Here is a 57268-nt window from a genome sequence, read left to right on the forward strand (position 1 = left end):
ACGTGCGATTCGCTGATCATCTCGACGGGCGCATCGGCGCAGTATCTCGGCCTGCCGTCGGAAGAGGCGTTCATGGGCAAGGGCGTGTCGGCCTGCGCGACCTGCGACGGCTTCTTCTACAAGCAGCAGCACGTCGCCGTGATCGGCGGCGGCAATACGGCCGTCGAAGAGGCGCTCTACCTCGCCGGCATCGCGAAGAAGGTGACCGTGATCCATCGCCGCGACAAGTTCCGCGCCGAGCCGATCCTGATCGACCGTCTGCTCGCGAAGGAGAAGGAAGGCGTCGTCGAGATCAAGTGGAACCATGTGCTCGAAGAAGTAACCGGCGACAACTCCGGCGTGACCGGCCTGCGCATCAAGCACACGCAGAGTGGCGAGACCACTGACATCGCGCTGCAGGGCCTGTTCGTCGCGATCGGCCACAAGCCGAACACGGACATCTTCGCAGGCCAGCTCGAGATGAAGAACGGCTACATCATCACGAAGGGCGGCCTGAACGGTTTCGCGACCGCGACCAGCGTGCCGGGCGTGTTCGCCGCGGGCGACGTGCAGGACCACATCTATCGCCAGGCGATCACCAGCGCGGGCACCGGCTGTATGGCCGCGCTCGACGCGCAGCGCTATCTCGAGACCATCAACGAAATGGCCGGCGAGCACGCGATGAGCGCGGAAGCGGACCGCTGATCCGCGCCGCGCTGCCGTATGTCGAGACGAAGTCCCGACAAACGGGCGCGACAGTAAAATGACGGTGGCGCAGCGCTGCTGTCATTGGCTCACGAAGGCCGCGGCTGAAATGCCGGCGGCCTTTGTCGTTTTTGCCGTCTTGTCAATGTGCATCGAGCGCGTTGGCAGCACCACCGACCGACCTTTCCGCCTGTATTGCCGACATGCCGAAGAATCAGCCCCATCCGAACGAACCGAAACGCCCGCAAGCCGCCACGCGTCCCGCGCCCGCAACGGCTGCGCCCGCCGTCGCACCGAAGCTCGATCGCGCATCGGGGCTCGCCGGACTCGGTGCGTTGCGTGAAGCGTTGAAGGGCGAAGCCGAGCGGCGCGAGCGCGAACAGGCGGCGACGCGAGCGGCGCAGCGCGAAGCGGCCGCCGACGCCGATCTGTTCCGCCGTGAGATCGGCGAAGTCGCGCCGCTCGCGATTCCGCCGCGCGCGACGCTCACGCGCAATCCCCCGCCGCCGCTGCCGGTGCAGACGCTGCTCGACGAGGAGGCGGTGCTGCACGAAGCGATCTCCGACGAATTCGACCCCGAAGTGCTGCTCGAAACCGACGAAACGCTGTCGTATTGCCGTCCCGGCTTGAGCCGCGACGTAGTGCGCAAGCTGCGGCGCGGCGACTGGATCGTGCAGGCGCAGATCGACCTGCACGGCATGCGGCGCGAAGAGGCGCGCGAGGCGCTCGCGGAATTCATCCGCGAATCGGCCAAACGCGGCCTGCGCTGCCTGCGCGTGATTCACGGCAAGGGTCTGGGGTCGATCGGCAAGGAGCCGGTGCTGAAGGGCAAGGTGCGCGCGTGGCTCGTGCAGAAATCCGAAGTGATCGCGTTCTGTCAGGCGCGCCCACATGACGGCGGCGCCGGCGCGGTGGTCGTGCTGTTGCAGCCGGGGTCGTTGCCGCCGCATGGGGCGAGCGCGAAGGTCTGAGGTCGATTTTTTCGGCCGTCGTTCGTCGTGGGGTAAACGGCCAGCCTGGCCGTCGCGCGGTGTGGCTCTCGTCGTCACCGCGTACTCGTGCTGTGCAACCGTCAAAGGTGATCGCGATGCCCCTGCAGCTTTATGCCCATCCGTTCTCGTCCTACTGCCAGAAGGCCCTGACCGCGCTGTACGAAAACGGTACGCCGTTCGAGATGCGCGTGCTCGCGCATGACGACCCGAAGGTCATGGCCGAATTGGCCGCGCTGTGGCCGATCAGGCGCTTCCCGGTGCTCGTCGACGGCGGGCGCACGGTGGTCGAGGCGAGCATCATCATCGAATATCTGGGCCTGCATTATCCGGGGCCTGTCACGCTGTTGCCCGCCGATCCGCGCGTAGCGCTCGAGGTGCGCACGATGGACCGCTTCTTCGACAACTACATTTCGACTCCACAGCAAAAAGTCGTGTTCGATAGCCTGCGTCCCGAAGCCGAGCGCGACCGGCGTGGCGTCGCCGATGCGCGCGCGCTGCTCGACACTTCGTACGCATGGCTCGACCGTCACATGGCCGAGCGCGAATGGGCCGCCGGCGACAGCTTCAGCCTCGCCGACTGCGGCGCCGCCCCGTTCCTGTTCTACGCCGACTGGACGCACCCGATCGACCCCGCGTTCGCGCACGTGCGCGCGTACCGGCAGCGGCTGCTCGCGCGGCCCTCGTTCGCACGCGCGGTCGACGAGGCGCGGCCCTACCGGCCGCTATTTCCGCTGGGCGCGCCGGAGCGGGATTGAGCCACGAGCGGCGGTGGCAGTTGCGCGCGAACGAGACGCGGCAGACAACCAGTTTTGCTGGCTGTAGACTTCCTGTCGTGTCGCAAACCTGCCCCGCCCTTCTTCTGGCTCACCACCCACAAGGCACACCATGGACCGTTTCGAAGCGATGGAGATCTTCACGCGCGTGGTCGAAGCGAACAGCTTCACCAAGGTTTCGGAATCGCTCGATCTGCCGCGCGCGAAGGTCAGCCGCACGATCCAGGCGCTCGAGGAACACGTCGGCGTGCGGCTCCTGAACCGCTCGACGCGCCAGGTCAGCGTGACCGAAGACGGCGCATCGTTCTACGAGCGCTGCGTGCGCATTCTCGCCGACGTCGCCGATGCCGAGTCGTCGCTGTCGAGCAAGCGCGAGAATCCGGCGGGGACGATCCGCGTCGACACCTCCGGCACGCTGGCGCGCTCGCTGCTGCTGCCCGCGCTCGACGACTTCTACGCGCAATACCCCGCGATTGACGTACGCCTCGGTCTCGCGGACCGCAACATCGATCTGATCCAGGACGGCGTCGATTGCGTGATCCGCATGGGCACGCTCGACGAGTCGAGCCTCGTTGCGAAGCGCATCGGGCTGGCGCGCATCGTCACGTGCGCATCGCCCGCGTATCTGCGCAAGTTCGGCACGCCGACCACACTGGCGGAGCTCGGCGAGCATCGCGCGGTCAACTACGTGTCCGCGCGCAGCGGCAGGACCTTCCCGTTCGAATACGAAGTGGACGGCGAAATCGAGCGCGTCGCGATGGATAGCACGCTCGCCGTCAACGACGGCTCGGTGTACATCACGGCGGGTGTGTTGGGCCACGGCATCATCCAGCCGTCGCGCTTCATGGTCGCCGAGCTGATCGAGCAAGGCGCGCTCACGGAGATTCTCGGCAACTACACGAGCCCCGGTACACCGCTGTCGATTCTGTATGCGCATCGCCGCAATCTGAGTTCGCGGCTGCGCGCGTTTATCGATTGGGCCAGCGAGCTCGCGCGCAACAATCCGGACTTGCGTTTGCCCGAGGCGGCGTAACGGCTGCAAAAGAACAGAAGCCCCATGCGCAATTCAACGCATGGGACTTTTCTGTAGCGACGGATTCAGCGCTTAGGCGACGACTTACGCAATCCGCTCTTCATTCGCCGGATCGAACAACACCGCCTTCGACGTATCGAACAGCAGCGTCGCATTCTTATCCGGTTGCGGGTTCGACGCCGGGTGCACGCGGCTCACCACGCGCTTGCCGTTGATCTGCGCGAACACCAGCGTGTCCGGACCGGTCGGCTCGATCACGTCGACCTTCACTTCGACCGGCTGCAGCTTCGAGTCGTCGCCGTGCGCGCCGCGCGCATCGGTGATGCGTTCCGGACGCAGGCCGAGAATCACGTTGTTGCCGACGTGCGAGCGCACCTTCGCCGAATCGAACGGCAGCACCAGCACCTTGCGCGCGACGCCCGTATCGAGTTCGATGCCGACGCCCGAGCCCTGCTCGACCAACTTGCCTTCGATGAAGTTCATCGGCGGTGCGCCGATGAAGCCCGCGACGAACAGGTTCGACGGCGAGTCGTAGATTTCCTGCGGCGCGCCGAACTGCTGAACGATGCCGTCCTTCATCACCGCGATGCGGTCGCCGAGCGTCATCGCTTCGATCTGGTCGTGCGTCACGTAGACGATCGTCGTGCCGAGGCGTTGATGCAGCAGCTTGATTTCCGAGCGCATCTCGATGCGCAGCTTCGCGTCGAGGTTCGACAGCGGCTCGTCGAACAGGAACATCACCGGATCGCGCGCGAGCGCGCGGCCCATCGCGACGCGCTGACGCTGGCCTCCCGACAGCTGACCCGGCTTGCGATCGAGCAGATGCTTGATCTGCAGCGTGTTCGACACACGCTCGACGATCTGCGTCTGCTCCCGCTTCGGCACCTTGCGGATGTTCAGGCCGAACGAGATGTTCTCGCGCACCGTCATCGACGGGTACAGCGCGTATGACTGGAACACCATCGCGATGTCGCGATCTTTCGGCGACAGGTTGTTGACCGTCTTGCCGTCGATCTGGATCTCGCCCTTGGTCACGGTTTCGAGACCGGCAATCATGTTGAGCAGCGTCGACTTACCGCAGCCCGAGCCGCCGACCAGAATCAGGAACTGGCCGTCCTCGATGTCGATGTCGACACCCTTCAGAACCGGCACCCCGTTCGGGTAGGTCTTGTACACGTCACGGATGGAAAGGCTTGCCATGCTGTGAATCCTCTAGTCTCTGGTACTGCTTGAAAACGTCTTGTCAGGCGACGACGGCACGCGTTCGGTGAAACGCCGTCGCTCCAGGGTGATTTAGCCCTTCACCGCGCCCGCGGTCAGGCCGCGCACGAAGTAACGTCCGGCGATGATATAGACGAGCAGCGTGGGCAGCGCCGCGATGATCGCGCCGGCCATGTCCACGTTGTATTCCTTCACGCCGGTCGAGGTGTTGACGAGGTTGTTCAGCGCCACGGTGATCGGCATCGAATCGACGCCGGAAAACACGATACCGAACAGGAAGTCGTTCCAGATCTGCGTGAATTGCCAGATCAGGCACACCATGAAGATCGGCAGCGACACCGGCAGCAGGATCTTCGTGAAGATCGTGAAGAAACCCGCACCGTCGATCCGCGCGGCCTTCACGAGTTCAGCCGGCACGCTCACGTAGAAGTTGCGGAAGAACATCGTCGTGAACGCGATACCGTAGATCACGTGCACGAGCACGAGGCCGCTCACCGTGTTCGCCAGGCCGAGGATGCCTTCGAGGCGCGCCATCGGTAGCAGGATCGCCTGGAACGGAATGAAGCAGCCGACCAGCAGCATCGTGAAGATCGGATCGGCGCCGCGGAACCGCCAGTGCGTGAGCACGTAGCCGTTGAACGCGCCGATGATCGACGAGATCAGCACGGCCGGAATCACCATGCGCACCGAGTTCATGAAGAACGGCTGCATGCCGTCGCAGCGCACCCCCGTACACGCACCGCTCCACGCCTTGAGCCACGGCGCGAAGGTCCAGCTCGTCGGCGGCGTCAGCAGGTTGCCGGTGCGCAGCTGGTCGATGTCCTTGAACGACGTCGACAGCATCACGTACAGCGGGAACAGGAAGTACAGCGCGAACAGAACCAGGGCCGCGTAAATGACGGCACGGCTAATCGTCATCTTAGGCTGCATTGCGGGTGCTCCTCGATTCCAGATACATCAGCGGCACGAGCACGGCCACTACGGTAGCGAGCATCATGATCGACGATGCCGCGCCGACGCCGAGCTGCCCACGGTTGAACGAAAACGTGTACATGAAAATGGCCGGCAGCGACGACGACGTGCCCGGACCGCCGGCAGTCAGCGCGACGACCAGGTCGAACGTCTTGATGGTGATGTGACAAAGGATCAGCAGCACGGAGAAGAACACCGGCCGCATGCTCGGTATCACGATCTTGCGGTAGATGGTCGGCAGGTTCGCGCCGTCCATCTGCGCGGCCTTGAAGATCTCGCTGTCGACGCCGCGCAAGCCGGCGAGGAACAGCGCCATCACGAAGCCGGTGGACTGCCAGACCGCCGCGATCACGATACAGAAGATCGCCCTGTCCGGGTCGCCGAGCCAGTTGAACGAGAAGCTCGTCCAGCCCCAGTCGTGAAACACCTTCTCGATGCCGATGCTCGGCGTCAGAATCCATTGCCACGCGGTGCCGGTCACGATGAACGACAGCGCCATCGGATACAGGAACACGGCGCGCAGCGCGCCTTCGTTGCGGATCTGCTGATCGAGCAGGATCGCGAGCAACAGACCCAGACCGATGCAGATACCGATGAACGGAATGCCGAACCAGCCGAGGTTCGCGGCCGAAGTCCAGAACACGTCGTTCTGGAACAGTTCGCGATAGCGGTCGAGACCCGCGAACTCCCAACGAGGCATCAGCCGCGAAGTAGACAGCGACAGATAGCCGGTGATTGCGATAAAGCCATACACGAAGATCAGGCTGATCACGACGCTGGGTGCGAGCACCAGCTTCGGAATATAGCGATCGGCAAGGGCCGCCATGGGCGACGTGCGGCGGGTGACGGTGGCCGTTTTCCCGTTCCCGCTGATGGAAGCAGTCACTACTCGACTCCTGCTGAAACTGTACCGCCGGGATGCCCATGCGCGCATGGCGCGGAACCGCGACGGTCTGGGTGTGACTCCATGAAACCAGGGTGAGCCGGGTGGCGCCGGACTGCGCTGCGAACGAAAGCAGCGAGGTCCGATCCCCCACGACCCGAAGGGCGCGCCCGGTGCTTCGGATGCAAGGCGCCGGGCGCAACACTTCGTACTTACGCTTACTTGGTCTTCGCTGCCTTCGCGAGAGCCTGAACCGCGGTCTTCGAATCTTCCTGCGAGTTCATGAACTTCGTGACGACGTCGGAGATCGCGCCTGCCGCGGCATCCGGCTGAGCCATGCCGTGAGCGAGCGACGGCACATAACCGCCGGCCTTGATCGCAATCTGCTCATCCGCGTACGACTTCTTCGCGCAGTCGTCGAACTTGTCCATCGGCACGCCGAGACGCACCGGGATCGAGCCCTTGTACAGGCTGAACTGCTCCTGGAACGCCGGCGACATGATCGTCTTCGCGAGCGCGAGCTGGCCCGGCGTCGCGGCCTTCTGGCCCTTCTGCTGGAAGAACACGAACGAGTCGACGTTGAACGTGTAGGCCTTCTCCGTGCCCGGCACCACGGCGCAGACGTAGTCCGTGCCCGACTTCTTGCCGGCGTTGGTGAATTCGCCCTTCGCCCAGTCGCCCATGAACTGCATGCCGGCCTTGCCGTTGATGACCATGGCCGTCGCGAGGTTCCAGTCACGGCCCGTGCGACCCGCGTCGAAGTAGCCCTGGATCTTGCGGACCGTGTCGAACACGCCGACCATCTTGTCCGAGGTCAGCGTCTTCTCGTCGAGGTCGACGAGCGCCTTCTTGTAGAAGTCCGCGCCCTGCGACAGCACGACGTCTTCCCACAGCGTCAGGTCCTGCCAAGGCTGGCCGCCCATCGCGATCGGCTGGATGCCCGCGGCCTTCATCTTGTCGGCCACCGCGAAGAACTCAGGCCACGTGGTCGGCACCTTGCCGCCTGCCTTGTCCAGCGCAGCCTTGTTGATGTACAGCCAGTTCACGCGGTGCACCGAGAAGGGAGCGGCGACGTAGTGGCCGTCCGCGCGAATGATCTTGTCGATTTCCGGCGGCAGGTTCTTCTTCCAGTCGCCCGCGACCGAGTCGATTGGCACCAGCACGCCCTGCGAAGCCCATTCCTGGATCAGCGGACCCTTGATCTGCGCGGCGCTCGGTGCGTTGCCCGAGATCACCTGCGTCTTCAGTGCCGTCATGGCAGCCGCGCCAGCGCCGCCCGCGACCGCGAAGTCCTTCCACGTGTAGCCCTGCTTCGTCATGTCGTCCTTGAGGACGCCGACGGCCTTGGATTCGCCGCCCGAAGTCCACCAGTGCAGCACTTCGATCGACTCGGCGGCCTGCACGGCCGACACGCCACACATCAGACCCGCAGCGCACAGAGCGCCCATGATCGCGCGAAATTTCATTGCTTATCTCCTCCAGACACCTGAACAAAAAAACGAATGGCCCCTGATGTCGCCAGGGTGCTGTGGTTGGTTCAAACAGGCAAAACACTGGCGATCGAGCACGGTCGGGCGCATGCGCGAGGGCATGTGCCGGCGGACCGATGTCCGGCCGCTGGACGCTCAAGAGGTGAGTGGTTCGGGATGCAACTGACTGTCTCCTCTTTTGATTTTTGCCTGCCCGCATCGCGCTGCAGACTCGAGGTACCTCATACGCCGACTCGACGCCAGCCTGACGTCGGCTGCGGGCAACGACCCCGCAAGCCCGTCGACTCCCCGGCTTTCCGTAAGGTCCGCCGGCACCCTGCTGGCGCGTACCGGAAGGCGTTGTCCCATTGTCCGTTAGCGTGCCGGGGACGCCCGCCGATTCGCAAAAAGCGTGCATTCCGTCAGTACAGCGCACGCTTTTTTCATCGAATTAACGCTACCTCTTGATTTGGATTGTAGTTAAACTACAATTCAGTGTCAAAAAATATTTTATCGGACTACGGTCGCTCTTCCGGGGCGCTGCGCGTGCAGTGTCCGATCAGCGCGGCGGCCCTTCAGGACATCGACGGAGACTCATGCATACCGACGCAAGCTTCACCTTCGTTCTCTTCGGCGGAACCGGCGATCTGTCGATGCGCAAGATCCTGCCCGCGCTGTTCGAGGCGCACCGCGCGGGCGGCATGCTCGCCGACAGCGGCAAGATCGTCGCGCTCGCGCGGCACGTCGAGGATCGCGGCGAGTATCTGCAGTGGGTCGACGGGCACGTCAAGCCGCATGTGTCGAAGAACGGCCTCGACGAAGCCGCGTGGACGAGCTTCCTCGCGCGCATCGAGTTCGTGAAGATCGATCTCGGCAATCCGGATGACTTCGCGCAACTGCGCGACGCGATCCAGGAGATGCCCGGCATCCGCGTGTTCTATCTGGCGACGGGTCCGTCGCTGTTCGTGCCGATCTGCCATGCGCTCGCCGCGGTGGGCCTGAACCACAATGCGCGCATCGTGCTCGAGAAGCCGCTCGGCTACGACCTGAAGTCGTCGAACGCAATTAATGATGCGGTCGGCGAAATCTTCGCGGAAGAACAGATCTACCGAATCGACCATTACCTCGGCAAGGAGCCGGTGCAGAACCTGCTCGCGCTGCGCTTCGGCAATGCGCTGTTCGAGCCGCTGTGGCGCCGCGAGTGGGTCGAAAGCATCCAGATCACGATCGCCGAGGAACTCGGCGTCGAAGCGCGCGGCGACTTCTACGACAATACCGGCGCGCTGCGCGACATGGTGCAGAACCACCTGTTGCAGTTGCTGTCGATCGTCGCGATGGAGCCGCCCCACTCGATGGATTCCGACTCGGTGCGCGACGAAAAGCTGCGCGTGCTGCGCGCGCTCAAACCGGTCGAGCCGCAGGAAATCGGCAAGGTCGCGGTGCGCGGCCAGTATCATTCGGGCGTGATCCGTGGCAACACGGTCCCGGCCTACGCGACCGAGCACGGCGTGAAGCCCGATAGCTCGACCGAGACCTTCGTCGCGCTGAAGGTCGAGATCGAGAACTGGCGCTGGGCCGGCGTGCCGTTTTTCCTGCGCACGGGCAAGCGGCTCGCCGATCGCGTCGCCGAGATCGTCGTGAATTTCCGTGCGGTGCCGCATTCGGCGCTTGGCGCATCGGCGCTGCGCGCGGGCGCGAACCGCCTCGTGATCCGTCTGCAGCCGAACGAGACGATTCGTCTGTACTGTCTCGCGAAGCAGCCCGGCGAGGGTATGAACCTCGCGAGCGTATACCTCGATCTCGCGTTCGACCGGTTCTTCCGCGAAGGCCAGATGGAGGCCTATCAGCGGCTGCTGCTCGACGTGATCCACGGGCGCCTCGCGCTGTTCGTGCGGCGCGACGAACAGGAAGCCGCATGGCGTTGGGTCGAGCCGATCCTGAACGAGTGGAAGGCCTCGACCAAGCCGCCCAAGCCGTACGCGGCGGGCACGTGGGGACCGGCCGCGGCGAGCGCGATGCTCGCCCAGCACGGCACCTGCTGGCTCGAGGAAGAGAATTGAGTTTGATGAATTGATGGACGGCGCCGCGCGCGATGAACACCTCGGCGCGCGGCGCCGGCAACACCACCGACGAACTGAACGGAGTCGCGCCGGTATCGCGTCATGCGTTTGCAGGCCACCCGCCTTGCAGGCATCGTGCGAGAGCAGTCAGGCTGATTCCGCAGACCTAACAAGAAAGCAGCACGGAGGAGAAGTGATCGAGCTTCACGCTTTCGACGACCAGCGCGCCCAATCCGACGCGCTGGCGAAAGCGGTGGGCGACGCGTTACATGCGTCGCTTGCCGCACACGCGGCCGGCACCGGCACGTCAACCCCGCTCGCGCGCCCGGCCATGCTGGCCGTGTCCGGCGGCAGCAGCCCGCGTCCGTTCCTGCAAACGTTGTCGACGCAGACGTTCGAGTGGCCCCGCATCGCGATCACGCTGGTCGACGACCGCTGGGTGCCGGAGACCGATAGCGCGAGCAACGCGCAGCTCGCGCGCGCCACGTTGCTGCAGAACGCGGCGCAACACGCGACCTTCTGGCCGCTCGTCGACACCACCCAGGATCTGCATTCGCACGTCGCCGCGCTGAACGCGGACGCGCGCTTTGCCACGGCGCCCGACGTCGCGGTGCTGGGCATGGGCGAAGACGGCCACACCGCGTCGATCTTCGCCGACGCGCCCGAATGGGATCACGCGATCAACACGACCGAGCGTTTCGTCGCCGTGCATCCGGGCGCGGCGCCGCACGCGCGCGTGAGCTGGTCGCTGTCCGCGCTGAAGGACGTGAAGCATCTGTTTCTGCTGATCGCAGGGCCGCGCAAGATGGACGTGCTCAACGCCGCGTCCGCCGCGCTACAAAAAAATGCCATCTCGCAGCTGGCAAACGACAAGGGAGTGAGACTCGATGTCTACTGGTGTGCAAACTAAAGCTGTGCCGGGCGCGGTCCAGCACGCCGATGGACCGAGGCTCCTGGCCGACATCGGCGGTACCAATGCGCGTTTCGCGCTCGAGACGGGCCCCGGCGAAATCGGCTCGGTGCAGATCTATCCTTGCGCCGACTACCCGAGTGTCGCCGACGTCATCAAGAAGTATCTGAAGGACACGAAGATCGGCCGCGTCAATCACGCGGCGATCGCGATTGCGAACCCGGTCGACGGCGACCAGGTCAGCATGACCAATCACGACTGGACCTTTTCGATCGAAGCGACGCGCCGCGCGCTCGGCTTCGACACGCTGCTCGTGGTCAACGACTTCACCGCGCTCGCGATGGCGCTGCCCGGCCTCACCGATGCTCAGCGCGTGCAGGTGGGCGGTGGCCAGCGCCGGCCGAACAGCGTGATCGGCCTGCTCGGCCCCGGCACCGGCATGGGCGTGTCGGGCCTGATTCCCGCCGACGACCGCTGGATCGCGCTCGGCAGCGAAGGCGGCCACGCCACCTTCGCGCCCGCCGACGAGCGTGAAGATATCGTGCTGCAATACGCGCGCAAGAAGTGGTCGCACGTGTCGTTCGAACGGGTGGCCGCGGGGCCCGGCATCGAGGTGATCTATCGCGCGCTCGCGGGCCGCGACAAGAAGCGCGTGCCAGCCAGCGTCAATACGGCCGATGTGGTCAAGCGCGCGCTCGAAGGCGAGCCGCTCGCGGCCGAATCGGTCGACGTGTTCTGCGGCATTCTCGGCACCTTCGCCGGCAATATCGCGGTGACGCTCGGCGCGCTCGGCGGCATCTATATCGGCGGCGGCGTCGTGCCACGCCTCGGCGAGTTCTTCGCGCGTTCGTCGTTTCGCCAGCGCTTCGAGGCGAAGGGCCGCTTCGAGGCGTATCTGCAGAGCGTGCCGACCTATGTGATTACCGCCGAATACCCGGCGTTCCTCGGCGTATCGGCGATTCTGGCGGAGCAGCTGTCGAACCGCGCGGGCGGCAGCTCGTCGGCGGTGTTCGAGCGGATTCGCCAGATGCGCGATGCGCTGACGCCGGCCGAGCGCCGCGTCGCCGAACTCGCGTTGAACCACCCGCGTTCGATCATCAACGATCCGATCGTCGACATCGCGCGCAAGGCCGACGTCAGTCAGCCGACCGTGATCCGCTTCTGCCGCTCGCTCGGCTGCCAGGGGCTGTCGGACTTCAAGCTCAAGCTCGCGACCGGTTTGACCGGCACGATTCCGGTCAGCCACAGCCAGGTGCATCTCGGCGACACCGCGACCGACTTCGGCGCGAAGGTGCTCGACAACACCGTGTCCGCGATTCTGCAATTGCGCGAGCATCTGAACTTCGAGCACGTGGAACGCGCCATCGACCTGCTGAACGGCGCGCGGCGCATCGAGTTCTACGGACTCGGCAATTCGAACATCGTCGCGCAGGACGCGCACTACAAGTTCTTCCGCTTCGGCATTCCGACCATCGCGTACGGTGACCTGTACATGCAGGCGGCCTCGGCCGCGCTGCTCGGCAAGGGCGACGTGATCGTCGCGGTGTCGAAGTCGGGGCGCGCGCCCGAGCTGCTGCGCGTGCTCGACGTCGCGATGCAGGCCGGCGCGCAGGTGATCGCGATCACGTCGAGCAACACCCCGCTCGCGAAGCGTGCGACGGTCGCGCTGGAAACCGATCACATCGAGATTCGCGAGTCGCAACTGTCGATGATCTCGCGCATCCTGCACCTCGTGATGATCGACATTCTCGCGGTCGGTGTGGCGATTCGGCGCGCGGTGCCGAGCGACGACGTCGCCGAGACGGTCGAGAAAGCGCGCGAAGGCGCCGACGACGACGCGACGGCCGTGCTCGACTGGCTCAGTCACGGCGCTGCTTCGTCGGCGCGCGACTGAGCCTCCGTTCTCGGCTGTCCCGATCCGCTTGCGGTGAACGAACCCGCGGCGTGTGCATCGTCTTCGATGCGCCCGCCGCGGGTTTTCCTGTTTGGGGACGCGAAAAGCGACCGATAATAGGCGCTCTATCTCCTGGCCGAACCGCTTTGCCATGATCATCCGCCCGCATCTCCACTGGTTTCACATGCTGCTCGCGTGGCGCGGCTCGGTGCTGCCGCAGTTGCTGCCGCGGCTCCTGCTGATCTTCTTCATCTCGATCATTGCGCTCGCCGCACACGATCATCTGCTGCCCGTCAGCCTGAACCTGAACTCGATCGCGCCGTTCTCGCTGGTCGGCATTGCGCTCGCGGTGTTTCTCGGCTTTCGCAACAACGCGAGCTACGACCGCTGGTGGGAGGCGCGCAAGCTGTGGGGGCAGTTGCTCAATGAGTCGCGCTCGCTGACGCGCGAGGCGCTGACGCTGCCGTCGCGCGAGTTGCCCAAAGAAGAAGCCGCCGCGTTTCTGGCGATACTGAGCGCGCTCCCGCATGCGCTGCGTCATCAGTTGCGCAAGACAGAACCGCGCGACGACCTTGCCGCGCGGCTGCCCCGCGCACTGTTTGAACGTGTGATTGGATCGCGCTACAAGCCAGCCGCGCTGTTGCTGTGCCTCGGCGAATGGGTGCAGCGCGCGGCACGCGCGGGGGCGCTCGATCCGATGGCGGTGCTCGCGTTCGACCGCAATCTGAGCGGGCTGTCGGATGTGATCGGCGGGTGCGAGCGCATCGCGTCGACGCCACTGCCGTTCGCGTATTCGGTGATGATCCACCGCACCGTGTACTTCTTCTGCGCGTCGCTGCCATTCGGACTCGTCAATAGCATCGGCATTTTCACGCCGGTGTTCGCGGTGTTCGTCGCGTACACGTTCATGGCGCACGAAGCGATCGCGTCGCAGCTCGAAGAACCGTTTGGCACCGACGACAATGACCTCGCGCTCAACACGATGTCCGCGATGATCGAGGATGCGATGCGCGATCTGCTCGGCGAGCCGGCGCTCGCGCCGCCGCAGCCGCGCGAAGACCGTTATCAATGGGATTGAATGCGCGGTGGGCCGCGCCGGTCGGCGACCGTCAGTGGTTGCCGGCCGTTTCGGAGAGCCGTTTGATCGTCGCGACGCGCGCGCCGATGATGTCGATACGCCCGTGCTCGTCGACGAGCCGCGTCGACGCCGTCAGATACGCGCTCCACGCGCGTTGCGCGTGCACGAGCGTCGGCCGCGATTGCGCCGGCATCTTCGATTCGAGCACACGATAGTAGCGCTTCAGATCGAACATCGCGTGTTCGCAACGCGCGTCGGCGTTGCAGGCGCGCGGCCGGCGCGGCGCCGGACCGTTCGAATCGGCGAGCGCGCTGCGCAGCGCGAGCGCGCGGTCGCGCACCGGCTGCAGCTGCATGTCGGCTTCGGAAAGCACGTACATCGAACCCTGGGTCGTGGCAAAGACCGCGGCAAGCAACTGCTTCTCGGCATCGCGCGACGCGAGCCAGCTCGACTGGCTCCTTTCCCACAGCCTGCGCCGCGCGGGTGGCAGCTTCGCGAGCAACTGCTGGTACGCGTTGTCGACCGCGACCTTCCAGCCGATGCGCGCAGCGTCCATGCACTGCACCTGCCCCATCGTCGTCGACATGTCGGCGCGCGCGAGACACGCGCGCATCGACGCGTCGATCGGATCGGCGGCGGCCACCTCGGCATGCGCCGCCGGACTCGCGATGCCGCCGAACACCACCGTGCCGGCCGCCAGCGCGAAGGCCAGCACGCCGGCCCCGCGCCGCCAGCGGCCGATCGCCGCGAGGCGCGGCAGAAACGTCACCCACCCCATCGTCAGATGCGCACGCAATCGACGAAGTATTCGATGCGCCCGTTGACCATTTCGCCGACGAGCCCGTGGATATCCGTATGGAAGCCCGGGAAGCGCTCGTTGAACTCGCGCGCGAAGCGCAGATAGTTGACGATGGTCCTGTTGAAACGCTCGCCCGGAATCAGCAGCGGAATGCCCGGCGGATACGGCGTCAACAGGATCGACGTAACACGGCCTTCGAGCTCGTCGATCGGTACCCGATCGATCTCGCGGTGCGCGAGCTTCGCGAACGCGTCGGAGGGCTTCATCGCCGGCTCCATGCTCGACAGGTACATCTCGGTCGTCAGACGCGCGATGTCGTTCGCGCGATACACGCTGTGGATCTGCTGGCACAGGTCGCGCAGGCCGACACGCTCGTACATCGGATGATGCTGCACGAACTCGGGCAGCACACGCCACAGCGGCTGGTTGTTGTCGTAGTCGTCCTTGAACTGCTGCAGCTCGGTCACCATCGAGTTCCAGCGGCCCTTCGTGATGCCGATCGTAAACATGATGAAGAACGAGTACAGGCCCGTCTTCTCGACGATGATGCCGTGCTCGGCCAGGTACTTCGTGACGATCGCGGCCGGAATGCCGGTTTCGCCGAAGCCGCCGTCCATGTCGAGACCCGGCGTGACGATCGTCGCCTTGATCGGGTCGAGCATGTTGAAGCCTTCGGCGAGCGGGCCAAAGCCGTGCCACGCGTCGTTGGGGCGCAGCATCCAGTCGTCGCGCGAGCCGATGCCTTCCTCGGCGAACTGGTCCGGGCCCCACACCTTGAAGAACCAGTCGTCGCCGTATTCGGTGTCGACCTTGGTCATCGCGCGGCGGAAGTCGAGCGCTTCAGCGATCGACTCCTCGACGAGCGCGGTGCCGCCCGGCGCTTCCATCATCGCCGCGGCCACGTCGCACGACGCGATGATCGCGTACTGCGGGCTCGTCGACGTATGCATCAGATACGCCTCGTTGAAGCGATGCTTGTCGAAGCGGCTGTTCTTCGAATCTTGCACGACGATCTGCGACGCCTGCGAGATGCCGGCGAGCAGCTTGTGCGTGGAGTGCGTTGCGTACACCATCGCGCCGATGCGCGGACGGCCCGCGCCGATGGCGTGCATGTCCTGATAGAACTCGTGGAATTCGGCGTGCGGCAGCCACGCTTCGTCGAAGTGCAGCGTGTCGAGCCATTCGCCCAACATCTCCTTGATCATCTCGACGTTGTAGATCACGCCGTCGTAGGTGCTTTGCGTGATCGTCAGAATGCGCGGCTTCAGGTTCGGGTTCTTCGCGAGCGCTTCGCGCGCGAACGGGTTCGCCTCGATCTTCTTGCGGATGTTCTCCGGTTCGAACTCGCTGCGCGGAATCGGGCCGATGATGCCGAAGTTGTTGCGGGTCGGCGTCAGGAACACGGGAATCGCGCCGGTCATCGTGATCGCGTGCAGGATCGACTTGTGGCAGTTGCGGTCGACCAGCACGATGTCGCCCGGCGCCACCGTGCCGTGCCAGACGATCTTGTTCGAGGTGGAAGTGCCGTTGGTCACGAAGAACACGTGGTCGGCGCTGAAGATGCGCGCGGCGTTGCGCTCCGAGGCCGCGACCGGACCGGTATGGTCGAGCAGCTGGCCCAGTTCGTCGACCGCGTTGCAGACGTCGGCGCGCAGCATGTTCTCGCCGAAGAACTGGTGGAACATCTGGCCGAGCGGGCTCTTCAGGAACGCGACGCCGCCCGAGTGACCCGGGCAGTGCCACGAGTACGAACCTTCTTCCGCGTACTGCACCAGTTCCTTGAAGAACGGCGGCGCCAGCGAGTCGAGATACACCTTCGCCTCACGGATGATATGGCGCGCGACGAACTCCGGCGTGTCCTCGAACATATGGATGAAGCCGTGCAGCTCGCGCAGGATGTCGTTCGGCAGATGGCGCGAAGTGCGCGTTTCGCCGTACAGGAAGATCGGAATATCGGCGTTGCGGCGGCGCACTTCGGTCACGAACGCGCGCAGCGCGACGATCGCGGCGGCAAGCTCGGGCGTCTCGCCTTCGACGACCACGTTATCGACGTACGGCAGCAGCTCGTCGTCGTCGATCGACAGGATGAAGCACGACGCGCGGCTCGACTGCTGCGCGAACGAGGTCAGATCGCCGTAGCTCGTCAACCCGAGCACTTCCGCGCCTTCTTTCTCGATGGCTTCGGCCAAAGCCCGGATGCCGGAACCCGAGATGTTCTCGGAGCGGAAATCTTCGTCGATGATGACGACGGGAAAACGGAACTTCATGGGCGATTCTCCAAAAAGAAAACGACCGCTGCGTTACGTAAAAAGCGCAGCGGTCACCCGAATAACTGGTGGGTCAAGACGCTGCCGACGTCACGTTTTCGGCAACGTGACGCCGTGCTGACCTTGATACTTGCCGCCGCGATCCGCGTACGACGTTTCACAAATCTCGTCGCTTTCGAAAAACAGCACCTGGGCGACGCCTTCGTTCGCGTAAATTTTCGCAGGCAAAGGTGTCGTATTCGAGAATTCGAGCGTGACGTGGCCTTCCCATTCCGGCTCGAACGGCGTCACGTTGACGATGATCCCGCAGCGCGCGTAGGTCGATTTGCCGAGGCACACGGTCAGCACGCTGCGCGGAATACGGAAATACTCGACCGTGCGCGCGAGCGCGAACGAGTTCGGCGGGATGATGCAGACGTCGCCCTTGAAATCGACAAACGACTTCTCGTCGAAGTTCTTCGGATCGACGATCGTCGAGTTGATGTTGGTGAAGATCTTGAATTCGTCGGCGCAGCGGATGTCGTAGCCGTAGCTCGAGGTGCCGTAGCTGACAATCTTCCGGCCGTCTTCGGAGACGCGAACCTGATCGGGCGCAAACGGCTCGATCATCTTGTGCGACTCGGCCATGCGCCGGATCCACTTGTCAGATTTGATGGTCATAGGTGAGAGCTGCTCGACGTGAATATCAGGTGTGACGAAAGATAGATGAAAACGGCCGGCGGCGGCGCCCAGCCGGCAAAGGCCGCTTATTTTACGCGATCACGGAGACGCTGCCGCAGATGGCGCGAGGCGCGCCCGATGAAGGGGGTCCGCCGACTGGCACGACGCCGTTGCGGGGCGGGCGCGGCGAAAGCGCGCTCGCGCTTCACTGCTGGCGAATCACGCCGCAGGCAATCGCCGCGCCCGCGCCATGCTGAGGGTAAGCGTAGGGATCGGTCGCATCGCGGTGGAGCAGTACCGCGCGCTGCAGCACCGAGCGGATGCCGTCGAGCGACACGTCCGGCGCGACGATGAAGCCGGTGGCCACGCCGTTCGCGTCCGCATGGATGTTGCCGAGATCGCCCTCGACGCGCGCGCCGGCCTTGAGCCGTTCGGCCGCCGGCGAAAACACCGGACCGGCGCTGGAGCCGTCGGCGGCGTTGCAGTCGCCGCGCTCGTGCACCTGCAGCGCGTGGTCGCTATTGGGCGGCAAGCCCGTGAGATTGTAGGTGACCTGGACGCCGTCCGAGCGCTCGATAAAGGTCACGAGACCGTGCGCCTGATTGCCCACGGTGGGCAGCAGTTGCGCGTCGGCGCGCTTTTCCTGTGGTCTCAGGAATACGCCACAGCCGCTCAACAGCACACAGCCGGCAGTCAGGACGATGAACGCATGTACCGCGTGCCCGTCGATTCGTTTTCCCATGCGATCCTCTTGTCGGCCTGGCGGCGGCCCCTGCGGCCGCCGAGCCGAACTCGTGAAGTCGACATGATACCGCGAGAGTTCGTGAAAATAGGGATCGAGATCACCCCTAATCCCTCGCCCGAACGGCCGCTCAGGTGTTCTGCACGACGATGTTCGGAAACTTCGAGCTCATGTCGCGCGCGCGTTCGGCGATATGCACCGCGACCTTGCGCGCGATCGAGCGATAGAGCTCCGCAATGCGCCCGTTCGGGTCCGCGACGACCGTCGGACGGCCCGAGTCGGCCTGCTCGCGGATCGTGATGTCGAGCGGCAGGCTGCCGAGCACGTCGACGCCATACTCCTTGCCCATGCGCTCGCCGCCGCCGGCGCCGAAGATGTGCTCCTCGTGCCCGCAATTCGAACAGATGTGCAGGCCCATGTTCTCGACGATGCCGAGAATCGGGATGCCGACCTTTTCGAACATCTTGAGGCCCTTCTTCGCGTCGAGCAGCGCAATGTCCTGCGGCGTCGTGACGATCACGGCGCCCGTAACCGGCACGCGCTGCGCGAGCGTCAGCTGGATGTCGCCGGTGCCCGGCGGCATGTCGACGATCAGATAGTCGAGTTCGTGCCAGTTGGTCTGGCGCAGCAGCTGTTCGAGCGCCGAGGTCGCCATCGGGCCGCGCCACACCATCGGGTTGTCCGCCTCGATCAGGAAACCTATCGAGCTGGCCTGCACGCCGTGGCCGATCATCGGGTTCATCGATTTGTCGTCGGGCGATTCGGGACGACCCTCGATGCCGAGCATGGTGGGCAGCGACGGGCCGTAGATGTCGGCGTCGAGAATGCCGACCGCCGCGCCCTCGCTCGCGAGCGCGAGCGCGAGATTCACGGCGGTCGTGCTCTTGCCGACGCCGCCCTTGCCCGAGGCAACCGCGACGATGTTCTTCACGCCGGGCAGCAGTTTCACGCCGCGCTGCACGGTGTGTGCGGCAATCTGTTGCGAAACCTCGACGCGCACGTTCGCGACGCCGGGCACCGCGCGCAACGCGTCGGCGAACCGCTGGCGGATCGCGTCGAACTGGCTTTTCGCCGGGTAGCCGAGCATCACCTGAAGGCTGACCGCGTCGCCCTCCACAACCACGTTGCGGATGCTCTTCGCGGCCGCGTACGGCGCGCCCGTGTTGGGGTCAGTGACGGCCGCGACGGCGGCGTCGACTAAAGCCCGATCGATACTCATTGAAACTCCGTGGGGAAGAGGTGCGGCGCGGCGAGATGGACCGATCGGCCACGCGGCGGAATTTGCAAGAAATTGTTATGCGGCATTGCGAAAATCGAACGTGCCGGGCACCCTTCGGGGCACGCGGGACGCCGTAGGGTCGCATCGCTGTGTGTTTCAGGCACTATTGTAGTGTCTGACGGCACACGGTGCCCGAAGACCCTTCTTCGCTGTAGGACCGCGCGAAGCGAGGCGCAGGAATCGTTCCCGAACTTTCTGGGTGGTCGGTGCATTGCCGTAATGTGCGCTGCATAGACTGACCGCTACCCGCTGGCTTATTCGCACTCGAAAGGAAACCAAAATGAATGCAAGAATCATGACTCGCGTGGCCGTATTCGCCGTGGCCGGCTCGCTGGTGGCAGGCTGCGCAACCCAACAGGGCACCAATACAGCAGTCGGCACCGGCGTGGGCGCTGGTGCCGGCGCGGCGATCGGCGCGATCTTCGGCGGCGGCAAGGGCGCGGCGATCGGCGCGGCCACCGGCGCCGCGGTGGGCGGCGTCACCGGCTACAACTGGGACAACATCCGCAACCGCATGTCGGGCGCGACCAAGGGCACCGGCACGCAGATCACCGAGCAACCTGACGGCTCGCTCAAGCTGAACATCCCGAGTTCGGTCACGTTCGACACCAGCAGCTACGCGATCAAGCCGTCGTTCGCACCGGTACTCGACCAGCTCGCACAGACGCTGCAGCAGAATCCGGAAGTCGTCGCGTCGGTCGTCGGCCATACGGACAGCACCGGCTCGCTGCAATACAACGAGACGCTGTCGGTCAATCGCGCGCAGAGCGTGACCGGCTATCTGGCGCAACGCGGGATCGCGCCGCAGCGCCTGTCGGCCACCGGCATGGGCCCGAACCAGCCGATCGCCGACAACAACACCGAAGCCGGCCGTGCGGCCAACCGTCGCGTCGAGATCTATCTGCGCGCCACGGCCCAGCACGCGACCCAATAAGGGCAAGTCTCAAGGAGAAGGCGCCGCCGGGCCGGCCGGGCTTCAGCCGCACGCGCCCGGCTTGCGGGCGGGACGAGCCGCCGGACCGGTTTGTCGACGGATCGAAAAAATTTCGAACTCTGCGGAAAATCCGCGGTCTGTCTTTACGGTACGTGTCTGGCGAAGCCATCACGTCACCATTCTCCTCTTGTCGTTGTTGCTCCGGGGTTTACCGACCCCGGTTTTTTTTGCCCGCGCGGTTTTGCACCCCGCTTCGCCAGGCATCGTTCCTGGCGGTCCCCCACCGCAGCGCCCGCCCCCATCCCCTCTGTTCCGCGCGTCCAGCCCGCCGCGCCCGGTCCGCGTGCGGCGTGCGCCCTGCTAAAATCACCGTTTCGTCCCACCGCAGGCACCCCCGATCCTTATGTCAGCACCCGCCACCGACCTCCCAGCAGGCGCGCCGCCCGGCCGCCGTCAGATTCTCGTCACGTCGGCCCTTCCTTATGCGAACGGGCAGATTCATATCGGCCATCTGGTCGAATATATCCAGACGGACATCTGGGTCCGGGCGCTGCGAATGCACGGCCACGAGGTCTACTACGTCGGCGCAGACGACACGCACGGCACGCCGGTGATGCTGCGCGCGGAACAGGAAGGTCTGACGCCGAAACAGCTGATCGATCGCGTCTGGCTGGAACACAAGCGCGACTTCGACAGCTTCGGCATTTCGTTCGACAACTACTACTCGACCGACTCCGACGAAAACCGCGTGCTCAGCGAAAACGTCTACCTCGCGCTGAAGGAAGCGGGGCTGATCGACGCGCGCGAGATCGAACAGGCGTACGACCCGGTCAAGGAAATGTTCCTGCCGGACCGCTTCATCAAGGGCGAGTGCCCCAAATGCGGCGCCAAAGACCAATACGGCGACAGCTGCGAGGTCTGCGGCTCGACCTACCAGCCCACCGAGCTCGTCAATCCGTACTCGGTCGTCTCGGGCGCGACGCCGATTCGCAAGACCTCGACGCACTACTTCTTCCGCCTGTCCGATCCGCGCTGCGAGAACTTCCTGCGCGCCTGGGTCGGCGGCCTCGCGCAGCCGGAAGCGACCAACAAGATGCGCGAATGGCTCGGCGACGCTGGCGAAGCCAAGCTCGCCGACTGGGACATCTCGCGCGATGCGCCGTACTTCGGCTTCGAGATTCCGGGCGCGCCCGGTAAGTATTTCTACGTGTGGCTCGACGCGCCGGTCGGCTACTACGCGAGCTTCAGGAACCTCGCCGAAAAACGCGGCCTCGACTTCGACGCGTGGGTCCGCAAGGGCTCGACGGCCGAGCAGTACCACTTCATCGGCAAGGACATCCTGTATTTCCACACGCTGTTCTGGCCCGCGATGCTCGAGTTCTCGGGCCATCGCACGCCGACCAACGTGTTCGCGCACGGCTTTTTGACGGTCGACGGCGCGAAGATGTCGAAGTCGCGCGGCACCTTCATCACCGCGCAAAGCGTGATCGACACCGGCCTGAATCCGGAATGGCTGCGCTACTACTTCGCGGCCAAGCTGAACAGCACGATGGAAGACCTCGACCTGAATCTCGACGACTTCCAGGCGCGCGTGAACAGCGATCTGGTCGGCAAATACGTGAACATCGCGAGCCGCGCGGCCGGCTTCCTGATCAAGCGCTTCGACGGCCGCGTGCAGGACAGCGCGATGCATCATCCGCTGCTCGGCACGCTGCGCGCGGCGCTGCCGCAGATCGCCGCGCACTACGAGGCGCGCGAGTACAGCCGCGCGCTGCGTCAGACCATGGAGCTCGCCGACTCGGTCAACGCCTACGTCGATACCGCCAAGCCCTGGGATCAGGCGAAAGACCCGGCCAATGCGGTCGCGCTGCACGAGACCTGCAGTGTCAGCATCGAGGCGTTCCGTCTGCTGTCGCTGGCCCTGAAGCCGGTGCTGCCGAAGCTCGCCGAAGCGGTCGAGGCTTTCCTCGGCATCGAGCCGCTCGTGTGGGCCGACGCCACCGTGCCGCTCAGCTCGGCGCGGCCGATCAACGCGTACAAGCATCTGATGACGCGCGTCGATCCGAAGCAGATCGAGGCGCTGCTCGCGGCCAATCGCGACTCGCTGCAGGCCACGCCGGAAGCGGCGCCGGCCGACGCGAGGGCCAAGGCGAAGGCCCACGCCAAGGCCGTCGCCGCGAAGGAAGAAGAGGCCGGCATCATCACGATCGACGACTTCGCGAAGGTCGATCTGCGCATCGCGAAGATCGTCGACTGCAAGGCGGTGGAAGGCTCGGACAAGCTGCTGCAACTGACGCTCGACGTCGGCGAAGAGAAGACCCGCAACGTGTTCTCGGGCATCAAGTCCGCGTATCAGCCGGAGCAGCTGATCGGCAAGCTGACCGTGATGGTCGCGAACCTGGCGCCGCGCAAGATGAAGTTCGGCATGTCCGAGGGCATGGTGCTGGCGGCATCGGCGGCGGACGAGAAGGCCGAACCGGGCCTCTACGTGCTCGAGCCGCATAGCGGCGCGAAGCCCGGCATGCGCGTGAAGTAACGCGCGGCGCCTTCGGGCGCCTCGCCCCACCTCGCCGCAGGCAGGTATGACGAAAACGGCACGCTTCCAGGCGTGCCGTTTTTTTATGTTGCCCGCGTCACCACGAGATCCGGTCGAAGCGCCGCGTGTACAGCACGTCGGCGCCATAGAACGTGCCGCCATACACGACCAGCGACCAGTATCGCGTCAGATTGATCGTCGCCTTGATCGCATTGCTCGCCGACTGCAACCCCTGCTCGTAGCCGATCACGAGCCGCTCGTTGATCGCCTTCGACACCATCACGACTTGCGGATCGGTCAGGCCGACGTCGCTGCGGCCGATCGAAAACTCGTCGAGCCCGACGGTCTGCGCGATCCGCTGACCCGTCGCGCTGCCGAGCAGCGCGAGCGCGGTCGTCATCGTGCTCTGCTGGCCGAGGTTGTTGCCCTGGTCGGTGCCGTGGCCGAACAGCAGCCACGACAGTTTTTCGTTGTCCGGCACGCTTGGCTCCGACACGAGCCGCGCGACCGGCGCCTGCAGCGTGCCCGTTACCTGTACGCCGGCCTCGACCTGCTGGTTGCGGCGCATCGCGAGAATGTTGATGCCCGGATTCGTGACCGGCCCGTTGAACGTGAAGAAGCCGTTCTCGATCGCGAGCTTGCGGCCGAATTCGGTGTAGGTCGAACCCGGCGTGACGCGCACGTTGCCGACCGCGCGCAGCGGCGTATTCGGCGCGCTCGTCGCGGTGATCGTGCCGGCGAGGCCGAGATCGGCGCCCTTCCCACGGAAGCGGAAGTCGTTGCCGAGGCCGATCTCGATGTTCGCGCGTGGCGCGAACGGGCTCGCCGGCGGCTGGCCGCCTTCGCTCGGAGGCGGCCGGCCGCCCGAGCGCGTGCCGTCCGGGCGGATGATCACGACGTCGTCGCCGAGGCTCGGCGCGGCCTGCTCGGGCAGATCGAACCGCGCGCTGTCGACCACGAACTTGCCGTCGATCACGGGGCCGCGCTCCACGCCGCCGTTCGAGATGTTCGCACTGCCCGACAGCGACAGATGGCGGTCCGGCGACGCGAACACATCGAGCTTGTCCGCGACGATGCTCGCGGTCATGTCGGGCTCCGGGCTGTCGAGACGCACGTGCCCAGTCGCGCGCAGCGTGCCGCTCGCGCCGTGGAACTCGACCTGCTGGAAGTCCACCATGTTCTGCGACAGCGCGATGCGCACGACCCCATCCTTCAGTTGCACGCCCTGGCTCACGACCGTCGCGGACAGACCGTCGCCGGTCAGCGAGCCGGTCACGTTCGGTTTCGCGACCGTGCCGCCGAGCGCGAGCTTCAGCGCGAGATGGCCGTCGAGCAGATAGCCGGGGCCGAGCAGGCCGCCCGTCGTGCGCAGCGACGGCACGTTCGCGTTCACGTTGCCCGACAGCGCGCTTTGCGGATCGACGCTCAACATGCCGTCGCGCAGCACGAGCGGCGTGTGCGCGTCGGCATCGATCACGCCGACGCGGCTCGCCTGCGCATGCACGGTCGCATTGAGCCGGTTGCCGCCGGTGAATTCGGCGCGCGCGCGGATGTCGCCAATGCCCATCGACGAGAGCCCGCGGCCGATCTCGACCGTGACGTCGCCGCTGCGCCGGCGCAGCTCGATGTGGCCGCTCGCCGTCGCGCCGAGCGAGAAGTCCCAGTCGCCGTCGAACACGAGGTCGGTGCGCACGGCGGGCGGCTCGCCGGTGATCTGGTGACGCAGCTCCTGCAAGTGCGCGAGCGACGCATCGGTCAGGCTGCCGGCCGACTGGATGCGGCCGTGATCGAACGCGAATGACTTCAGGGTCAGCACCGAGCCTTCGATCGTCAGGCGCGTCGCGCCGAGCGTGAGGTGCCCCGGCCCGGCGCTGAGCGCGAGCGGCGATTCGAGATTGAGCGCCGGCGTGCCGCGATTTTGCAGACGCGTGACGGTGCCGTCCCAGCGCGAGCCGTCGCGCGTGTCGGTCAGCTTGCCGTTGGCGGCGAGCGTCAGATCGAGCGGTTGGTCCTGCAGCTTGCCGGTCGCGGCGGCTTCGAGCGTGTGGTTCGCGCGTGTGCCGGACAGGCGGGCGGTCAGCGTGGCGAGGTCGACGCCGCCCGCGTTGACATTGCGCGCGTCGGTCGTGAACGCGAGCGCGCCGTTCGCGCCGTCGCGCAACTCGGCGTGGCCTTCCGCATGACCAACGCGGTTGCTCGCGAACACGACGCTGTCGGCCTTGTAATTCAGCGTGACGTTCGGATGCGCGAACGAGCCGGTAACGTCGCCGTCCGCGGCGACCGCGCCCGCGAGGCCGAAGCCGAGCCGATCGAGCTGCGGCGCGTCGATGCCGAAGCGCAGCCGGTCGCCGGCCGCGCCGAAGCTGCCTTGCAGATTCACCCGGTTGCCCGCCACCGAAAGATTCGCGTGGCTCGGCAGGATTCGCGAGCCGGCCAGCTGGATCATGCCGCCGCCCGTGAGCGGCAGGTCGTTGTAGACGCTCGGACCGAGCGTGAATTCGGCGCGCGTCGTGAAGACCGGCGCGAGCACACCTGCTGCCGTGACCGTGGCGTTCACGCGCGCCTCGATCCTGCGCGCTGGCGGACCTGCATGCGCGGCCGCGCGTGGCGCAGGGCCCGCGCGATGCGCGGGCGGTGGCGTCCTGCGCTCGAGCACTTCGGTCTGCACCGCGGCCTGCGCGGTGTTCTTCGCGATGGCGGCGGCCTGATCGCCGGGCGCCGCGCTCTTCGCGCCGGCGGTGCTGCCCACGAGCGCCGCGGCTTGCGCTTGCCGCTCGCGTTGCGCGCCGCTCGCGGCGGACGCGCCGGATGTCGTGACAGGCGTGCGGGCGGGCATCTGCGAGGTCAGCGACAGCGGATCGAAATCGGTCAGTTGCGCCTTCAGGTTGTAGGTCGAGTTCTCATCGTGCTTCAGCGCGCCCGATAGATCGATGCGGCCACGGCCCGACGTGACGCGCACGTCGTTGAAGCTGATGCGTGCGGGGTCGAACGTAATCTTGCCTTGGGCGCGGAGCGCCGCGGCGGGGTCGGCGAGATCGAGCGTCAGGGTCTGGATGTCGTCGTTCAGGCGGATGCCGATCGGGCCGGACAGCTGCGTCGGCCGCACGGTCGCCTGCAGCGCGTTCAGGTCGAGCCGCGCGACGCTCAGATCGAGCCGGCCGTGCCGGCCGCTCAGCGCGCCGCCGCCGGTGAGCGTCGCGTTGCGCACGAGCCGCACGTTCAGGTTCGAGATGCTCTGCGTGTGGGCGTCGAGGCGCACGTCGGCGTTCGCATCGATCAGCGGCAGCAGTTTCTGGTCGATTGCGCCGGGTTTCGCGTTGACGATCGAGACATGGCCGGCGACGGCGAAACCCGCCGCCGGTTTGGCCGGCGCGTGGTGGCCGCCGAAGATGTGGTGCGGATGGCTGGCGGCCGACGGTTTCGCCGCGCTGGCTGTGCCAGGGGCGGTCGCCGCGCCCTGCTCGACCGGCTGCAGCTCCGCGCGCACCGCCAGATCGGCCAGCGGCGCACCCGGCGCGAAAGCCTGCGGATTCACATGATCGAAGCTCAGCGTCGCGCGCTGCAACGGCACCGCGGCGAACGGCGCCGCTTCGACCCGCGCGTGGCCGGCGAGCTTCATGCCGCTCGCATCGAGCTCGGCGACGAGCTGCTCGAGCGTGCCGCTCAGGTGGCTGGCCACCTGCACCGCTTCATCGTTGACCTTGCCCGCATAACCGACTTCGCCGGTGAGCGGAAACGGCCGCACGCCATCGAGTTTCGCCGCTGCCGTCAGCGCGCCGAACGGCGTATCGAGCCGATCGATCGCGGCCTCGTGATGACGCCCGTCGCTGCGCCCATGAAACGCGAAGCCGGACAGCTCCGTCGTCGACGCGCCCTGGTGCAGCAGCAGCCGCTCGACCTGCACGTCGCGGATCTCCAGCTGCATCGGTAGCTGCAGATCCTGCGGCAAGCTCAGCGGCTCGCTGGTGCTCGCCGACGACGGGCCGACGCGCGCCTCGATCGTGCCGACGTGCAGGTAGTCGATCGTGAACCGCCACGGCTCGCGCGCGAGCGCCCAGCTGCCCGCGATGCGGTCGATCTCGATGTCGGTGCCGCTGCCGTCGAGGCTGCGCCAGCGCACGTCGCGCAGTTGCACGCCGCGCGCGAGCGTGCCGCCGTCGAGCGTGCCGGCGAGCCGGCCGCCGAGCAGCTTCACGGCCGCGTGCCACGCGTACGCCGTGCCGCGCTCGGTCGTCAGCGCCCCGTACAGCAGACCGACCGCGAGTGCGGCGAGCAGTACCAGCATGACCACCGTGCCCGCGACCGACTTCAGCAGCAGTCGGCCCCAGCGCCGCTTCGGCGGCGGCGTGTCGGGCGGCTGCTGCCCATCCGGCGGTCCTGGCGGCATGGCGCCGGGCGGCTGCGCGGGGGGCGGGGCGGTGACGTCGGTGGTCATGCGTGAATACGGTGGCAAATAAGGTAGTGGGTTGTCGTCAAAACGTCAGAACGCGATGCCGAGCGTGATATACGGCCGCACCCGGTTATCGCGGATCCCGTAAGCGACATCGAGATTGACCGGGCCGACCGGGCTGCGCCAGCGCGCGCCGACGCCGGCGCCCGGATAGAAAACTTTTTCGCCCCAGGTGTCGGTCGCGGTGCCGATGTCGAAGAACACGGCCGCGCCCCAGTTGTGCGAGAACCAGTGCTGGTATTCGGCCGCGCTCGTCAGCAGGTACTTGGTCGGCAGGATCGAGCCGGCGACGTTGTTACCGATGCTCTGGAAGCCGTAGCCGCGCACCGAGTTCGAGCCGCCCGCGCGGAACAGCAGCGACGCCGGAATGCCGCTCGAGCTGCCGCTCGTGAATACGCCGCCGAGTTCGGCGCGGATCAGCACGATGTCGTCGACGCCGATCGGGAAATACTGCTGGCCGCGCGCGTAGCCGCGGATAAACGACTGGTCGGCGAGCAGACCTTTCACCGCGAAGGCCGCCTCGACGTGGATCAGGTTGCCGCGGCGCGGGAACAGCGGGTCGTCGGTGTCGCGCCGCGTCCACGACCACCCCGGCACCAGCGCGTGCGCGCGGGTCGGCGGCGCCGCGTTCTGGTCGAGCTGATCGTCGTAGAACAGCAGCGAATAGCTGTAGTCGAGGAACTGCGACGTGCGCGAGCGCTGCACGCCGCCGCGGATGCTGTAGATGCGCGTGTCGGAGACGTCGGTGGTCGTGTACGACGCGAGCGCGCTATTGGTCCACCCGTGCTGGCCCGGCGGCATCGACAGCTGGATCTGCCCGTATTGCTGCGTCTTGTCGGCGCGGCCCTCGACGGTGAACGGCCACGCCGCGCCGAACGTGTTCAGATACGTGTAGCCGCCCTGCACGAGCGGGCCGTTGTCGGTCGAATAGCCGACGCCGCCGCGGAAGCTGTGATACGGAAACTCCGACACCTTCACGTGCACCGGCGTGTCGAGCGGCTTGGCGGGGTTGTCGTCGAGGTCGATCGCGACGCTCGCGAAGTACGGCGTGTTCTGCAGTTGGCGCTGCAGTTCGGCGACAGTGCGCGTGTCGTAGATCTCGCCCGGCGAGATCGGATTGACGTTGTGGACGATGCGCTCCGGATAGCGCTTCGTGCCCTGCACGTCGAGCTGGCCCATCGTGAAGGTCGGCCCGCTGTCGTAGATCACCGACAGCTTCGCCGTGTGCGTGCGCGGATCGATCAGCGCCTCCGAGTGGTAGATCTTCGCGGCGAGGTAGCGGCGCGATTGCAGCTCGTGCAGCGACGCGTTCTTCGCGTCGTCCCAGGCGCCCTGCGAGAACGGCTGGCCCTCGTGCAGCGAGAACGCGAAGCGCGTCGCGTTTTCGCGCGATGGGTCTTCGGTCAGCACCGCGCCGCGAAACGACAGATCGACCGACGTGACCTTGGTCTGCGGGCCCGGCTCCACGCGCACGGTGACCTGCCGCAGATTGTCGACGGTGCGCACGTCGGTGCTGACGAGCGGCGAGAAATAGCCCTGCGTCGCGGCGAGATCGCGCACCTGCTGTGGCGTCGCGGTGATCAGGAACGAGAACTGGTCGTCGGTGACGTCGGGCCGCTTCGCGAAACGCGAGATATCGAGGTGCTGTTCGAGCAGCCGGCGCAGCGCGCGCGGCTCGGCGACCACCTCGACCTTGTAGCTCGGTGCCTTGCTCGCCGCCTGAGCCTTGCCCGCGGCGAGCAGCAACATCAGGAGGCCGAGGCCGATGGCGAGCGACACACGCAGCCAGCACCGCGCGAGCGCCTCGCGCTCACGCGCGCGCCCGCGCGCCTGGCCGGTCTCGCCGCGCAACGCACGCGGCATGTCGATCGTACCTCCCGCCAAACAGGACCTCCGGCCTCAATGAGTGAATTCTCGCGCCCCGGCCGCGCATCCGATCGAGGCATGCTATTTGACCACAACGCGACCCCGATCGGCCTGTCTCGTGCCCCTGGCGGAGCTCCGCGCTTCATCTCAAAAATGGGCGGCCCGCGGCGATTTTCGACCGCCCGCGACGCATGCGGTAAAATCGCGGACGACGGCGCCCTCCCCGCGGCACCGCGCAGCGGCCAGCCCGAGAGCCGCCACCCTACCCACCACGGACGTCGAGCCATGTATCAATCGGACATCACCCAGTTCCTGAACCAGCTCAAGCAACAGAAGCCCAATCTGGAGGCCGAGCAACGCAAAGGCCGCGCACTGCTGTGGGACAAACAGCCGATCGATCTGGAAGAGCGCGCCGAGCAGAAAACTTCGCGCGTGCAGCAGACGCCTTACTCGTACTACCAGAACTTCTAAGCTCCCCAGTCACGCCGACGATGAGTCACGCTGACGAGGTGCATGGTCCGCTTCACGGCCCGCTTCACGGTCCGATACACGGCCCCATTCACGGCCCAGCGCCGGCACCGTCCGACACCGCGCTTTCCACGCCCGCCACCGATTCGACGCCCGACACGGTCGACGGCGTCGCGTTCGCGCGTCTGTACGGCGAGCCGCTGTTCAAGCTGCCGAACGACCTGTACATCCCTCCGGACGCGCTCGAGGTATTCCTCGAGACCTTCGAGGGGCCGCTCGACCTGCTGCTGTACCTGATCCGCAAGCAGAACTTCAACGTGCTCGACATCCCGATGGCGGATGTCACCGTGCAATATCTCGGCTACGTCGAGCAACTGCGCAAGACCAATCTCGAACTCGCGTCCGAGTATCTGCTGATGGCCGCGATGCTGATCGAAATCAAGTCGCGCATGCTGCTGCCGGTCAAGAAGGCCGACACCGGCGAGGAAGCCGAAGACCCGCGCGCCGAACTGGTGCGCCGCCTGCTCGAATACGAGCAGATGAAGCTCGCCGCGCAACGCATCGACCAGTTGCCGCAGCTTGGGCGCGATTTCCTGCGCGCCGAGGTCTACATCGAGCAGAGTGTCGCCCCGCGCTTCCCGGACGTGAACAGCGACGACCTGCGCGCCGCGTGGGCCGACGTGATCAAGCGCGCGAAGCTGGTCCAGCATCACAAGATTTCGCGCGAGGAGTTGTCGGTGCGCGAGCACATGAGCCTGATCCTGCGGCAGTTGCAGAATGCGCGCTTCATCGAGTTTTCCGATCTGTTCGACACGAGCCGCGGCGTGCCGGTCGTCATCGTGAATTTCATCGCCGTGCTCGAGCTGTGCCGTGAATCGCTCGTCGAAATCACCCAGGCGGAGCCGTTCGCGCCGATTTACGTGCGGCTGGCGTATCTACCGGCCTGAGCGCTGAATGACGGCCGCTTGACGGCCGGACCGCGGCCGGACCGTGGAAATCTCGCTACGAACACCGTCGCAGCGATGCCTGGCGGGCCTCAGCGGGGAGTGCGCGGCAAGCGCGCCGCGCCCCGCTCGGAAGTGCCGCCGCGTTTCGGTGCGTCCGCTGCCCAAATCCACTACAATCCGCGCTCCGAACCCCTCATTTGCCGGTGAGGCGATGACCCGCGCGATTCCGCCAGGTGTCGCGCCAACCGGATCGCGCGCCGCGCGAGCCTATCCCTGTCCGATCATGAAAGTCATCAGCTCGATCCATGAATTGCGCGACCAGTTGCGCGGCCAGAATCGCACGGCCTTCGTGCCGACGATGGGCAACCTGCACGAGGGCCATCTGTCGCTGATGCGCCTCGCGCGCCAGCACGGCGACCCGGTCGTGGCGAGCATCTTCGTCAACCGCCTGCAGTTCGGCCCGAACGAGGATTTCGACAAATATCCGCGCACGCTCGAGGCCGATGTCGAGAAGCTGCAAAAGGAAGGTGTCTACGTGCTGTTCGCGCCGACCGAAAGGGACATGTATCCGGAGCCGCAGGAATACCGCGTGCATCCGCCGCACGACCTCGGCGACATCCTGGAGGGCGAATTCCGCCCCGGTTTCTTCCACGGTGTGTGCACGGTCGTGATGAAGCTGATGTCGTGCGTGCAGCCGCGCGTCGCGGTGTTCGGCAAGAAGGATTACCAGCAGTTGATGATCGTGCGCCAGATGTGCCACCAGTTCGCGCTGCCGACCGACATCGTCGCCGCCGAAACCGTGCGCGACACCGACGGCCTCGCGCTCAGCTCGCGCAACCGGTTCCTTTCGGCCGCCGAACGCGCCGAGGCGCCGATGCTGGCCGCCGAACTCAATCGGGTGCGCGACGCGGTGCTCGCGGGCGAGCGCGACTTCGCGAAACTCGAAGAGTCGGCCAAAGCGACGCTCGCGACGCGCGGCTGGAATCCCGATTACATCGCGATTTGCAAGCGCTCGAACCTGATCGCGCCCGGCGCGCAGGACGCCAGCGCACCGCTCGTGGTGCTGGCCGCCGCGAAGCTCGGCGCGACCCGGCTCATCGACAACCTCGAAATCTGACGCCGCAACCGCCCGCGCGAACACAGTTACACTGCGCAGTCACACAGGATTGGATTGATCATGCAACGCAATATGCTGAAGTCGAAGATTCACCGCGTCGCGGTCACGCACTGCGAGCTCCACTACGAGGGCTCGTGCGCGATCGACGAAGATCTGCTCGAAGCGGCGAACATCGTCGAAAACGAGCGTATCGACATCTGGAACATCAACAACGGCGAGCGCTTCTCGACGTACGCGATCAAGGGCGAGCGCGGCAGCGGCATGATTTCGCTGAACGGCTCGGCCGCGCGTCGCGCGCAGCTCGGCGATCTGGTCATCATCGCGGCGTTCGCGGTGGTCGACGAGGCGGAGTTGAAGGCGGGCTGGAAGCCGGACCTCGTGTTCGTCGATGAAAACAACAAGATCAAGGGCAGCCGGGACCACGTGCCCACGCAGGCCTGGAGCTGAGCGAAGCTCAGCTTGACGCTTGACTGATGGCGGGCAGCCCCCGCCTCAGCCCTTCTTCCCCGCGCCGTTCGTCCACTCGACGATCGGCTGCCACTGCTCCAGATCCTTCTCCACACGGCTTTTCGCGACGTCCCACAGCGTCAGGCCGTGCGCCGCGAGCTGCACGTAGTTCTGCGTGTCGCGCAGAAAACCGAGCACCGGCAGCTTCAATCCCTCGACGAAGCGATGCAGCTGCTCGGCCGAGCGCGTGCGCGCATCGACGCGCATGCCGACCACGCCGACCTCGATCGCGCCCTTCCTGACCGCCTTTTCCTTCGCCAGCCGCTCGAGAAATTCCTGGGTCGCGAGAATATCGAACAGCGACGGCTGCAACGGCACGATCACCTTGTCGGCGAGATCGAGCGCGATGTTCAGGCGATTGCCGTGCAGGCCGGCCGGCGTGTCGACGACCGCGTGCTCGAGGCCTTTCGGCGGCTTGGCCGGCGTGTCGGGATTGACCTCCCAGGTTTCGATGTTCGGCAGCGTGGCGGGCCGTAATTCGAGCCACGCATGCGCGGAGTGCTGCTTGTCGAGGTCGGCCAGCGCGACCCATTCGCCCGCCGCGGCGAAATAGCCGGCCAGATTGGTCGATAGCGTGCTCTTGCCCACGCCGCCCTTCGGATTCGCCACCACGATCACCGACATGAAATCTCCCGGAAAGAAGGCTGGACACCGCCAGCCGGTTTGCCGCGCTATTGCTCCGTCCCCGCCGATCCGCTGTGACCGGCGCCGGCGGGCTCCACGATCGCTGCCGTTCGAAGTTCGGTTTCCAGGGACGCCCACCGGTCCAGCCGTTGATAATATCGACAAATTCAGCGCGGCCGAAGCCCCCGCATCGCGAATCGGCCGCTCCAACCCGCCGTTTTTTTCGACAAGGACCTGAATCTCATGAGCAAACTGCGCCCGGAATACACCGTCGAACGCCTGCTGGAGCGCCAGAAGGGCACGCTGCCGGACCTGCTGGGCCTGCGCGTGCTGACCGTGGACCAGGGCACACTGGTCGCCGAACTGACCGTGCGCGAGGCGCTGCTCGCGCCGAACGGCTTCCTGCACGCGGCCACGGTGATCGGCCTCGCCGACACCGCGTGCGGCTACGCGTGCATCGCGCATCTGCCCGAAAACTCGCGCAACTTCACGACGATCGAGCTGAAGAGCAACTTCCTCGGCACCGCGACGCAGGGCACGATCCGCGCGGTCGCCAAGGGTGTGCACCTTGGGCGCAGCACGCAGGTCTGGGACGCGACGGTCACCGGTCCGGATGATAAGACCATCGCGCTGTTTCGTTGCACGCAGATGGTGTTGTACTGAGCGAACCGCCCGCGCAGCAATCGCGTTCAAGCCGATAAAAAAGACCGGCGCAAAGCGTCACCCCAGCGCCGCGAACAGCCTGCGCATATCGACGTGCCCGGCCAGCGTATCGGCCAGCCGCTCCAGCGACGCCTCGCGCAACGCCGGATAGTCGAGCGCTTCGGCATCGCTCAAACCCGCCCATGCGAGCAGCGCCGCGCACGCGGCCGGCGTGTCGAACAGGCCATGCACGTAGGTCGTGAGAATCTGGCCATCGGCGGACATCGCGCCATCGGGACGGCCAAACTCCGCGCCGCCCTCGTACGGGCCCGCGTGGTCGAGTCGCAGCGCCGGCGTGTCCAATGCCGGCCCGCGCGTCTCGCCCATATGAATCTCGTAGCCGGCGACGTCCGGCGTGCCGGGCAGCGCCAGGCGCCCGGTCACATTCTTCAGCGTCTTGTCGCGCGTGAGCACCGTCGCATAGTCGAGCCAGCCGAAGCCCGCGAAGGTGCCCGGCGCGCCCTCGACGCCATGCGGATCGGCGATCTCGCGGCCCAGCATCTGCATGCCGCCGCAAATGCCGATCACGCGGCCACCGTAGCGCAGATGCCGCGCGAGCACGTCGTCCCAGCCCTGTGCGCGCAGAAACGCGAGGTCGTCCGGCACGTTCTTCGAGCCCGGCAGGATGATCAGATCGGCGGCCGGCGGCGGCGTACCCGCGCGCACATAGTGAAAATCGACCTGCGGATGCGCGCGCAACGCGTCGAAGTCGGTGTGATTGCTGATGTGCGGCAGCACCGGCACGACCACGCGCAGCAGACGGCGCGAATCAACGCTCGCCGCCGCGCGCAGCTCGGGCGGCAGCATGTCCTCGGCGTCGAGCGTCAGGCCATGCAGATACGGCACGACACCGAGCACCGGCTTGCCGGTCTTCGCTTCCAGCCAGTCGAGCCCGGGCTTCAGCAGACCGATGTCGCCGCGAAAGCGGTTGATGATGAAGCCGCGCACGCGCGCCTGCTCGCTGTCGGACAGACACGCGAGCGTGCCGGTCAGGTGCGCGAACACGCCGCCGCGATCGATGTCGGCGACCAGCACGACCGGGCAGTCGACCGCCTCCGCGAAACCCATGTTCGCGATGTCGCGCTCGCGCAGATTGATCTCGGCCGGACTGCCCGCGCCTTCGACGAAAATCGTGTCGTACGACGCGCGCAGCCGCGCATACGACTCCAGCACCGCCTCGAACGCGACTGGCTTGTAGTCGTGATACGCGCGCGCGTCGAGATTGATGCGCGCCTTGCCGTGGATGATCACCTGAGCGCCGCGATCGCTGGTCGGCTTCAGCAGCACCGGGTTCAGATCGGTGTGCGCGTCGATGCCCGCGGCGAGCGCCTGCAATGCCTGCGCGCGGCCGATCTCGCCGCCATCGACGGTCACCGCGCTGTTCAACGCCATGTTCTGCGGCTTGAACGGCGCGACCCGCGCACCCGCGCGCCGCGCGAGGCGGCACAGTCCCGCAACCAGCGTGCTCTTGCCCGCGTCGGACGTGGTGCCCTGGATCATCAGCGTGCCGCGCGGCACGGACAGGGTGTCGGGAGGAATGGTCATTCGGGTCACGGCGGTGCAGGTGGAAGATGGACAGTGGCGTTGCAATGCAATCGAGCGGCATTATCCCATCGCGCCGGTACAATCATAGGATGACTCCCCGCGACCTCACCTTCGTCCTCGGCGGCGCCCGCTCCGGCAAGAGCGCGCATGCCGAGCGGCTCGCCAGCGACAGCGCCCTCCCCGTCATCTACATCGCCACCGCCCGCGTCACCGACGACGCCGAATTCAACGCGCGCATTGCGCATCATCGCGAGCGGCGGCCCGCGCATTGGGGGCTCGTCGAAGCGGACGACGACCTCGCCGGCGCGCTCGCGCAACAGGACGCGCCGGGCCGGTGTCTGCTGATCGACTGCCTGACGCTGTGGCTCGCAAACCTGCTATGTCCCGCCGACGGCGCGGCGGCGCCGCTGTCGCACTACTACGAGCAGGCCGCCGCGTTCGAAGCGGCGCTCGCCGGCGCGCGCGGCAAGATCATCGTCGTCAGCAACGAGATCGGCCTCGGCGTCGTGCCGCTCGGCGAAGCCACGCGTCTTTACGTCGACGAACTCGGGCGCTTGAATCAGCGCATCGCCGCGTTGAGCAGCGCGGCCACGCTGATGGTCGCGGGACTGCCGCTCGCGCTGAAAAGCGCGAGCGGCGCGTGATGCCGCCGCTGACCATGCCGCTGGTCGCGACGCTCGCGGTCGCGGGCGTCGCCGTCGATCGCTGGTTTGGCGAGCCGAGCCGCCGGCATCCGCTGGTCGGGTTCGGCAACTGGGCGGCGCGCATCGAGGCGCGCTTCAATCACGACCGGCGTCTGCGGCTCAGGGGCCTGCTCGCATGGGCGCTCGCGGTTCTGCCGCCGGTGTTGATCGCGTGGTGGCTCGTCGCCGTGCTGCCGTTGTTCGCGGCCTGCGCGCTGCATGTCGCGCTGCTGTGGTTCGCGCTCGGCGCGCGCAGCCTGCGCGATCACATCGCGCCGATCGCGCGGGCGCTCGGCCAACGCGATCTGGCCACGGCACGTGAGTTGACCGCACGGATCGTCTCGCGCGACACCGCGCAGTCGAACGAGGCCGCGCTCGCGCGCGCCGCGATCGAATCGGCGCTCGAAAACGGCAACGACGCGATCTTCGGCGCGCTGTTCTGGTTCGCGCTCGCGGGCGGGCCTGGCGCGCTCGGCTTTCGCCTCGCCAATACGCTCGACGCGATGTGGGGTTATCGCACGCCGCGCTATCTGCGCTTCGGCTGGGCCGCCGCGCGCATCGACGACGTGCTGAACTGGATTCCCGCGCGGCTGACTGCCACGAGCTACGCGCTGCTCGGCGACACGCTGACCGCCTGGCGCTGCTGGCGCGAGCAAGCGCCGCGCTGGGACAGCCCGAACGCGGGCCCGGTGATGGCCGCCGGCGCCGGCAGCCTGAACGTGCTGATCGGCGGGCCGGCCGTGTATCACGGCACGCTCGAGCACCGGCCGACGCTGGGCTTCGGGCGTCCCGCCGAGGCGCGTCATGTGGGCGCCGCGTTGATGCTGGTCGAACGCACGGTGATTCTCTGGCTGGCCGTGCTGATCGTGCTGGCGTTGTTGAGCGTGCCGTTTCATGGCTGAGCGGAACGACGCGCGTAGCGATGGGATGAGCGCATGACCGACTGGACGCAACCGCGCGAGCACGCCGCAAGCGGCCCGATCGCGCACGGCGGCAACCTGCACGAAGCGGCGGCGCGCTACGGCATTGCGTACGCGCAGTGGCTCGATCTGTCGACGGGCATCAATCCGCACGGCTATCCGGTGCCGGCGCTGCCCGCCGACGCGTGGCGCCGTTTGCCCGACGAAGGCGACGGCTTCGCCGAGCGGGCCGCGCGCTACTACGACGCGCCCGATGCCGCGCACGTGCTGCCCGTCGCCGGCAGCCAGGCGGCGATTCGCGCGCTGCCCGCGTTGCTGTCGCCCGCGACGGTCGGCATCGCGCCGCTGACCTACGGCGAGTACGCGCCCGCGTTCGCGCGCGCCGGACACGCGATCGCGCCGCTCGACGTGCATCGCGACACGCTGCCCGCCGCGCTCACGCACGTCGCGATCGTCAACCCCGACAATCCGACCGCCACGCATATCGATGCCGCCAGGCTGCTGCACTGGCACGCGCAGTTGCGCGAACGCGGCGGCACGCTGCTCGTCGACGAAGCGTTCGCCGATACGCTGCCGGCCGCGCGGGTCGCGTCGCTGGCGGCGCATACGCACCGGGACGGGCTCGTCGTGTTGCGCTCGCCCGGCAAGTTCTTCGGGCTCGCGGGTGTGCGCGCCGGCTTCGTGCTGGGCGCGCCCGCATTGCTCGCCGCGTTGCGCGACAGGCTGGGGGCGTGGACCGTCAGCGGTCCCGCGCGTCATGCGGTGAGCGCCGCGTTCGACGATGCCGCGTGGCAAACGCGGATGCGTGAGCGGCTCATCGGCGACAGCGCGCGGCTTGCCGGGCTGTTGCATGCGCACGGTTTCGCGACACGCGGCACGCCGCTCTTCGCATGGACCGACGATGCGCGCGCCGCCGCGTTGCATGAAGCGCTCGCGCGGCGCGGCGTGTGGACGCGTCTTTTTCCGCCATCGCTTCGGGTGCCATCGGCCAGCGTGCGCTTCGGGCTGCCGGGCGACGAAGCCGAATGGACCCGCTTCGAGCAACAGTTGCAACAGGCGGTTGACTCGATCGATACCGCGCGGTCGAGTTAGCGCAGTGACCTTCGCACCCAAGCCGCTCAACGCTTCGTGATCCGCCCTCGTCCGATGATCCGCTTTGCTCGTTCCATCCGCTTTGCCCTGCCCGCGGCGCATGGCTTCATCCATTGGTTCGGCGCCGCAGCGCTCGCGCTGACCGCACTGAGCGCGCACGCCGCGATCACCGTCACCGACGACAGCGGCGCGACCGTCACGCTCGCCGCGCCCGCGCAGCGCGTGATCAGCCTCGCCCCGCACGTGACCGAATTGCTGTACGCCGCGGGCGGCGGCCCGAAGATGGTCGGCGCCGTGTCGTACAGCGACTATCCGCCCGAAGCGAAGCAACTCCCGCGCGTCGGCGACAACAAGGCGCTCGACCTCGAACGCATCGCCGCGCTGAAACCGGACCTGATCGTCGTGTGGCGGCACGGCAACGCGCAGCGCCAGCTCGAACGCTTGCGCGAGCTACACGTGCCGCTCTTTTTCAGCGAGCCGCGCCGTCTCGACGATATCGCCGTGTCGCTGACCAGGCTCGGCCGGCTCCTCGGCACATCGGCGAGCGCGGATGCGGCGGCGGCCGCCTTCCGCGACGACATCGCCCGTCTGCGCGCGCGGTATGCGAACCGCCCGGCCGTCAGCGTCTTCTATCAGGTATGGGACCGGCCGCTGATGACGCTCAACGGCGAGCACATGATCAGCGACGTGATCACGCTATGCGGCGGCCGCAATGTGTTCGCGGACCTGCAGCCGCTCGTGCCGACCGTGTCGATCGAAGCGGTGCTCGCGGCGAATCCGCAGGCGATCGTCACCGCCGCGCCCGGCGCGACGCGGCCCGACACGATGCTGCCGCAACTCGACACATGGCGCGCATGGCCGGGCCTCGCGGCCGTCGCGAACAACAACCTGTTTGCGATCGACGGCGATCTGATCAATCGCCCCGCGCCGCGCATCGCGCAAGGCGCGCGGCAACTGTGCGAGGACCTCGAACTGGCGCGCTCGCGCAGCAAGCAGCCCGCGCCATGACGGCGCCGCGTGTGGCGAGAAAAAAGGATCGGTTTTCCCGATGACCAAGCGGGTCACGCATTCCATCGCACGAGCGACCACTGCAGCGTCTCGTCGTTACGTCGCAACCAGACGATCCCCGTCATATCTAGCGACCACTGCAGGCAATGCGCGAGCGGCACCTCCAGCACCCACGACGCGATCGCGCGCATCACGCCCGCGTGCGTGACCACGTATGCGGGCGACAGCTCGCGCGTCAGCGCGAACGCATCGAACCACGCTCGCACACGCGCGACGAATTGCGCGACGCTCTCGCCGCCGTGCGCGCGCGCATGTTCGAAATTGGCGGCCCAGTCGTCGAGCAGCGCGCGATCGATCGTATCCCAGCGCTGCGCTTCCCACTCGCCGAAATCCATTTCCTTCAGGCGCTCGTCGTGGCTGACCACGCAGCCGAAGTCGTTCGCGATCTCGGTCGCTAGGGCGGCGCAGCGCGTAAGCGGACTCGTGATCAGCACACGCGGCGCCGGCACCTGCAAGCTCGCGAGCTTCACCGCCAACGCATTGGACGTGACCTCGGCGCTTTCCGCCAACGCGACATCGCTATGGCCGTAACAAACCCCCGCCTCGAGCGCGACAGCGGGATGTCGAATCAGGACGATATCCATGCAAGCCCCACCAGGTAGATGCTCAATTCGAAGATCTGCTGCGCGAAGCCGAGGCAGTCGCCGGTATAGCCGCCGATGCGTCTGACGAAATAACGGCCCATTGCAAAGCGCAGCGCGAACAGCACAGCACACGTGAGCGCGGCGAAACGCCAGTCGGGCATGCCGGGGCCGTTCGGCCACAGCAGCCACGGCAGCCCGAACAGCACGGCGCACAACAGCGCCGGCCCGCTCAAACGCTGCGCGACCGGCTTGGCTTTGCCGGCCGCGCGCACATAGTCGAGCGTGGCCAGGTAACTGATCGCGCACGCGCGGCTCGCGCCATGCGCCGCAAGCATCAGGCTTGCGGCGCGCAGCGGTGACAATGCCGCGAGCGTTTGCCACTTGATCGCCAGAGCGATCACGAGCGCGATGGCGCCGAAAACACCGATGCGCGAGTCGTGCATGATGCGCAGCGCATCGTCGCGCGTATAGGCGCCACCGAACGCATCGATGCAGTCGGCGAGACCGTCCTCGTGAAATGCGCCCGTGACCACGAGCGACGCGGCCATCGACAGCAGCACCGCGACACTCGCCGGAAACACGCGCAGCGCGGCCAGATAGACGAGCGCGCTGAAGCCGCCGACCAACACGCCGACGAGCGGAAAATAGCGCGCCGCGGCGTTCAGATAATGCGGCTCGAAACCGACCCAGCGCGGCACGGGCACGCGCGTGAAGTAACCGAGCGCCGTGAAGAAATAGCGCAGTTCCGCGAGCGGGTTCATGAACGTGGCGAGTGCAGGTTCACGGCGCTGCGGGCCGAGCTTCGCGTTATCGCGAAGCGCGTGCTCGCGCGCTTCACGGTTCGCGATCGGCGACGCCCGCCGAATCGAAGCTGGCCATCTCGTTGACGAAGGCCACCGCCGCGCGCAGCAACGGCACCGCGAGCGCGGCGCCCGTGCCTTCGCCGAGCCGCATGTCGAGCGACAGCAGCGGCTGCGCGCCGAAATGATCGAGCATGCGCCGATGCCCGGCCTCGTTCGACGCATGCGCGAACACGCAGTACTCGCGCACGTCGGGCGAGAACGCATCGGCGACCAGCAGCGCGGACGTCGCGATGAAGCCATCGACGAGGATGGTCATGCGCGCCTCGGCGGCCGCCAGATACGCGCCCGCCATCATCGCGATTTCGAAGCCGCCGAAGGTCGCGAGCACGTCGAGCGGCGCGCGTGCATCCGCATGGCGCGCGAGCGCCGCCGCGAGCACGTTGCGCTTCTTCGCGAGTCCGGCATTGCCGAGACCCGTGCCGCGGCCGACGCATTCGTCGATGGGCACACCGCACAGGCGGCTCATCAGACACGCGGCCGCCGAGGTGTTCGCGATGCCCATCTCGCCGAAGCCGATCACGTTCGTGCCGAGCGCCGCGTGATGACGCACGCGCGCGGCGCCCGCCTGCATCGCGGCGAGCGCTTCGGCGTGCGTCATCGCGGCTTCGTGTGCGAAGTTGCGCGTGCCGGGCCCGACCGGAATGTCGACGAGTCGGTCCGTGGACGGCAGCGGCGTCGCGATGCCCGCGTTGACCACTTCGAGCTCGAGACCCGCGACGCGACTGAGCGCGTTGATCGCCGCGCCGCCCGCGATGAAGTTCTCGACCATCTGCGCGGTCACCGCTTGCGGATAGGGGCTCACGCCTTCGGCGGCGATGCCGTGGTCGCCCGCGAAAACGATCATCGCGGGACGCTGCACGGTGGGACGCGTACTACGCTGGATCAGGCCCATCTGGCGCGCCAGCGTTTCGAGCCGGCCGAGGCTGCCGGGCGGTTTGGTGCGCGTATCGATGATCCGCTGCAGTTCGGCGCGTAGCGTCTGATCGAGCGGCGCGACTTCGGGCAAACCGGCTGGGTGTGGGATGCGAGTCATAGGTGTGATCGAAACAAGGGATAGGAATAAATATCAGCCTGACTGTGCGTCATGGCCGGCAGGCGATTCGTGACGCGCGCGCGGCGCGGGTATCAGCGCCTCGTGCTCGCCGTCGCGAATCAGAATCAGCGGATAGCCGAACGCGCGGCTCGTCAACGCGGGCGTCAGCACGTCGCGCACTGGGCCCGCATACGCGCCGCCCGCGCCGTCGAGCAGCAACGCGTGCGTCGCGAAGCGGCGCGCGAGGTTCAGGTCGTGGCACGAGAACAGCACACTACGGCGCGGTTCGCGCGTCCATGCGGCGAGCGCTTCGAGACAGTCGACCTGATGATGCAGGTCGAGATGCGACAACGGTTCGTCGAGCAGCAACAGCGGCGCGTCCTGGCACAGCACCGCCGCGAGGGCAACGCGCTGACGCTCGCCGCCCGATAGCGACAGCACGTCGCGCGCCGCAAAGTCCGCAAGGCCGAGCCGTTCGAGCGCCGCCCGCGCGGCCGCGCGATCCTCGTCGCGCTCCCAGCCCCAGCCGCCCAGATGCGGGAAGCGGTTCAGCAGCACGATGTCGAGCACGCTTGCGTTGAACGCATCGGCCGCGCTTTGCGGCATCAGCGCGCGGCGCCGTGCGAGCGGCAGCGGCTGCCAGTCGGCCACGCGCACGCCATCGAGTTCGACATGGCCCGCCGCCGGATGCAACAGCCCCGCCAGCGTCGATAGCAAGGTGGTCTTGCCCGCGCCGTTCGGCCCGGCGATGCACCAGATTTCGCCCGCATGGAACGCGTGGGTGAATGCGTCGAGCAAGGTGCGCGCGCCGGCGCGCAACGTCAGGCGCTGCGTGCTCAGCATCGAACAGGTGGGGCTGGGTTTGGCTCGTATCATCGGCGGCGTTTGAGCAGCATCCACAGGAACACCGGTACGCCGACCAGCGACGTGATCACGCCGACCGGCAATTGCGCGGGCGCGATCACGGTACGCGCGATCAGATCCGCGCCCATCACCGCGACACCGCCGCCGAGCGCGGCCGCCGGCAGCAGCATGCGCTGATCGTTGCCGAACGCGAGCCGCAGCATGTGCGGCACGACGAGACCGACGAAGCCGATCGTGCCCGCGGTCGTCACCGCCGCGGCCGCCGCCAGCGACGCGACCAGGTACACACGCAAACGCAGCGGCATCACGGCGACGCCCAACGCCTGGGCGGCCGCGTCGCCGCGCAGCAACACGTTCAGACGCGGCGCGGCCGGCACGATCGCAAGCAACACGAGCGCGAGCGCCATCAGCGCGGTCCACGGCAGCGCGCCGCCGTTGAGGTCGCCGGTGAGCCAGAACAGCATGCCGCGCAGACGGCTGTCGGGCGCGAGATTGAGCAGCAGCGTGATCAGCGCGCCCCACCCGGCCGCGATCACCGCGCCGGTCAATAGCAAACGGGGCGACGTGTCCTGCGGCTCGCCGCGCCATAGCTCGCGACGCGCGAGGCCGAGCACCAGCAGGATCGACACGAACGCACCCGCGAACGCGCTCGCATCGACGAGCCACCATGCGCCGCCCGCGATCATCGCAACGAGCGCGAACGTCGCCGCGCCGCCCGACACGCCGAGCACGTATGGCTCGGCCAGCGGATTGCGCAGCAGCACCTGCAGCAGCGCGCCGGCGAGCGCGAGCAACGCGCCGCACGCGAAGCCCGCGAGCGCGCGCGGCAAACGCAACGTACGCACGATTTCGCCGGCGAGATCGTCGCTGCCCGTGCCGCCGAACGTGTGCGTCGGCACGAGCGCCGCAAGCACGCGCGACGGCGCGAGCGGCACACTGCCGAGCACCAGCGACGCGCCGAGCACCGCCACGGCGGCGAGCGCGAGGCCGAGCCAGATCGCGGCCGCGCGTTTCGCGTTCATCGGGCGCGGCGTCGCCATCGCGGCGCATAGCGAAGCGGACGCGCGGCTCATCCGCGTGCGCTCACGCATGCGGCCACCCCGGCGCGCGCGTCACTGCTGCTGCCAGCCGAGCGTGAGATACGCACCGCGTCGCGGCGAGTTATACGAGTAGGCCGTTTCATAATCCTTGTTGAACAGATTGTCGATTTGCGCGCTGACGTACCACGCTTTGGTGACGTTGTAGCGCGCCGACAGATTCACGATGCCATAACCGCCGAGGTTGCCCGTGCTATCGGTACGCGGACCGCTGACGATCCACTCGCCGCCAACCCGCCATCCACCGATACTGCGATTCACCGCGAACGACCCGAACCGACGCGCGCGCCGCACGAGGTCGGTACCGTTGTCGAGATCGACCGGGTTCTGCAGCGTCACCGTTGCGCGCACGTCGGTCTTGCCGACATGACCGCTCCACGATCCCTCGAGTCCCTGCACCTTCGCACGGCCGACGTTCTCCGCGAGGTAGATGCCGGGGATCGTCTGCACGTAGTCGATCAGATTCGTATAGCGCGTCTGGAATGCGTTCAGACGCATCACGCCGAGCGCATCGGTCGCGTACTGCAAACCGGCTTCGACCGAATGACTGCGCTCGGGCTGGATCGACGGGTTGCCGCTGATCGGATAGTACAGATCGTCGAAGCTCGGCGCGCGGAACGCATCCGAATAGCTTGCGGTTACCTTCCAGCGCGACGTGATGTCGAATCCGTAGCCGAGATAGTAACTGTTCGCTCCACCGAAATCGGAGTACTGGTCGCGTCGCACGTTGGCCTGAATCTGGTTGCGGCCGAAGCGCGCGCTGTAGCCCGCGAAGACCGAATCGACGTGACGGTCGGGCGCGGCGAACGTGTCGGAGTCGAGCGTCTGGTCGAGATGCTCGTAGCCGAATTGCAGCTTCTGGTGCGCGGCGAGCGCGAAATCGTTCTGCCACGTGTACTGGCGATTGTCGGTATCGAAGCGGCCGTTGTAGATGCCATTGGTGTTCGACACGCTGCGGTCGTCGCCCTCGGCGAGCGTGACGTGGGTGGTCCACCAGTCGGTCAGCTTGCCGTTCGCGAATACCGACACCTGACGCACCTTGCTATAGAGATTGTTCAGATCGGTCGGCTCGCCGTACGCATTGTCGTAGCTGTTGTCGTTGTTCGACTGGAAGTAGCTGACGCCCGCGTCCCAGCTGTCGGTGAACTTGTGACGCAGCGACGCGCTGATGCTCTCGTTCAGATTGCCGTTTGCGTTCGGATTCGCGTTCGGCGCCTCGAGCGGATTGAGCGACGAAAAGCCGTCGTCCTTCGTGCGCGCGAGCGAAATATTGAAAGTCGTGCGGCCGTCCTGATCGAGCGCGCCGTTCACGCCGGCCGTTTGCGTCTGCGTGCGATAGCTGCCGTAGCCGACCGAAAAATTGAAACGCGGCGGATGATCGCCGCCGTCTTTCGTGAACACCTGCACGACGCCGCCGATCGCGCCCGAGCCATACAACGCCGACACGTTGCCGTTCACCACTTCGACGTGATCGACCTGATCGAGCGGAATCTGTGCGAGTTGAGCTGAGCCGAGACTCACCGAATCGACGCGCACGCCGTCGATCAGCAGCAGCGATTGCGTCGACGATGCGCCGCGCAGAAAGAGGCTCGTGGTCGACCCGGGGCCACCCGTGCGCGAGATCTGCGCGCCTGGCGCGAGTTGCAACAGGCCGGGCAGATCGGTCGCGGTCGTGTCGGCGATGTCCTGCTGATCGAACTGCGTAGTCTGCGGGATCGCATCGCGCAACGCTTGCGGTCCGCGTTGCGCGGTCACGACGATCGGCGACAGCACGTTGCCCGGCGCATCGGTGGAGGCGGCATTGGCAGCGATTGCAGCGTTTGCGGCGGTAGCATCCGTGGCGGACGATGAAGACGAATACGGCGTCGCAGACGCGGACGCGGGCTCGGCGCTTTGCGCATGCACGACGAGCGGCAGGCTCGCGAACGCGAGCAGCGTTGCGCGGGCGATGGGGGACAGCATGGGATGACATTCCTGTGGATAGCGTGCGCGGCCTGCTTCCCCGCAGGCCGACGCGTCACGAGGCGCCCCCTTGTTTAGCGTTTTCGCGGGGGGACGTCCCTCTTTTCTGGCCGGTATCCGGGCTACGACACATCGATCCCGCCTTCCCACGCGTGACGCGCAGTGGCACACTCGCACGTTGAACTTCCAACCTTGCGATCAGGACCGACCTGCATGAGCACATCACATGCGGTCGCTTACCGTTGCGGGGGCAGCGCAGGTTCGCGCATCCGGTTTTGGCACCGCGCGCGTCCTGCTTCCCGTTTAACTGCGCACGCCGAGAAGCGCGCGCGGGCACCAGAGTGCGGGAAGTTTACGAGCGGCCTCGCGGGGCGTCAAGAAAGGTCGACCGGAGCGCAATCGGTTCTGTTGAATGCAGGTTATTGTCCGATGGATTACCGGTTTTTTACCTTATGGTCGACGACACGACATGCAACGAACCTGCACGTAGCGATGCTGTTACGTCTCGAAACGAGACAATTGTCGGAACCTGTAATATTCCGCGCTAAAATGCGATGTCTTTAGAGGACGCAGCACATGCTCACCGAACTCGAATCACTCTCCCAGAACATCGGCAAGCTGATTGCGATCAGCCAGCGCCACAACGAAGCGCGGCTCGCGCTCGAAGAGCAGCTCGCGCAAACGCGTGCCGAAGTGCAAGCCACGCATGCGGAACTCGCGCAATTGCGCGAAGAGCGCGACGCACTGCAGGCGGAACGCGACGCGCTGTCCGCCAAGATCGACGACGCTCAGGTGCGCCTGAATGCGATTCTCGAAAAATTGCCGCGCGCACGCGCGAGCAGCGAACCGGATAACCAGCTCGATCTGCTCGAGTCCGCCCAGCCCGGACACGAGGAAGCGGAAAGCGACGTGAGCCGACACGGAGAAAGCGCATGACCACCAAGCAGATCGAAGTATCGATTCTCGAAGTACCCTATCGTCTCGCCTGCTCGCCGGAAACGGAAGGCGCGCTGCTCGAGGCGGTCGCGCGCGTCGACGCCGAGATGAAGAAAATCCGCAGCGGCAGCAACGTGCGCGGCACCGATCGCATCGCGGTGATGGCTGCGCTGTCGCTGGCATCGGAACTGCTTAAGCTGCAAAGCAGCGTGCGACACGGAGAAGCATTTCCCGCTGAAGAAATCCGGCGTACAATGCAGCAAATGAACGAACAGCTAGGTACTGTGATCGAGCAGTACAGCTTGCAGTAAGCAGTAGTGGGCCGGTTTCGAATCGGTCACGTGTTGAACGGTTTGGGTTGTAGCTTCATCGGTTTAGCTTCCCTGCCTGGTTCGCCAAGGTCATACATTCCTTGAACCAATGCCATGTGCACGGTTGCGGAAATTTGTAGCACGGGTGTGCGCGTCACTCAGTCTGATGTACCCGAAGTGTTGCTAACTGCGACCAATTCTGAACCCTCGGTTCAGGATGCCGGCCTAGCGGCTAAGGCGGGGACCTTATCTGGAACGGCATCGGACTTCGGTTCGATGCCGTTTTTCTTTGGTCGTCGTTTTTTCGTTTGAGCGCCTTTTTCAGGGGCTTTTCCGTACGCGCCTGCTGTTGTTGCGCTTCGTTCAATCTCACACGCTCACTCCGATTCATGCGCTACTGGCTGATGAAGTCCGAACCGGACGAAGCAAGCATCGACGACCTCGCCAACGCACCTCATCGCACCTTGCCGTGGACCGGCGTACGCAACTATCAGGCGCGCAACTTCATGCGCGACGTGATGCAGGTCGGCGACGGCGTGCTCTTCTATCATTCGAGCTGTCCGGAGCCCGGCATCGCGGGCATCGCGGAGGTCTCGTCGACCGCGTATCCGGACCCTACGCAGTTCGATAAAAAGAGTCCGTACTACGACGCGAAATCGTCGCCGGAAACACCGCGCTGGATGCTCGTCGACGTCGTGTTCAAGAAGAAAATCGGGCTGATTCCGCTTGCCGCGCTGCGCGAGCATGCCGAATTGCAGGACATGCGCGTGCTCGCCAAAGGCAACCGCCTGTCGATCACGCCGGTGACCGAAGCCGAATGGCGCTTCATTATTAAACAGCTGGTTTAAGGGCGAACGCGCGACGCGGCACCTGTCGTGATCGCATCCAGGTCATCGTTTCCGATGCGGCGGCGAAGCACTAATTGGGGAACCAAGCGTCGGTAAAACGCGCCTAATCGGTCGACGAAAGCGTGAACTCGAACCGGCCGCTCAACGGCAAGCCGATGCATTCGCCAGCGCATCCGTCAAACCGCGCGCCACCACCCGGCGCTCGCGTCGAACGTGCACAACCTGTTCAAACAAGGATTCCAGTCATGACGGCAAAAACCGCGCGGTCCCTCGCACTTGCGCTCGCCTTGGGCGCGCCTGTGGCACTTGCACTGAACCCTGCGCCCGCTCGAGCGCAGACCATGATGCCGCAGCCTTCGGGCGTGCTGTCGCTGAATGCGCAGGCGAGCGCGGAAGTCCCGCAGGACGAAGTCGAAATCACGCTGTTTTACGAGCAGGAAGCGAGCGAGCCGTCGTCGCTGACGTCGACGCTGAACGAACGCGCCGACGCGGCATTGCAGAAAGCGCGCGGCGTCAGCGGCGTGACCGCGCGCTCGGGCGCGTTCTCGATCTTCCCGTCGACGGACCGCGACGGACGCATCACGACGTGGCGCGGCCGCACGGAAGTCGTGCTCGAATCGCGCGACTTCGCCGCGGCATCGAAGCTCGCCGGACAGATGGCATCGATCATGCAGGTTGGCAACGTGCGTTTCTCGCTGTCGCCGCAAGCGCAGCGCGCGGCCGAACAGCGGCTCAGCGGCGAGGCGATCAAATCGTTTCGCGAGCAGGCCGCGGCGTCCTCGCAGGCGTTCGGCTTTAGCGGCTATTCGATCCGCGAGGTCAACGTGAATCACAGCGGCGTGATGCCGCGTCCGATGATGATGATGAGCGCACGCGCGATGGGCGCCGACGCGAAGAGCGCGCCGCTGTCGCTCGAAGGCGGCACGTCGACGGTGACGGTCAACGTGTCGGGGTCGGTGCAGATGAAGTGACGCGCAAGCGCAAGCCCAAACAGAAAACGCCACGGCATCCATCGATGCCGTGGCGTTTTTTCATGCAACACTCGCAACGCTAGCCGAGCGCCGCTCAGTTCGCGCCAACCGCCTGCGCCGGCTCGCGACGCCCACGGCGATACGCCCACACCATCAGGCCGATGCCCGCGAGAATCATGGGCAGCGACAGCCATTGACCCATCGACAGCCCCATCGCGAGCAGGCCGAGGAAATCGTCCGGCTCGCGCGCGAATTCGACCGTGAAGCGCGCCAGGCCGTAGCCGATCAGGAACATCGCGGAAATCGCGCCGAGCGGCTTCGGTTTGCGCGAGAAAAAGATCAGCACGAAGAACAGCGCCACGCCTTCGAGCGCGATCTCGTACAGCTCCGACGGATGTCGCGGCAGCATGTGATATTGCGCGAACACTTCGTTCAGATGCCATTGCGCGGCCAGTTGCGGATGCGCGGCGAGCCATGTGGCGTCGTCAGGCGCGGCGCCGGGAAACAGCATCGCCCACGGCGCCGACGGATCGGTCACGCGGCCCCACAGCTCGCCGTTGATGAAGTTGCCGAGGCGCCCCGCCGCGAGGCCCGTGGGCACCATCGGCGCGACGAAGTCGGTGACTTGCAGCCACGAGCGCTTGCGCTGATAAGCGAACAGCATCATCGCGAGCGTCACGCCGAGAAAGCCGCCGTGAAACGACATGCCGCCTTCCCACACCTTGAAGATGTCGAGCGGATGCGCGAAATAAAAGCTCGCCTTGTAGAACAGCACATAGCCGAGCCGGCCGCCGAGGATCGTACCTAGCACGCCGTAGAACAGCATGTCGTCGATATCCTTCGCGGTCCAGCCTTGCGCGGCGACGTACGGCAGCCGCAGCCGCAACCGGGCAACGACGATCGCCGCGACGAATGCGACGAGGTACATCAAGCCATACCAGCGCACGGCGAGCGGCCCCAGATGGATGGCGACAGGGTCGAAATTGGGGTGAATGAGCATCGTGTAGTTATGGGCAGTTCAGGTTCGAAAGCAGTTTTTACAGGGAATCAGAAGCGGGATCTAGACACGCGACGCGACGCTCGCCGCATGCGCGCGCACGATGTCGATGAAGCCCGCCAGCACCGGGCTGACCTCGTCGCTGCGCCAGACGAGGCCCGTCTCGATCGCGGGCACCGACTCGGACAGCGGCCGGTACACGACGCCCGTGCGCCGCAGGTTACGCAACGATTGCGGCACCAGCGCGACGCCCATGCCGGCCGACACGAGACTCACGATGGTCTGCATCTGGATCGCCTCCTGGCCGATCCGTGGCGCGAGGCCCGCAACGCCGTAGCAATCCATAATGATGTCATAAAAGCCTGGCGCGAGACGCCTTGGGAAGATCACGAGCGGCGCGTCGGCGACATCGCGCAGGCTGACGGGCATCTCGAGCCATTCGGCGGCGGGGTCTTCGGCGGCGCTGCCCTTGCCGTTTGCGTTCACGCTGCCCCGCAAGCCTTGCGCCATCTCCGTCGACATCGCGATCACGAGCGGCTCGCGCGCGATCGGCAGCCACGACAGCTGCGCCGCATGCCGCGACGGCAGCGGCGCGATCACCAGACCCGCGTCGATACGCCCGGCCACCAGTTCCTCGACCTGCACGTCGCTGGTCGCCTCGGTCAGTTCGAGCCGCACGCCCGGATGCCGCGCGCCGAAATCGCGCAACAGCAGCGGCAGCAGGCCGTAATCCGCAGTCGACACGAACGCCAGCGACAGCACGCCCGCCTCGCCGCGCGCGAGGCTCTGCGCGAGCGGCCTGAGCCCTTCCGCGGCCGCGAGCAGCCGCTGCACCTCCGGCAACAGATCGGCGCCGACCGCCGTCAACTCGACCGAGCGCTTGGTGCGCGCGAACAGCTCGACGCCGAGCGTCTCCTCGAGCGCGCGGATCGCCTGCGACAGCGGCGGCTGCGTCATCGACAGACGCGCGGCCGCGCGCCCGAAGTGCTTTTCTTCGGCGACGGTGACGAAATAGCGCAACTGGCGCAGGTCGGGGATCGTCGGCAGCATGATTGATATATTTTACGACCTGAATAACCGCGAATAATACACACGACGCGAGTCACGCAAAACCGCCGGTTTGCACGGTCTGGCGGAACTACACTGAACGGATGCGCGCGCGCACGCCGCCGCGCGCTTTCATCAGAACAGCCAGACTGGAGCTCCCCATGGCCTACAACCGTCGTTCGAAGAACATCACGCAAGGCATCGCGCGTTCACCGAATCGCTCGATGTACTACGCGCTCGGCTACCAGAAGGAGGATTTCGACAAACCGATGATCGGCGTCGCCAACGGCCACTCGACGATTACGCCGTGCAACGCCGGCCTGCAGCGTCTCGCCGACGCGGCCGTCACCGCGATCAGGCGCGCCGACGCGAACCCGCAGACCTTCGGCACGCCGACGATCTCGGACGGCATGTCGATGGGCACCGAGGGCATGAAGTACTCGCTCGTGTCGCGCGAGGTGATCGCCGATTGCATCGAGACCTGCGTGCAAGGGCAATGGATGGACGGCGTGGTCGTGATCGGCGGCTGCGACAAGAACATGCCGGGCGGCATGATCGGCCTCGCGCGCATGAACGTGCCGGGCATCTACGTGTACGGCGGCACGATCCGGCCGGGCAACTGGAAAGGCACCGATCTGACGATCGTATCGTCGTTCGAGGCGGTCGGCGAATTCACGGCGGGCCGCATGTCGCAGGAGGATTTCGAGGGCATCGAGAAAAATGCGTGTCCGTCGACCGGTTCGTGCGGCGGCATGTACACGGCCAATACGATGAGCTCGTCGTTCGAGGCGCTCGGCATGTCGCTCATGTATTCGTCGACGATGGCGAATCCCGACCAGGAGAAGGTCGACTCGGCCGCCGAATCGGCGCGTGTGCTCGTCGAAGCCGTCAAGAAGGATTTGAAGCCGCGCGACATCATCACGAAGCAGTCGATCGAAAACGCGGTTGCCTTGATCATGGCGACCGGCGGCTCGACCAACGCGGTGCTGCACTACCTGGCGATCGCGCACGCGGCCGAGATCGAATGGACGATCGAGGACTTCGAGCGCATGCGCAAAAAAGTGCCGGTGATCTGCAACCTGAAGCCGTCGGGCCAGTACGTCGCCACCGATCTGCACAAGGCGGGCGGCATTCCGCAGGTGCTGAAGATCCTGCTCGACGCCGGGCTTGTGCACGGCGATTGCATGACGATCACCGGCAAAACGATCGCCGAGGAGTTGAAGGACGTACCAGCCAGGCCGCGCAGCGATCAGCAGGTGATCTTCCCGATCGACAAGGCGCTCTACGCCGAAGGCCATCTCGCGATCCTGAAGGGCAATCTGGCCGAAGACGGCGCGGTCGCCAAGATCACCGGGCTCAAGAACCCCGTCATCACGGGCCCGGCGCGCGTATTCGACGACGAGCAGAGCGCGCTCGAAGCGATCCTCGCCGACAAGATCGTCGCCGGCGACGTCGTCGTGCTGCGCTATCTTGGCCCGAAGGGCGGCCCCGGCATGCCGGAAATGCTCGCGCCGACCTCGGCGATCATCGGCAAGGGGCTCGGCGAATCGGTCGGGCTCATCACCGACGGCCGCTTCTCGGGCGGCACCTGGGGCATGGTGGTTGGGCACGTCGCGCCGGAGGCGTTCGTCGGCGGCACGATCGCGCTCGTGCACGAAGGCGATTCGATCACGATCGACGCGCACCAGCTGCTGCTGCAACTGAACATCGACGATGCCGAGCTGCAGCGCCGCCGCGCCGCATGGCAGGCGCCGAAGCCGCGCTACACACGCGGCGTGATGGCCAAGTATTTCGCGCTCGCGCAGCCGGCGAATCGAGGGGCGGTGACGGGGTAATGACCGCGGCCGGCGCGGCCCGCCCCGACGGGGATAACCCGCCGCCACGTTACGCAAAAACGCAAGGGGCGCACGAAAATCCGTGCGCCCCTTTGCTCTTATAATGCGTGCACCACGAGCCGGGCATCTGCACTGGCGGAGACCATAATGAAATCGATGTCGTACGCAGCCGTGGCAGCCACTGTTGCGCTCGCCGCCGCATTGAGCGCCGCCGGTCCCGCAGCCCGAGCCGAAACAGCCGGGCTCGCGCTCGCCCAGCAGAAGAACTGCATGAGCTGCCACTCGGTCACTCGCCCGTTCATGGGGCCGGCGCTGCACGACGTTGCAGCCCGCTATGCGGGACGCAACGACGCCGCCTCCTATCTGAAGCGCAAGATCCTCGATGGCGGCACCGGCGTATGGGGAACCGTGCCGATGCCCGCGAACACGCAACTGACGCCCGATCAGGCGGCCACGCTGGCGGCTTGGGTGCTGACGCTCAAATAACGGCGCTCTCAGGTCACCGCGGCGTCAACGCGAGCGCCGCGCGATTTCTTCTTCCACCGCTTCACGTACCCAATCGGTCATCTCGGCTTCGAGCGTCTGCGCGACCTCGCGCGTGATCTGACTCACGAGCAGACTCGTGTGCTGCTGCACTGCATCACGGCAGCGCGCCTCGATGATGCCGCGCCCCTCGCCCGTCAGAAAACCCTGGAAGCGTCCGTGCAAACGTGCGGCGAGCGCGTCGGCATCGAGTGTGGGCTGAGCGGGAGCGGCTTCGTGCGCGCCTTCATGGTCGATATCCGGCGGCACGGTCGCGCCGGCTTCGAGCGGTATGAAGGGCTCGGTACGATCGAACACGCCGGGCGACACCTCCACGTCCTCACGCAAGTCGTCATGCCCATGTCGCACATGAATGCCGTGATGCGGCCGTGCGTGTTTTCTCGGGTGCGTGTGATCAGCCACGTGCGGCTGATGAAGCTCGGTCTGCGCGAGAGGCTCATGCTCCGCCGCATGCGGGGCTTCTCGCGTCGGCATCGGCTCCGGCACGAGCACGGGCTCCGGCGAACTCAGTTGCTCGGGCGTGGGCACCGGTTGGGGCGCGAGTACCGGTTCGGGCGCCAGCGTGGGGTCGGCTCGATGCGCGGGCGCTGGCACGAACGCGGGCTCCGTGCGGGAAGCGGGCTCGGGCACCGCCGCCGGTTGCGCAACGGCTGGGCTTGCGGGCTCGGCGCCCGGCTGGGATGCAGGCACGGCGGCATCGGTCGACGCCTCGCGCGTCTCGCGCGCGCGGCCCGGCACGAGGACCTCGTTCAGGACCGGAATCGAATTGTCGTGGGGATCGGACACGTGCGCTCTCCGTGTTTGAGTCCAAGCCAGGGCAGGCGGTCCGCATGCCGCGTTCCTCGCGGCCATGACGCGCAGCGCAACGAACTAGCCGCCCTGCTTGTAGTTGTTCAAAGCATAGCCGCGATCGCGATAGAAGCGATAGCGCTCGCGGCCCGCAGCGAGTTCCTCGTGTGCGTTACCGACCACTTCGAGCAATCTATCGAAGCGCGCGAACTGCGCCGGCACCGTTGCGCCCAGATTGAGCAGCACCTGATGATGCGGCACGTCGTCGAGATTCGTGGCCAGCACGACGGGCGTGTCGGCGGCAAGCGGCGTGCCCGCCATGCAGTGCGGCACGAAGTCGAGCGGCGAGAAGGTCCACAGCATTTCGTCGAAGGCGCGCAGGCGCGCGGGCTCGGCCAGCACGACGAGCGGCTGGCCCGCCAGATACGCCTTGCGCACGAGGCGACACGCGTACAGCAGCGAATCGCCGACGTTCGAGTGAAAGTCGATTCTCGTCATCGGCCGCTCCGCCCCGCTTGCCGCGCGCCGTGCGCGCGCTTACCGCACTGCGTCATTGGCCGGCGCGGTCGATCAGGAACTGCGCGAGCAGCGGCACCGGACGGCCCGTCGCGCCCTTCGCGGTGCCGCTCTTCCACGCGGTGCCGGCGATGTCGAGATGCGCCCACGGGTACGAATCCGTGAAACGCGACAGGAAGCACGCGGCCGTCACGCTGCCCGCCGGACGCCCGCCGATGTTCGCGACGTCCGCGAAGTTCGACTTCAGCTGGTCCTGGTACTCGTCGTCGAGCGGCAGGCGCCATGCCGGGTCGGCCGCTTCGCGCGACGCGTCGAGCAGTTCTCCCGCGAGCGCGTCGTCCTTCGAGAACAGGCCGCTGTTGTGATGGCCGAGCGCGATGATGCAGGCGCCCGTCAGCGTCGCGATGTCGATGACCGCGGCCGGCTTGAAGCGCTCCGCGTAGGTGAGCGCGTCGCACAGAATCAGGCGGCCCTCGGCGTCGGTGTTCAGCACCTCGATCGTGAGGCCCTTCATGCTGGTGACGATGTCGCCCGGCTTGGTGGCCGTGCCCGACGGCATGTTCTCGACGGCCGGAATGATGCCGACCACGTTGATCTTCAGGCCCATCTCGGCGACCGCGCGCAGCGTGCCGAGCACCGAGCCCGCGCCGCACATGTCGTATTTCATCTCGTCCATTCCCTCGCCCGGCTTCAGCGAGATGCCGCCCGTGTCGAACGTGACGCCCTTGCCGACCAGCACGACCGGCGCGGCCTTCGCGGCGGCGCCCTGGTACTGCAGCACGATGAACTGCGCCGGCTCGACCGCGCCCGCGGTGACCGACAGGAACGAGCCCATCTTCAGCGCTTCACACTGTTTCTCGCCGAGCACCTCGACCTTCAGCTTCCAGTCTTTCGCGAGCTTCTTCGCGGTGTTCGCCAGATAGGTCGGCGTGCAGACGTTGCTCGGCAGATTGCCGAGCTCGCGCGTCAGGTCCATGCCGTTGGCGAGCGCGGCGCCCTGCCTGGCGGCGAGCTTGGCGGCCTTCTCGTCACCGGTGTTGACGCTGAACACGATGCGCTTCAACGCGCGCGGCGTATTGTCCGGCTTGCTCTTCAGTTGCGTGAAGCGGTAGGTCAGCTCGCGCAGCGCGAGGATCGCGGCGCGCACACACCAGTCGGCCGTGCGTTCGAGCACCGGCAGTTGCGCGAGCGTGAACGTGACCTGCACGATCTTCGTGCCGAGCAGCGCGCGCCATGCGGCGCGGACCGCCTCGCCGTAGGCTTTCTGACTGAAAGCGTCCTGTTTGCCGAGCCCGACGAGCAGCACGCGCGACGCGCCGATGCCCGACACCTCGTGCAGGAACAGCGTGGTACCCGCCTTGCCGTCCATGTCGCCTGCCTTGATGACGCGCGTGAGCAGGCCCTTGGTGGCCGCGTCGATCTCCAGCGCGGCGCCCGACAGCGTTTGCGACTCGAACACACCGATCACGATGCAATCGGATTTCCCGGTCAGGAAACCGTTCGTCGAGCCTTTGGTCCAATCACAGGCTTTTATGCTAAAGTCCATCGCGCTTGTCCTCGGATAAAATCTGGGCTTAGGATGAAAGCCGCAATTATCCGCTATTTTTTCCCGCGGCGGCTGCACCGGAGGCGTGACGGGAACGAATCCCCGCGTCGCCGTGAGCGCCCCCTCTCGTCATCAACAATGATCTTTGAACGCTCCCTCCAGCGCGAGCTCGCGTACACGGCTGGCGCCGTGTTCATGGTTCTCCTCACGCTCGTGCTGACGACGATGATGATCCGCATCGTCGGCTTCGCGGCCTCGGGCGAGGTCGACCCGCGCGACGTGCTGGTCCTGATCGGCCTCACCGTGATCGGCTATCTGGCCATCATGCTCGTCGCGACACTGTTCGTGTCGATCCTGTTCGTGCTCACGCGCTGGTACAAAGACTCCGAGATGGTCGTGTGGCTGTCCTCGGGCGTCAGTCTCACGCAATTCATCAAGCCGATCGGCATTTTCGCCACGCCGATCATCATCCTGATCATGTTCTTCGTGTTCGTCGGCTGGCCGTGGTCGAACCAGCAGAGCAAGCTGATCCGCGCGCGCTTCCAGCAGCGCGACGAAGTCTCGCTGCTCGCGCCGGGGCAGTTCCGCGAATCGCCGACCACGCATCGCGTGTTCTTCATCGAGAAGATGTCGCCCGACCAGGGGCATGTGGAAAACGTGTTCGTGACGAGCACCGAGGGCGGCAAGGTCAACGTCGTGGTGTCGAAGAACGGCCACATCGAGACGCACAAGAACGGCGACCGCTTCGTCGTGCTGGAAAACGGCCGCCGCTACGACGGCGAACCGGGCCGCCCCGATTTCCGCATCATGGAGTTCGAGCGCTACGGCGTGAAGATCCAGAGCCAGCCGGTCGTCAATACGCCGACCACCACCGGCTTGCCGACGCTCACGCTGCTGCGCAATCCCACTAAAGAGAACCTCGCCGAATTCGCGTGGCGCGCGGGTCTTCCGTTGATCGCGATCAACCTGATGCTGCTCGCCATTCCGCTCGCGCACCAGAACCCGCGGCGCAGCCGCACGATCAACCTCGTAATGGCCGTGTTGATCTACCTCACTTATTCGAATCTGCTGAACGTCGTGCAGGCGTGGATCGAGCAGGGCAAGATGTCGTTCGGCGTCGGGCTCGTGATCCTGCACGTGATCGTGCTCGGGATCGTCGCGTTCATCTTCTGGATGCGGGTGCGCAACCGGCCGCTATTTACGCGCGCCATGTTCAGCCGTTCGCAGGGAGCCTGAGCGATGCGCATTTATGAAAGGTATTTCGCGCGTCAGATCTATCTCACGTTCGTGTTCATCCTGTTTGCATTTTCAGGTCTGTTCTTCTTCTTCGACCTGATCAACGAACTGAACT

The 57268-nt window shown here is 66.1% G+C and carries 51 protein-coding genes, 1 other RNA gene and 1 riboswitch (2 of these 53 running past the window's edge); of the genes, 28 read left to right on the top strand and 24 right to left on the bottom strand.

Annotated features, from left to right (window positions below; translation table 11 throughout):
- The 4 genes from trxB to HDG34_RS09990 form a co-directional block, all read left to right on the top strand.
- Nucleotides 1-684, top strand: the 3' portion of a protein-coding gene (trxB, locus tag HDG34_RS09975) for a thioredoxin-disulfide reductase (RefSeq protein WP_090803474.1). The gene continues 318 nt to the left of window position 1, outside the view; the window shows 684 of its 1002 coding nt (coding positions 319-1002); the start codon falls outside the window, past its left edge; its stop codon occupies nt 682-684.
- A gap of 203 nt (nt 685-887) precedes the next feature.
- Nucleotides 888-1655 (top strand): Smr/MutS family protein, encoded by a 768-nt coding sequence (locus HDG34_RS09980; RefSeq protein WP_184059794.1) that lies wholly within the window; start codon nt 888-890, stop codon nt 1653-1655.
- Nucleotides 1656-1771: 116 nt separating this feature from the next.
- Nucleotides 1772-2431, top strand: a complete 660-nt coding sequence (locus HDG34_RS09985; protein WP_184059602.1) for a glutathione S-transferase family protein — start codon at nt 1772-1774, stop codon at nt 2429-2431.
- Nucleotides 2432-2561: 130 nt separating this feature from the next.
- On the top strand, nt 2562-3482 hold the full coding sequence (locus HDG34_RS09990; RefSeq protein WP_184059604.1) for a LysR family transcriptional regulator: 921 nt from the start codon (nt 2562-2564) through the stop codon (nt 3480-3482).
- A gap of 84 nt (nt 3483-3566) precedes the next feature.
- On the opposite strand, the gene HDG34_RS09995 is transcribed toward HDG34_RS09990, so the two are convergent.
- The 4 genes from HDG34_RS09995 to HDG34_RS10010 all read right to left on the bottom strand — a co-directional run bounded on the left by HDG34_RS09995 (nt 3567) and on the right by HDG34_RS10010 (nt 8024).
- Nucleotides 3567-4682 carry an ABC transporter ATP-binding protein gene (locus tag HDG34_RS09995; RefSeq protein ID WP_184059606.1) on the bottom strand — a complete coding sequence of 372 codons (1116 nt, stop codon included), beginning with the start codon at nt 4680-4682 and terminating at the stop codon, nt 3567-3569.
- A gap of 93 nt (nt 4683-4775) precedes the next feature.
- Nucleotides 4776-5633, bottom strand: a complete 858-nt coding sequence (locus tag HDG34_RS10000) for a carbohydrate ABC transporter permease (RefSeq protein WP_184059608.1) — start codon at nt 5631-5633, stop codon at nt 4776-4778.
- Complete coding sequence (locus HDG34_RS10005; protein WP_184059610.1) at nt 5623-6561, bottom strand: carbohydrate ABC transporter permease; 939 nt, start codon at nt 6559-6561, stop codon at nt 5623-5625. Before HDG34_RS10005 ends, HDG34_RS10000 begins: the two co-directional genes overlap by 11 nt.
- 215 nt (nt 6562-6776) lie before the next feature.
- Nucleotides 6777-8024 (bottom strand): ABC transporter substrate-binding protein, encoded by a 1248-nt coding sequence (locus tag HDG34_RS10010; RefSeq protein WP_184059612.1) that lies wholly within the window; start codon nt 8022-8024, stop codon nt 6777-6779.
- 599 nt (nt 8025-8623) lie between these two features.
- Between HDG34_RS10010 and zwf the strand changes: the two genes are divergently transcribed.
- The 4 genes from zwf to HDG34_RS10030 all read left to right on the top strand — a co-directional run bounded on the left by zwf (nt 8624) and on the right by HDG34_RS10030 (nt 13969).
- Entirely contained in the window at nt 8624-10087 is a 1464-nt protein-coding gene (gene zwf, locus HDG34_RS10015; protein ID WP_184059614.1) for a glucose-6-phosphate dehydrogenase, read from the top strand.
- A 193-nt stretch (nt 10088-10280) separates the two neighbouring features.
- The gene (pgl, locus tag HDG34_RS10020) at nt 10281-10997 is read left to right on the top strand and encodes a 6-phosphogluconolactonase (protein WP_184059616.1); all 717 of its coding nucleotides are present in this window, start codon (nt 10281-10283) and stop codon (nt 10995-10997) included.
- Complete coding sequence (locus HDG34_RS10025; RefSeq protein WP_090803458.1) at nt 10975-12891, top strand: bifunctional transcriptional regulator/glucokinase; 1917 nt, start codon at nt 10975-10977, stop codon at nt 12889-12891. Before pgl ends, HDG34_RS10025 begins: the two co-directional genes overlap by 23 nt.
- A gap of 151 nt (nt 12892-13042) precedes the next feature.
- The gene (locus HDG34_RS10030; protein ID WP_184059618.1) at nt 13043-13969 is read left to right on the top strand and encodes a bestrophin family protein; all 927 of its coding nucleotides are present in this window, start codon (nt 13043-13045) and stop codon (nt 13967-13969) included.
- A 31-nt stretch (nt 13970-14000) separates the two neighbouring features.
- Here HDG34_RS10030 and HDG34_RS10035 read toward each other — a convergent pair whose 3' ends face one another.
- The 5 genes from HDG34_RS10035 to apbC form a co-directional block, all read right to left on the bottom strand.
- Nucleotides 14001-14747 (bottom strand): lysozyme inhibitor LprI family protein, encoded by a 747-nt coding sequence (locus tag HDG34_RS10035; RefSeq protein WP_260321116.1) that lies wholly within the window; start codon nt 14745-14747, stop codon nt 14001-14003.
- Nucleotides 14748-14749: 2 nt separating this feature from the next.
- On the bottom strand, nt 14750-17035 hold the full coding sequence (locus tag HDG34_RS10040; protein WP_018419715.1) for an arginine/lysine/ornithine decarboxylase: 2286 nt from the start codon (nt 17033-17035) through the stop codon (nt 14750-14752).
- A gap of 90 nt (nt 17036-17125) precedes the next feature.
- The gene (gene dcd, locus HDG34_RS10045; RefSeq protein ID WP_008924193.1) at nt 17126-17695 is read right to left on the bottom strand and encodes a dCTP deaminase; all 570 of its coding nucleotides are present in this window, start codon (nt 17693-17695) and stop codon (nt 17126-17128) included.
- A 205-nt stretch (nt 17696-17900) separates the two neighbouring features.
- Nucleotides 17901-18437, bottom strand: a complete 537-nt coding sequence (locus HDG34_RS10050) for a superoxide dismutase family protein (protein WP_090803451.1) — start codon at nt 18435-18437, stop codon at nt 17901-17903.
- A 130-nt stretch (nt 18438-18567) separates the two neighbouring features.
- Nucleotides 18568-19656 (bottom strand): iron-sulfur cluster carrier protein ApbC, encoded by a 1089-nt coding sequence (gene apbC / locus HDG34_RS10055; protein WP_184059622.1) that lies wholly within the window; start codon nt 19654-19656, stop codon nt 18568-18570.
- Between the two features lie 340 nt (nt 19657-19996).
- Here apbC and HDG34_RS10060 point away from each other — a divergent pair, with 340 nt between their 5' ends.
- Together HDG34_RS10060 and metG are read left to right on the top strand one after the other, a co-directional pair.
- On the top strand, nt 19997-20650 hold the full coding sequence (locus HDG34_RS10060; RefSeq protein ID WP_184059624.1) for an OmpA family protein: 654 nt from the start codon (nt 19997-19999) through the stop codon (nt 20648-20650).
- Nucleotides 20651-21053: 403 nt separating this feature from the next.
- The gene (gene metG, locus HDG34_RS10065) at nt 21054-23186 is read left to right on the top strand and encodes a methionine--tRNA ligase (protein ID WP_184059626.1); all 2133 of its coding nucleotides are present in this window, start codon (nt 21054-21056) and stop codon (nt 23184-23186) included.
- A 97-nt stretch (nt 23187-23283) separates the two neighbouring features.
- Here the strand turns inward: metG and HDG34_RS10070 are convergent, their stop codons facing one another.
- Together HDG34_RS10070 and HDG34_RS10075 are read right to left on the bottom strand one after the other, a co-directional pair.
- Nucleotides 23284-27621 carry a translocation/assembly module TamB domain-containing protein gene (locus HDG34_RS10070; protein WP_184059628.1) on the bottom strand — a complete coding sequence of 1446 codons (4338 nt, stop codon included), beginning with the start codon at nt 27619-27621 and terminating at the stop codon, nt 23284-23286.
- A gap of 45 nt (nt 27622-27666) precedes the next feature.
- A complete protein-coding gene (locus HDG34_RS10075) occupies nt 27667-29520 on the bottom strand; it encodes an autotransporter assembly complex family protein (protein ID WP_184059630.1) in 1854 nt (617 codons plus the stop codon).
- Between the two features lie 267 nt (nt 29521-29787).
- Between HDG34_RS10075 and HDG34_RS10080 the strand changes: the two genes are divergently transcribed.
- From HDG34_RS10080 to panD, 4 genes are all read left to right on the top strand, one after another.
- On the top strand, nt 29788-29973 hold the full coding sequence (locus HDG34_RS10080) for a DUF3460 family protein (RefSeq protein ID WP_184007962.1): 186 nt from the start codon (nt 29788-29790) through the stop codon (nt 29971-29973).
- Nucleotides 29974-29993: 20 nt separating this feature from the next.
- Nucleotides 29994-30917, top strand: a complete 924-nt coding sequence (locus HDG34_RS10085; protein WP_221309086.1) for a ScpA family protein — start codon at nt 29994-29996, stop codon at nt 30915-30917.
- A gap of 283 nt (nt 30918-31200) precedes the next feature.
- A complete protein-coding gene (panC, locus tag HDG34_RS10090; protein WP_184059632.1) occupies nt 31201-32034 on the top strand; it encodes a pantoate--beta-alanine ligase in 834 nt (277 codons plus the stop codon).
- A gap of 60 nt (nt 32035-32094) precedes the next feature.
- Nucleotides 32095-32481 (top strand): aspartate 1-decarboxylase, encoded by a 387-nt coding sequence (gene panD / locus HDG34_RS10095; RefSeq protein WP_018431692.1) that lies wholly within the window; start codon nt 32095-32097, stop codon nt 32479-32481.
- 45 nt (nt 32482-32526) lie between these two features.
- Here panD and HDG34_RS10100 read toward each other — a convergent pair whose 3' ends face one another.
- Entirely contained in the window at nt 32527-33165 is a 639-nt protein-coding gene (locus tag HDG34_RS10100) for a ParA family protein (protein ID WP_184059634.1), read from the bottom strand.
- 243 nt (nt 33166-33408) lie between these two features.
- On the opposite strand from HDG34_RS10100, the gene HDG34_RS10105 reads away from it, so the two are divergent.
- Complete coding sequence (locus HDG34_RS10105; RefSeq protein WP_184021079.1) at nt 33409-33828, top strand: PaaI family thioesterase; 420 nt, start codon at nt 33409-33411, stop codon at nt 33826-33828.
- Nucleotides 33829-33885: 57 nt separating this feature from the next.
- On the opposite strand, the gene HDG34_RS10110 is transcribed toward HDG34_RS10105, so the two are convergent.
- Nucleotides 33886-35412 carry a cobyric acid synthase gene (locus tag HDG34_RS10110; RefSeq protein WP_184059636.1) on the bottom strand — a complete coding sequence of 509 codons (1527 nt, stop codon included), beginning with the start codon at nt 35410-35412 and terminating at the stop codon, nt 33886-33888.
- Nucleotides 35413-35501: 89 nt separating this feature from the next.
- Between HDG34_RS10110 and cobU the strand changes: the two genes are divergently transcribed.
- The 4 genes from cobU to HDG34_RS10130 are packed head-to-tail and all read left to right on the top strand — an operon-like array spanning nt 35502 to nt 39115.
- A complete protein-coding gene (gene cobU, locus HDG34_RS10115) occupies nt 35502-36056 on the top strand; it encodes a bifunctional adenosylcobinamide kinase/adenosylcobinamide-phosphate guanylyltransferase (RefSeq protein ID WP_184059638.1) in 555 nt (184 codons plus the stop codon).
- On the top strand, nt 36056-36997 hold the full coding sequence (cbiB, locus tag HDG34_RS10120) for an adenosylcobinamide-phosphate synthase CbiB (protein ID WP_184059640.1): 942 nt from the start codon (nt 36056-36058) through the stop codon (nt 36995-36997). Before cobU ends, cbiB begins: the two co-directional genes overlap by 1 nt.
- A 33-nt stretch (nt 36998-37030) precedes the next feature.
- The gene (gene cobD, locus HDG34_RS10125; protein ID WP_184059642.1) at nt 37031-38107 is read left to right on the top strand and encodes a threonine-phosphate decarboxylase CobD; all 1077 of its coding nucleotides are present in this window, start codon (nt 37031-37033) and stop codon (nt 38105-38107) included.
- Nucleotides 38108-38161: 54 nt separating this feature from the next.
- Complete coding sequence (locus HDG34_RS10130) at nt 38162-39115, top strand: cobalamin-binding protein (protein ID WP_184059644.1); 954 nt, start codon at nt 38162-38164, stop codon at nt 39113-39115.
- A gap of 53 nt (nt 39116-39168) precedes the next feature.
- Here the strand turns inward: HDG34_RS10130 and cobC are convergent, their stop codons facing one another.
- The 6 genes from cobC to HDG34_RS10155 form a co-directional block, all read right to left on the bottom strand.
- On the bottom strand, nt 39169-39759 hold the full coding sequence (gene cobC, locus HDG34_RS10135; RefSeq protein ID WP_090803430.1) for an alpha-ribazole phosphatase: 591 nt from the start codon (nt 39757-39759) through the stop codon (nt 39169-39171).
- Nucleotides 39744-40520: an adenosylcobinamide-GDP ribazoletransferase gene (locus HDG34_RS10140; RefSeq protein ID WP_184059646.1), complete on the bottom strand. Its 777-nt coding sequence runs from the start codon at nt 40518-40520 to the stop codon at nt 39744-39746. The genes cobC and HDG34_RS10140 overlap by 16 nt, the downstream gene beginning before the upstream one ends.
- A 73-nt stretch (nt 40521-40593) precedes the next feature.
- Nucleotides 40594-41655: a nicotinate-nucleotide--dimethylbenzimidazole phosphoribosyltransferase gene (gene cobT / locus HDG34_RS39010; RefSeq protein WP_260321108.1), complete on the bottom strand. Its 1062-nt coding sequence runs from the start codon at nt 41653-41655 to the stop codon at nt 40594-40596.
- Between the two features lie 33 nt (nt 41656-41688).
- Nucleotides 41689-42498 carry an ABC transporter ATP-binding protein gene (locus HDG34_RS39015; RefSeq protein ID WP_409259298.1) on the bottom strand — a complete coding sequence of 270 codons (810 nt, stop codon included), beginning with the start codon at nt 42496-42498 and terminating at the stop codon, nt 41689-41691.
- Nucleotides 42499-42527: 29 nt separating this feature from the next.
- Nucleotides 42528-43592 (bottom strand): iron ABC transporter permease, encoded by a 1065-nt coding sequence (locus HDG34_RS10150; protein ID WP_184059798.1) that lies wholly within the window; start codon nt 43590-43592, stop codon nt 42528-42530.
- A gap of 39 nt (nt 43593-43631) precedes the next feature.
- Nucleotides 43632-45578 carry a TonB-dependent receptor domain-containing protein gene (locus HDG34_RS10155; protein ID WP_184059648.1) on the bottom strand — a complete coding sequence of 649 codons (1947 nt, stop codon included), beginning with the start codon at nt 45576-45578 and terminating at the stop codon, nt 43632-43634.
- 90 nt (nt 45579-45668) lie between these two features.
- Nucleotides 45669-45934: riboswitch (cobalamin riboswitch) on the bottom strand.
- A gap of 220 nt (nt 45935-46154) precedes the next feature.
- Between HDG34_RS10155 and HDG34_RS10160 the strand changes: the two genes are divergently transcribed.
- The 5 genes from HDG34_RS10160 (at nt 46155) to HDG34_RS10180 (ending at nt 48644) form a co-directional block, all read left to right on the top strand.
- Nucleotides 46155-46514, top strand: coding sequence for an ATPase (locus tag HDG34_RS10160; protein ID WP_090803421.1), 360 nt, complete (start codon nt 46155-46157; stop codon nt 46512-46514).
- Complete coding sequence (locus HDG34_RS10165) at nt 46511-46825, top strand: cell division protein ZapA (RefSeq protein ID WP_018419691.1); 315 nt, start codon at nt 46511-46513, stop codon at nt 46823-46825. The genes HDG34_RS10160 and HDG34_RS10165 overlap by 4 nt, the downstream gene beginning before the upstream one ends.
- A gap of 66 nt (nt 46826-46891) precedes the next feature.
- Nucleotides 46892-47073, top strand: a non-coding RNA gene (ssrS, locus tag HDG34_RS10170) — 6S RNA.
- 141 nt (nt 47074-47214) lie between these two features.
- Entirely contained in the window at nt 47215-47673 is a 459-nt protein-coding gene (locus HDG34_RS10175; RefSeq protein WP_184059650.1) for an EVE domain-containing protein, read from the top strand.
- Between the two features lie 245 nt (nt 47674-47918).
- Nucleotides 47919-48644, top strand: a complete 726-nt coding sequence (locus HDG34_RS10180) for an SIMPL domain-containing protein (RefSeq protein ID WP_184059652.1) — start codon at nt 47919-47921, stop codon at nt 48642-48644.
- Between the two features lie 94 nt (nt 48645-48738).
- Here HDG34_RS10180 and lgt read toward each other — a convergent pair whose 3' ends face one another.
- A complete protein-coding gene (lgt, locus tag HDG34_RS10185; protein WP_184059654.1) occupies nt 48739-49644 on the bottom strand; it encodes a prolipoprotein diacylglyceryl transferase in 906 nt (301 codons plus the stop codon).
- Between the two features lie 60 nt (nt 49645-49704).
- The gene (locus tag HDG34_RS10190; RefSeq protein WP_184059655.1) at nt 49705-50691 is read right to left on the bottom strand and encodes a LysR family transcriptional regulator; all 987 of its coding nucleotides are present in this window, start codon (nt 50689-50691) and stop codon (nt 49705-49707) included.
- Between the two features lie 158 nt (nt 50692-50849).
- Between HDG34_RS10190 and ilvD the strand changes: the two genes are divergently transcribed.
- Together ilvD and HDG34_RS10200 are read left to right on the top strand one after the other, a co-directional pair.
- Complete coding sequence (gene ilvD, locus HDG34_RS10195) at nt 50850-52523, top strand: dihydroxy-acid dehydratase (protein WP_184059656.1); 1674 nt, start codon at nt 50850-50852, stop codon at nt 52521-52523.
- 147 nt (nt 52524-52670) lie between these two features.
- On the top strand, nt 52671-53009 hold the full coding sequence (locus tag HDG34_RS10200) for a c-type cytochrome (RefSeq protein WP_184059657.1): 339 nt from the start codon (nt 52671-52673) through the stop codon (nt 53007-53009).
- 24 nt (nt 53010-53033) lie between these two features.
- On the opposite strand, the gene HDG34_RS10205 is transcribed toward HDG34_RS10200, so the two are convergent.
- From HDG34_RS10205 to HDG34_RS10215, 3 genes are all read right to left on the bottom strand, one after another.
- Nucleotides 53034-53852 (bottom strand): DUF2486 family protein, encoded by an 819-nt coding sequence (locus tag HDG34_RS10205; protein ID WP_184059658.1) that lies wholly within the window; start codon nt 53850-53852, stop codon nt 53034-53036.
- An 84-nt stretch (nt 53853-53936) separates the two neighbouring features.
- On the bottom strand, nt 53937-54353 hold the full coding sequence (locus HDG34_RS10210) for a DNA polymerase III subunit chi (RefSeq protein WP_184059659.1): 417 nt from the start codon (nt 54351-54353) through the stop codon (nt 53937-53939).
- Nucleotides 54354-54405: 52 nt separating this feature from the next.
- Nucleotides 54406-55917: a leucyl aminopeptidase gene (locus tag HDG34_RS10215; RefSeq protein ID WP_184059660.1), complete on the bottom strand. Its 1512-nt coding sequence runs from the start codon at nt 55915-55917 to the stop codon at nt 54406-54408.
- Between the two features lie 138 nt (nt 55918-56055).
- On the opposite strand from HDG34_RS10215, the gene lptF reads away from it, so the two are divergent.
- Nucleotides 56056-57153 carry an LPS export ABC transporter permease LptF gene (lptF, locus tag HDG34_RS10220; protein ID WP_184059661.1) on the top strand — a complete coding sequence of 366 codons (1098 nt, stop codon included), beginning with the start codon at nt 56056-56058 and terminating at the stop codon, nt 57151-57153.
- 3 nt (nt 57154-57156) lie between these two features.
- Nucleotides 57157-57268, top strand: the 5' end (the start) of a protein-coding gene (gene lptG / locus HDG34_RS10225; protein ID WP_018419679.1) for an LPS export ABC transporter permease LptG. 1037 nt of this gene lie beyond the right edge of the window; only the first 112 of its 1149 coding nucleotides appear in the window; the start codon lies at nt 57157-57159; its stop codon lies off the right edge, out of view.

Origin of the sequence: Paraburkholderia sp. HC6.4b (genome assembly GCF_014200875.1) — a bacterium.
Classification (GTDB): Bacteria; Pseudomonadota; Gammaproteobacteria; order Burkholderiales; family Burkholderiaceae; genus Paraburkholderia; species Paraburkholderia tuberum.

Bases quoted from the DNA above. Each gene is read 5' to 3' on its own strand.
- HDG34_RS09985 (WP_184059602.1), top strand. From the start codon at position 1,772: ATGCCCCTGCAGCTTTATGCCCATCCGTTCTCGTCCTACTGCCAGAAG.
- HDG34_RS10030 (WP_184059618.1), top strand. From the start codon at position 13,043: ATGATCATCCGCCCGCATCTCCACTGGTTTCACATGCTGCTCGCGTGG.
- HDG34_RS10040 (WP_018419715.1), bottom strand. From the start codon at position 17,035: ATGAAGTTCCGTTTTCCCGTCGTCATCATCGACGAAGATTTCCGCTCC.
- lptF (WP_184059661.1), top strand. From the start codon at position 56,056: ATGATCTTTGAACGCTCCCTCCAGCGCGAGCTCGCGTACACGGCTGGC.
- HDG34_RS10110 (WP_184059636.1), bottom strand. From the start codon at position 35,412: ATGACCATTCCTCCCGACACCCTGTCCGTGCCGCGCGGCACGCTGATG.
- zwf (WP_184059614.1), top strand. From the start codon at position 8,624: ATGCATACCGACGCAAGCTTCACCTTCGTTCTCTTCGGCGGAACCGGC.
- HDG34_RS10175 (WP_184059650.1), top strand. From the start codon at position 47,215: ATGCGCTACTGGCTGATGAAGTCCGAACCGGACGAAGCAAGCATCGAC.
- HDG34_RS10150 (WP_184059798.1), bottom strand. From the start codon at position 43,592: ATGAGCCGCGCGTCCGCTTCGCTATGCGCCGCGATGGCGACGCCGCGC.
- HDG34_RS10050 (WP_090803451.1), bottom strand. From the start codon at position 18,437: ATGGGAAAACGAATCGACGGGCACGCGGTACATGCGTTCATCGTCCTG.
- HDG34_RS10105 (WP_184021079.1), top strand. From the start codon at position 33,409: ATGAGCAAACTGCGCCCGGAATACACCGTCGAACGCCTGCTGGAGCGC.
- cobC (WP_090803430.1), bottom strand. From the start codon at position 39,759: ATGGATATCGTCCTGATTCGACATCCCGCTGTCGCGCTCGAGGCGGGG.
- HDG34_RS10130 (WP_184059644.1), top strand. From the start codon at position 38,162: ATGATCCGCTTTGCTCGTTCCATCCGCTTTGCCCTGCCCGCGGCGCAT.
- cbiB (WP_184059640.1), top strand. From the start codon at position 36,056: ATGCCGCCGCTGACCATGCCGCTGGTCGCGACGCTCGCGGTCGCGGGC.
- cobT (WP_260321108.1), bottom strand. From the start codon at position 41,655: ATGACTCGCATCCCACACCCAGCCGGTTTGCCCGAAGTCGCGCCGCTC.
- HDG34_RS10060 (WP_184059624.1), top strand. From the start codon at position 19,997: ATGAATGCAAGAATCATGACTCGCGTGGCCGTATTCGCCGTGGCCGGC.
- HDG34_RS09980 (WP_184059794.1), top strand. From the start codon at position 888: ATGCCGAAGAATCAGCCCCATCCGAACGAACCGAAACGCCCGCAAGCC.
- HDG34_RS09990 (WP_184059604.1), top strand. From the start codon at position 2,562: ATGGACCGTTTCGAAGCGATGGAGATCTTCACGCGCGTGGTCGAAGCG.
- lgt (WP_184059654.1), bottom strand. From the start codon at position 49,644: ATGCTCATTCACCCCAATTTCGACCCTGTCGCCATCCATCTGGGGCCG.
- HDG34_RS10200 (WP_184059657.1), top strand. From the start codon at position 52,671: ATGAAATCGATGTCGTACGCAGCCGTGGCAGCCACTGTTGCGCTCGCC.
- HDG34_RS10215 (WP_184059660.1), bottom strand. From the start codon at position 55,917: ATGGACTTTAGCATAAAAGCCTGTGATTGGACCAAAGGCTCGACGAAC.
- panD (WP_018431692.1), top strand. From the start codon at position 32,095: ATGCAACGCAATATGCTGAAGTCGAAGATTCACCGCGTCGCGGTCACG.
- HDG34_RS10010 (WP_184059612.1), bottom strand. From the start codon at position 8,024: ATGAAATTTCGCGCGATCATGGGCGCTCTGTGCGCTGCGGGTCTGATG.
- HDG34_RS39015 (WP_409259298.1), bottom strand. From the start codon at position 42,498: ATGCTGAGCACGCAGCGCCTGACGTTGCGCGCCGGCGCGCGCACCTTG.
- apbC (WP_184059622.1), bottom strand. From the start codon at position 19,656: ATGAGTATCGATCGGGCTTTAGTCGACGCCGCCGTCGCGGCCGTCACT.
- panC (WP_184059632.1), top strand. From the start codon at position 31,201: ATGAAAGTCATCAGCTCGATCCATGAATTGCGCGACCAGTTGCGCGGC.
- cobD (WP_184059642.1), top strand. From the start codon at position 37,031: ATGACCGACTGGACGCAACCGCGCGAGCACGCCGCAAGCGGCCCGATC.
- dcd (WP_008924193.1), bottom strand. From the start codon at position 17,695: ATGACCATCAAATCTGACAAGTGGATCCGGCGCATGGCCGAGTCGCAC.
- HDG34_RS10190 (WP_184059655.1), bottom strand. From the start codon at position 50,691: ATGCTGCCGACGATCCCCGACCTGCGCCAGTTGCGCTATTTCGTCACC.
- HDG34_RS10155 (WP_184059648.1), bottom strand. From the start codon at position 45,578: ATGCTGTCCCCCATCGCCCGCGCAACGCTGCTCGCGTTCGCGAGCCTG.
- HDG34_RS10070 (WP_184059628.1), bottom strand. From the start codon at position 27,621: ATGACCACCGACGTCACCGCCCCGCCCCCCGCGCAGCCGCCCGGCGCC.
- HDG34_RS10080 (WP_184007962.1), top strand. From the start codon at position 29,788: ATGTATCAATCGGACATCACCCAGTTCCTGAACCAGCTCAAGCAACAG.
- HDG34_RS10210 (WP_184059659.1), bottom strand. From the start codon at position 54,353: ATGACGAGAATCGACTTTCACTCGAACGTCGGCGATTCGCTGCTGTAC.
- HDG34_RS10035 (WP_260321116.1), bottom strand. From the start codon at position 14,747: ATGGGGTGGGTGACGTTTCTGCCGCGCCTCGCGGCGATCGGCCGCTGG.
- HDG34_RS10140 (WP_184059646.1), bottom strand. From the start codon at position 40,520: ATGAACCCGCTCGCGGAACTGCGCTATTTCTTCACGGCGCTCGGTTAC.
- HDG34_RS10025 (WP_090803458.1), top strand. From the start codon at position 10,975: ATGTCTACTGGTGTGCAAACTAAAGCTGTGCCGGGCGCGGTCCAGCAC.
- HDG34_RS10160 (WP_090803421.1), top strand. From the start codon at position 46,155: ATGCTCACCGAACTCGAATCACTCTCCCAGAACATCGGCAAGCTGATT.
- HDG34_RS09995 (WP_184059606.1), bottom strand. From the start codon at position 4,682: ATGGCAAGCCTTTCCATCCGTGACGTGTACAAGACCTACCCGAACGGG.
- HDG34_RS10100 (WP_184059634.1), bottom strand. From the start codon at position 33,165: ATGTCGGTGATCGTGGTGGCGAATCCGAAGGGCGGCGTGGGCAAGAGC.
- HDG34_RS10165 (WP_018419691.1), top strand. From the start codon at position 46,511: ATGACCACCAAGCAGATCGAAGTATCGATTCTCGAAGTACCCTATCGT.
- cobU (WP_184059638.1), top strand. From the start codon at position 35,502: ATGACTCCCCGCGACCTCACCTTCGTCCTCGGCGGCGCCCGCTCCGGC.
- HDG34_RS10085 (WP_221309086.1), top strand. From the start codon at position 29,994: ATGAGTCACGCTGACGAGGTGCATGGTCCGCTTCACGGCCCGCTTCAC.
- HDG34_RS10000 (WP_184059608.1), bottom strand. From the start codon at position 5,633: ATGCAGCCTAAGATGACGATTAGCCGTGCCGTCATTTACGCGGCCCTG.
- ilvD (WP_184059656.1), top strand. From the start codon at position 50,850: ATGGCCTACAACCGTCGTTCGAAGAACATCACGCAAGGCATCGCGCGT.
- metG (WP_184059626.1), top strand. From the start codon at position 21,054: ATGTCAGCACCCGCCACCGACCTCCCAGCAGGCGCGCCGCCCGGCCGC.
- HDG34_RS10180 (WP_184059652.1), top strand. From the start codon at position 47,919: ATGACGGCAAAAACCGCGCGGTCCCTCGCACTTGCGCTCGCCTTGGGC.